Annotated in this window: 41 protein-coding genes and 1 pseudogene; 20 read left to right on the top strand and 22 right to left on the bottom strand. The window is 55.2% G+C overall.

Annotation, left to right across the window (positions count from 1 at the left end; genetic code table 11):
- The first annotated feature begins 377 nt into the window (after nt 1-377).
- Nucleotides 378-1,634 (top strand): integrase domain-containing protein, encoded by a 1,257-nt coding sequence (locus ACIGDJ_RS14450; RefSeq protein WP_143979014.1) that lies wholly within the window; start codon nt 378-380, stop codon nt 1,632-1,634.
- A 208-nt stretch (nt 1,635-1,842) separates the two neighbouring features.
- Here ACIGDJ_RS14450 and ACIGDJ_RS14445 read toward each other — a convergent pair whose 3' ends face one another.
- The 7 genes from ACIGDJ_RS14445 to ACIGDJ_RS14415 form a co-directional block, all read right to left on the bottom strand.
- The gene (locus ACIGDJ_RS14445) at nt 1,843-2,250 is read right to left on the bottom strand and encodes an SMI1/KNR4 family protein (RefSeq protein ID WP_143979015.1); all 408 of its coding nucleotides are present in this window, start codon (nt 2,248-2,250) and stop codon (nt 1,843-1,845) included.
- A gap of 11 nt (nt 2,251-2,261) precedes the next feature.
- Nucleotides 2,262-2,849, bottom strand: a complete 588-nt coding sequence (locus ACIGDJ_RS14440; RefSeq protein ID WP_057406260.1) for an HNH/ENDO VII family nuclease — start codon at nt 2,847-2,849, stop codon at nt 2,262-2,264.
- Nucleotides 2,846-6,115 (bottom strand): ATP-binding protein, encoded by a 3,270-nt coding sequence (locus tag ACIGDJ_RS14435; protein WP_397478815.1) that lies wholly within the window; start codon nt 6,113-6,115, stop codon nt 2,846-2,848. The genes ACIGDJ_RS14440 and ACIGDJ_RS14435 overlap by 4 nt, the downstream gene beginning before the upstream one ends.
- A 4-nt stretch (nt 6,116-6,119) precedes the next feature.
- Nucleotides 6,120-7,010, bottom strand: a complete 891-nt coding sequence (locus ACIGDJ_RS14430; protein ID WP_143979016.1) for a hypothetical protein — start codon at nt 7,008-7,010, stop codon at nt 6,120-6,122.
- A 13-nt stretch (nt 7,011-7,023) separates the two neighbouring features.
- A complete protein-coding gene (locus ACIGDJ_RS14425) occupies nt 7,024-9,279 on the bottom strand; it encodes a dynamin family protein (protein WP_122500325.1) in 2,256 nt (751 codons plus the stop codon).
- Entirely contained in the window at nt 9,276-10,286 is a 1,011-nt protein-coding gene (locus tag ACIGDJ_RS14420) for a dynamin family protein (protein ID WP_225739943.1), read from the bottom strand. The genes ACIGDJ_RS14425 and ACIGDJ_RS14420 overlap by 4 nt, the downstream gene beginning before the upstream one ends.
- Before the next feature lie 96 nt (nt 10,287-10,382).
- The gene (locus ACIGDJ_RS14415; protein ID WP_024657954.1) at nt 10,383-11,405 is read right to left on the bottom strand and encodes a YafY family protein; all 1,023 of its coding nucleotides are present in this window, start codon (nt 11,403-11,405) and stop codon (nt 10,383-10,385) included.
- An 847-nt stretch (nt 11,406-12,252) separates the two neighbouring features.
- On the opposite strand from ACIGDJ_RS14415, the gene ACIGDJ_RS14410 reads away from it, so the two are divergent.
- From ACIGDJ_RS14410 to ACIGDJ_RS14375, 8 genes are all read left to right on the top strand, one after another.
- Nucleotides 12,253-12,525 (top strand): hypothetical protein, encoded by a 273-nt coding sequence (locus tag ACIGDJ_RS14410; protein ID WP_225739969.1) that lies wholly within the window; start codon nt 12,253-12,255, stop codon nt 12,523-12,525.
- Nucleotides 12,526-12,621: 96 nt separating this feature from the next.
- Nucleotides 12,622-13,590 carry a DUF932 domain-containing protein gene (locus ACIGDJ_RS14405; RefSeq protein WP_143979018.1) on the top strand — a complete coding sequence of 323 codons (969 nt, stop codon included), beginning with the start codon at nt 12,622-12,624 and terminating at the stop codon, nt 13,588-13,590.
- 79 nt (nt 13,591-13,669) lie between these two features.
- The gene (locus ACIGDJ_RS14400) at nt 13,670-14,671 is read left to right on the top strand and encodes a YqaJ viral recombinase family protein (protein WP_143979019.1); all 1,002 of its coding nucleotides are present in this window, start codon (nt 13,670-13,672) and stop codon (nt 14,669-14,671) included.
- A gap of 90 nt (nt 14,672-14,761) precedes the next feature.
- Nucleotides 14,762-15,670, top strand: coding sequence for a hydrolase or metal-binding protein (locus ACIGDJ_RS14395; protein WP_143979020.1), 909 nt, complete (start codon nt 14,762-14,764; stop codon nt 15,668-15,670).
- 20 nt (nt 15,671-15,690) lie between these two features.
- Nucleotides 15,691-15,816: a hypothetical protein gene (locus ACIGDJ_RS14390; RefSeq protein WP_256675353.1), complete on the top strand. Its 126-nt coding sequence runs from the start codon at nt 15,691-15,693 to the stop codon at nt 15,814-15,816.
- A gap of 476 nt (nt 15,817-16,292) precedes the next feature.
- Nucleotides 16,293-17,216, top strand: a complete 924-nt coding sequence (locus ACIGDJ_RS14385) for a DUF4007 family protein (RefSeq protein WP_143979022.1) — start codon at nt 16,293-16,295, stop codon at nt 17,214-17,216.
- Nucleotides 17,176-20,538, top strand: coding sequence for an ATP-binding protein (locus ACIGDJ_RS14380; RefSeq protein ID WP_256675354.1), 3,363 nt, complete (start codon nt 17,176-17,178; stop codon nt 20,536-20,538). The genes ACIGDJ_RS14385 and ACIGDJ_RS14380 overlap by 41 nt, the downstream gene beginning before the upstream one ends.
- The gene (locus tag ACIGDJ_RS14375; RefSeq protein ID WP_143979023.1) at nt 20,531-21,373 is read left to right on the top strand and encodes a phosphoadenosine phosphosulfate reductase family protein; all 843 of its coding nucleotides are present in this window, start codon (nt 20,531-20,533) and stop codon (nt 21,371-21,373) included. Before ACIGDJ_RS14380 ends, ACIGDJ_RS14375 begins: the two co-directional genes overlap by 8 nt.
- A 2-nt stretch (nt 21,374-21,375) precedes the next feature.
- Here ACIGDJ_RS14375 and ACIGDJ_RS14370 read toward each other — a convergent pair whose 3' ends face one another.
- The 6 genes from ACIGDJ_RS14370 to ACIGDJ_RS14345 form a co-directional block, all read right to left on the bottom strand.
- Nucleotides 21,376-22,371: a hypothetical protein gene (locus tag ACIGDJ_RS14370; protein ID WP_397504565.1), complete on the bottom strand. Its 996-nt coding sequence runs from the start codon at nt 22,369-22,371 to the stop codon at nt 21,376-21,378.
- A 90-nt stretch (nt 22,372-22,461) separates the two neighbouring features.
- On the bottom strand, nt 22,462-24,228 hold the full coding sequence (locus tag ACIGDJ_RS14365) for an ATP-binding protein (protein ID WP_143979025.1): 1,767 nt from the start codon (nt 24,226-24,228) through the stop codon (nt 22,462-22,464).
- Between the two features lie 10 nt (nt 24,229-24,238).
- Nucleotides 24,239-25,807, bottom strand: a complete 1,569-nt coding sequence (locus ACIGDJ_RS14360; protein ID WP_143979026.1) for a DEAD/DEAH box helicase — start codon at nt 25,805-25,807, stop codon at nt 24,239-24,241.
- A 161-nt stretch (nt 25,808-25,968) separates the two neighbouring features.
- On the bottom strand, nt 25,969-31,401 hold the full coding sequence (locus tag ACIGDJ_RS14355) for an FtsK/SpoIIIE domain-containing protein (RefSeq protein WP_143979027.1): 5,433 nt from the start codon (nt 31,399-31,401) through the stop codon (nt 25,969-25,971).
- Nucleotides 31,395-32,948: a hypothetical protein gene (locus ACIGDJ_RS14350; RefSeq protein ID WP_143979028.1), complete on the bottom strand. Its 1,554-nt coding sequence runs from the start codon at nt 32,946-32,948 to the stop codon at nt 31,395-31,397. The genes ACIGDJ_RS14355 and ACIGDJ_RS14350 overlap by 7 nt, the downstream gene beginning before the upstream one ends.
- Entirely contained in the window at nt 32,945-35,020 is a 2,076-nt protein-coding gene (locus ACIGDJ_RS14345) for a hypothetical protein (RefSeq protein WP_143979029.1), read from the bottom strand. Before ACIGDJ_RS14345 ends, ACIGDJ_RS14350 begins: the two co-directional genes overlap by 4 nt.
- A gap of 876 nt (nt 35,021-35,896) precedes the next feature.
- On the opposite strand from ACIGDJ_RS14345, the gene ACIGDJ_RS14340 reads away from it, so the two are divergent.
- Nucleotides 35,897-38,560 (top strand): ATP-binding domain-containing protein, encoded by a 2,664-nt coding sequence (locus tag ACIGDJ_RS14340; RefSeq protein WP_143979030.1) that lies wholly within the window; start codon nt 35,897-35,899, stop codon nt 38,558-38,560.
- A 516-nt stretch (nt 38,561-39,076) separates the two neighbouring features.
- Here ACIGDJ_RS14340 and ACIGDJ_RS14335 read toward each other — a convergent pair.
- Both ACIGDJ_RS14335 and ACIGDJ_RS14330 read right to left on the bottom strand, forming a co-directional pair.
- Nucleotides 39,077-39,745, bottom strand: coding sequence for an inovirus Gp2 family protein (locus ACIGDJ_RS14335; protein WP_143979031.1), 669 nt, complete (start codon nt 39,743-39,745; stop codon nt 39,077-39,079).
- A gap of 372 nt (nt 39,746-40,117) precedes the next feature.
- On the bottom strand, nt 40,118-40,348 hold the full coding sequence (locus tag ACIGDJ_RS14330; protein WP_143979032.1) for an AlpA family transcriptional regulator: 231 nt from the start codon (nt 40,346-40,348) through the stop codon (nt 40,118-40,120).
- 192 nt (nt 40,349-40,540) lie between these two features.
- On the opposite strand from ACIGDJ_RS14330, the gene ACIGDJ_RS14325 reads away from it, so the two are divergent.
- The 7 genes from ACIGDJ_RS14325 to ACIGDJ_RS14295 all read left to right on the top strand — a co-directional run bounded on the left by ACIGDJ_RS14325 (nt 40,541) and on the right by ACIGDJ_RS14295 (nt 47,567).
- Nucleotides 40,541-42,226, top strand: coding sequence for a YfjI family protein (locus ACIGDJ_RS14325; RefSeq protein ID WP_143979033.1), 1,686 nt, complete (start codon nt 40,541-40,543; stop codon nt 42,224-42,226).
- Between the two features lie 540 nt (nt 42,227-42,766).
- A complete protein-coding gene (locus ACIGDJ_RS14320; protein WP_397478813.1) occupies nt 42,767-42,955 on the top strand; it encodes a hypothetical protein in 189 nt (62 codons plus the stop codon).
- Nucleotides 42,956-43,125: 170 nt separating this feature from the next.
- Complete coding sequence (locus tag ACIGDJ_RS14315; protein WP_101158111.1) at nt 43,126-43,332, top strand: hypothetical protein; 207 nt, start codon at nt 43,126-43,128, stop codon at nt 43,330-43,332.
- Between the two features lie 109 nt (nt 43,333-43,441).
- Complete coding sequence (locus ACIGDJ_RS14310) at nt 43,442-44,479, top strand: helix-turn-helix transcriptional regulator (protein ID WP_397478812.1); 1,038 nt, start codon at nt 43,442-43,444, stop codon at nt 44,477-44,479.
- 28 nt (nt 44,480-44,507) lie between these two features.
- Nucleotides 44,508-45,608 carry a hypothetical protein gene (locus tag ACIGDJ_RS14305; protein WP_397478811.1) on the top strand — a complete coding sequence of 367 codons (1,101 nt, stop codon included), beginning with the start codon at nt 44,508-44,510 and terminating at the stop codon, nt 45,606-45,608.
- A 67-nt stretch (nt 45,609-45,675) separates the two neighbouring features.
- Nucleotides 45,676-47,298 carry a hypothetical protein gene (locus ACIGDJ_RS14300; protein WP_397478810.1) on the top strand — a complete coding sequence of 541 codons (1,623 nt, stop codon included), beginning with the start codon at nt 45,676-45,678 and terminating at the stop codon, nt 47,296-47,298.
- Nucleotides 47,295-47,567, top strand: coding sequence for a YkgJ family cysteine cluster protein (locus ACIGDJ_RS14295; protein WP_397478809.1), 273 nt, complete (start codon nt 47,295-47,297; stop codon nt 47,565-47,567). Before ACIGDJ_RS14300 ends, ACIGDJ_RS14295 begins: the two co-directional genes overlap by 4 nt.
- Before the next feature lie 130 nt (nt 47,568-47,697).
- On the opposite strand, the gene ACIGDJ_RS14290 is transcribed toward ACIGDJ_RS14295, so the two are convergent.
- The 7 genes from ACIGDJ_RS14290 to ACIGDJ_RS14260 form a co-directional block, all read right to left on the bottom strand.
- Complete coding sequence (locus ACIGDJ_RS14290; protein WP_397478808.1) at nt 47,698-48,579, bottom strand: glycine betaine ABC transporter substrate-binding protein; 882 nt, start codon at nt 48,577-48,579, stop codon at nt 47,698-47,700.
- Between the two features lie 54 nt (nt 48,580-48,633).
- Nucleotides 48,634-49,302, bottom strand: coding sequence for an ABC transporter permease (locus tag ACIGDJ_RS14285; protein WP_101158123.1), 669 nt, complete (start codon nt 49,300-49,302; stop codon nt 48,634-48,636).
- A gap of 2 nt (nt 49,303-49,304) precedes the next feature.
- Entirely contained in the window at nt 49,305-50,303 is a 999-nt protein-coding gene (locus ACIGDJ_RS14280; protein WP_397478807.1) for an ABC transporter ATP-binding protein, read from the bottom strand.
- The gene (locus ACIGDJ_RS14275) at nt 50,300-50,989 is read right to left on the bottom strand and encodes an ABC transporter permease (protein WP_397478806.1); all 690 of its coding nucleotides are present in this window, start codon (nt 50,987-50,989) and stop codon (nt 50,300-50,302) included. The genes ACIGDJ_RS14280 and ACIGDJ_RS14275 overlap by 4 nt, the downstream gene beginning before the upstream one ends.
- A gap of 311 nt (nt 50,990-51,300) precedes the next feature.
- Nucleotides 51,301-52,296: a GlxA family transcriptional regulator gene (locus ACIGDJ_RS14270; RefSeq protein WP_397478805.1), complete on the bottom strand. Its 996-nt coding sequence runs from the start codon at nt 52,294-52,296 to the stop codon at nt 51,301-51,303.
- A 164-nt stretch (nt 52,297-52,460) separates the two neighbouring features.
- The gene (locus ACIGDJ_RS14265) at nt 52,461-53,435 is read right to left on the bottom strand and encodes an alpha/beta hydrolase (RefSeq protein ID WP_397478804.1); all 975 of its coding nucleotides are present in this window, start codon (nt 53,433-53,435) and stop codon (nt 52,461-52,463) included.
- Nucleotides 53,436-53,472: 37 nt separating this feature from the next.
- Nucleotides 53,473-54,366: an amidohydrolase family protein gene (locus ACIGDJ_RS14260; RefSeq protein WP_397478803.1), complete on the bottom strand. Its 894-nt coding sequence runs from the start codon at nt 54,364-54,366 to the stop codon at nt 53,473-53,475.
- Nucleotides 54,367-54,766: 400 nt separating this feature from the next.
- On the opposite strand from ACIGDJ_RS14260, the gene rimJ reads away from it, so the two are divergent.
- The 3 genes and pseudogenes from rimJ (at nt 54,767) to ACIGDJ_RS14245 (ending at nt 57,419) form a co-directional block, all read left to right on the top strand.
- Nucleotides 54,767-55,354 (top strand): ribosomal protein S5-alanine N-acetyltransferase, encoded by a 588-nt coding sequence (gene rimJ / locus ACIGDJ_RS14255; RefSeq protein WP_397478802.1) that lies wholly within the window; start codon nt 54,767-54,769, stop codon nt 55,352-55,354.
- A gap of 280 nt (nt 55,355-55,634) precedes the next feature.
- A pseudogene (locus tag ACIGDJ_RS14250) lies at nt 55,635-56,513 on the top strand (methyl-accepting chemotaxis protein); the annotation flags it as partial.
- A gap of 42 nt (nt 56,514-56,555) precedes the next feature.
- Nucleotides 56,556-57,419: a methyl-accepting chemotaxis protein gene (locus ACIGDJ_RS14245; protein WP_370593494.1), complete on the top strand. Its 864-nt coding sequence runs from the start codon at nt 56,556-56,558 to the stop codon at nt 57,417-57,419.
- The last annotated feature ends 252 nt before the right edge of the window (nt 57,420-57,671 follow it).

The following is a 57,671-nucleotide window of genomic DNA, read 5'->3' as shown; positions in this document are numbered from 1 at the left end:
GATTCTATAGATGGTTCATTGTGCCAGCAACATAATTTATGAATTTAAACGAGCACAACCTATTCGTTTAGTCGCCGGGTTTAAAAGCGGAACGGTTGCTCAATTTCATAAATGCCAGGTTTATGCCAACCTCTGAGCTGAAAGCCGCATGCTACGAGGCTTAGACGGGGGTTCAAATCCCCCCGGCTCCACCACCTTATCATCTAAAGACGTCCACGGACGTCTTTTTTTATGCCTGGAATCCAGTGAATACGCGGGTTTCAGCGCCATCAGCGTCCACGAACGTCCAAGAGCAGCTACCCTTTATGGCATTCCAATTGGCATTCCAAGCCCAACAGTGCTAATTTTTGGAATGCCAACCCCACCCTGGAATGCCAATGTGCGCACAAGCGGTTCGCCTCTCTGAACTCAAAATCAAATCTGCCAAGCCTGCTGAAAAGGACTACGTCCTGTTCGACGGCGGCGGACTTCAAATGCGAGTGAGAAGTAATGGCTCAAAGCTATGGAACTTCAACTATCGACACCCCGTGACGAAGAAGCGAATCAACATGGGCCTCGGGACCTTCCCTGAAGTCTCGCTAGCGCTGGCACGAAAAGGCTCCATTGCAGCTCGGGAAATACTTGCCCAAGGCCTCGATCCCAAAGAACAACGGGATGCAGTGCTGCAAGCAAAGCAAGCTGAAACCGAGCACACATTCCAGAATGTCGCGACGTCCTGGTATGAACTGAAGAAGGATGCGGTGACACCAGCTTATGCCGAGGACATCTGGCGTTCGTTGACGCTGCACGTTTTTCCAGACTTGGCCACCACACAGATTTCAGCAATCAGCGCACCACAAGTCATCAACCTTCTTCGACCACTCGAAACCAAAGGTAGCCTTGAAACCGTTAAACGGCTGTCACAGCGACTCAATGAGATCATGACTTACGGGGTCAACTCAGGACTGATACACGCGAACCCACTCAGCGGGATTCGCTCCGTCTTCAAGAAGCCGAAAAAGAAAAACATGGCGGCACTTGCTCCAGATGAGCTGAAAGAGCTCATGGTGGCAATTGCTAATGCCAGCATAAAAAGAACTACGCGCTGTCTGATTGAATGGCAGCTCAATACCATGACTCGCCCAGCGGAGGCTGCAACCACGCGCTGGGTCGACATCGACTTCGAGAAGAAGATCTGGACGATTCCTGCTGAGCGCATGAAGAAACGCCGCGTACATATCGTGCCGCTCACAGATCAAGCATTGGGACTGCTGGAGGCAATCAAACCCTACAGCGGACACCGAGAGTATGTATTTCCTGCAGACCGGGACCCTCGGACCCATTGCAACAGCCAGACCGCCAACATGGCGCTAAAGCGCATGGGCTTCGAAGGTCGGTTGGTGAGCCATGGCATGCGATCAATGGCAAGCACTACTCTCAACGAACACGGCTGGGATCCTGAGTTGATTGAGGTAGCGCTTGCACACGTCGATAAAGACGAGGTCCGCAGCGCCTATAACCGAGCGGACTACATCGAGCGCAGGCGTCCAATGATGAAGTGGTGGAGCGAACACATCCAAGAAGCAGCTACCGGCAATCTTTCGATCTCGGCCATCCAGAGCAACCGAGACACGAAGGTCGTCTCAATACGCTAACGAAGTAGCTTCAACAGGTGATAAGTAATCACCAAACCATGACCGTCGTCTGCCTGGATTGTGCATCGGGCTTGCTCCCCCACCTCTCAGGGTGCCAAGCAGCCGACTCAAGCGATACAGCCATCTAAAGACACTGTTCATCGAATAGAACTTGCAGCACGTAGCCGTACGAAAAAGAGTAACGTCTATGTCTGCAAACTGCGTTCAACTAGCCTGCGAAGACATGCTTGATCAAAAAGGCTTCCAGCCCGTCTTCCAAGACACGCACAATGCCGCCATTCGGTGTAGCCCAAATCAGAAGTTTTCGTGCCTGGTTGTCGTACAGGTAGTATTGACCATCACCAATCTCCAGCAGTGGCACAGTATTTTTCGGGTAGGTCGGGTCACGGCCCAGGTCCGAGAATGCGGCAAAGACATTCAGGTAATAGTCGTCAGGCACGCCTAGGCCATACGTTTCGTAGGCGTCAAAGACAATGACTCCAAAAGCCGACAGGTAGCGCTTGTATTCGTCAGACAGTGCGAATCCCAGTTTCTCCTCAAGATTCTGGATGCTGGCGGTATCTACTGGCCGGGTGTTGGCCTGATGGAGATCAACGAGTTGTTCAAGTTTTTTCATAAGATTCGCCCTCAGCGCTGATTCTCAATCTGTTCGGCTCGCGCCTTCCAGTAGTCTTTTCGCTCTTTATCGAAGTCCTCGCGATTGATCTCGGACTCCTTCTGTTTGTTGTGCAGCACGTTATCGTTTCCGTTGCCACGGTGCTCAGCGCTGGTCAATTCTGCCAATGGCGAGTCCTGTTTCTGGCCGATGTGATGTAACTCGATCGGCTTTCCGTTGGCATCCAGCGGAGCCCTTCCCGACTTCATCCGGTCCAGGTTGGTGGTACCCATATAATCTTTTTGATCGTAATCGATGTCGGTACGAATCAGTGCATCCTTGCCATTGACCTCGGCCGGTTCAAGATTCGCGCCTTCATAGATTTTCGCTTCGGCTTCACTACCGATAGCATCCAGAACCTCTTTTGGAACGCCCAGCAGTTCAAGCCGCTCACGGGTTTCCGGCGACATTTGCGGTAGCTCCAGGCGGGTTTCCTGGGTGAGCACGATAGGTCGATCAAGCTCGACAACGATCAGGCAGCGGTCCGGCATTTCGCGCGCCAGTAACGCCAGGTTGGACGGAACCTCGGTTTTTCCAGCAAAGAAATTTTCAAAGTTCACAGAACGCTCCCTGTTTCGAGGCGCGCACGCCATGCAGAATAAATATCGATATGGCTCTCGTGCTGGAGGCTGTAATCCTTCATCAAGCATTGCTGGGTCGCCAGGGCCAGCTCAGTGCTCAAGGCTGTCGCTCGCTCGTGGAGCAGCTGGTCCAGTTGATTGCTGAGTTGCCCGTAATCGGTCGCCGTTTGAATGATCTGCTGAACCTGCTGCCGGCAACCGAGCACATCGACCACCAATTGTGCGGCGTAGGCAAATGCCTCGGGCTTGCACAGCGCCGACGGCTTCTCTTCTTTGTGGGCATTGAGCGCCTCGAACAGCGCAATTTTGCTGCGAGCCAGCAACGGCAATTCACACAAGCCATTTTCCAGCAACGCTAAATCCAAGGCGACTGGCGTGCGGATACGGTTGCTCAGCAGCAGGTTGAGTACCTGCAGGTTGAAATCCTGGCTACGCACGGCGCGCTTGTCATTGGCGGTATACACATAAGGGGTTTCATACCCGGCGAATTTCTTCACCTGACACAGCACCGGCTCCAGCCAGTCATTTTGATAAACGATGGCGACGCCTTTGGGTAACTTGGCGATTTCTTCAAGCTGGTCATCACGCAACGCCACCGACTTGCCGATTAAACGACGGTCCATTTCATCCGGCAGGCGCATGATTATTTTGGTGTTGGTGTTGCGAATCGCGGCGATATCCACCGCATGGGGCGACTGGTCGGCAATGATGAAACCTTCACCATAGGTGCGCATTTCGGCGATGGCATTGGTCAGCATCTCCACTGACTTGCCGACCACATTTGCCCCTTCAGCACCGCCTTCGGACGGGCTGCGCTTGAGGATGTTGTGCGCTTCCTCAAGGACTGTGACGTGGCGCAGCGGCTGGTTCATGCCACCACAGGCCATTCGGTGCTCACTCAGGCGCATCACCAGGATCCCCATGATCAGGGCCTTGGTCTCGGACGAGCCGACGCGGCTCAGGTCCACGATTGCGCTCTGATCAAACAGCACTGCGCTGTCGATTTCGTTAGCGGTAAAAATCTGCCCATTCAAGCCATTGGTCAGGGATTTGATCCGCGTGGACAGCGAACCGATGTAGTTACCTTTGAGCTCCTGGGAGTACGCGGAGGCCTCGATCACGCTTTGCAGGGTACTGAGCAGGTCACTGAACGTCGGAAACAATGCATCGCTGTAACGGTTGGTCGACGCGTCCAAGTCCCAACCACATTGCTGATACGCCTGCAGGATTGCCTCTTTGAGTACGGCAGGCATTGCGGCATACATCGGCCAGCAGACGTTGAAGATTTCCACGAGCCGATCAACGTGCTCCAGCACATGAATGGCCAACGGGAAGCGGAACGGGTTGATGCGCAACAATTCAAAGTGGGCCGGATGCGTGCCGAATACATTGACGTCATCGCGATGACCAAAGACGTGTTTGTACTCGCCCTTGGCCGGCTCAATCACCAGGAATGGCACGCCGGCGGCGCTAATTTGGCTGAGCATTTCATACAGCGTGTTGCTTTTACCGGCACCGGTCGAACCACTGACAAACACATGGCTGGCCAATTGATCGAGGCTCAACTCGATCTTTTGCGGCAGGTTTTCCCACAAGTGGCGGATGTTGCCCAAGGTCAGTGTCTTGCCCTTGCCTGGCTCACTGCTGTGACCATCCAGGCGCTGCACCTTGCGGCCGAACGCCTGGGTTTCCAGCACGGCCACCGTGGAGGTGGAGCGTCGGGGCAGGCTCAATTGGATCGCCATCTCCTTACCAGACACCAGCGTGGCGGGCGTGAGGTAACTGATCGGGATCTTTTTCGAAAACCCCGGCTTCAATTGCGGATGGCTGAACGCGCTGAGCCAGTCCAGCACAGCGGACTTGTTGGCAGATTTCCAGGTGGTCAGGGCGAAGTCTTCATGGCTGGACTTGCTGCCGCGTACCAGCCCAAGAAAGATACTCGCCAACGATTCGGACGACGCAGTGCTGTCACCGATGAAATACGCCGCCGAGTTCCAGCCGCCGTATGTCTTGGCTTCGTCGATACGCTCGAGGTGGTGATCGATTTTGCTGAGCAACTGCTCGATGGTCTTGTCCACGGTCTCAATCGAAATCTGCCGATTAGAGCCCAGGGTTTTGTTCAACGAATGAGTGTCGGTGGTGCTGGTGGTGTGTGTGGTCGAGGTGGTCTTCGACGCGGCCTCACTGAAGGACGTGCCGTGGCTTTCATTGCGACCTGTGGACGTCGACTGACTGGTGCCGGTGGTGCGTTGTTCGTTGAGCAGCGCTGCAGCGGCCGAGCCGATCTGACTACCGAGCATCGCGCCGAATGGCCCCAATGTCGCACCACCCACCATACCGAGCACATTGGCACCGATAGCGACCGTTTTCGAGGTCAGGGTCTGCGCACTAAACGATTCGCTGGTACCGGTGGTGTCAGTGGTAGATGTACCCAGCGTTGTCGAAGTACCCTTGGTCTCGGTCAGCCCAAGGCTGTGCCCAAGGGAGTCACTTAAGCCCTGGCTGATGCTCAGCCCAACGGAATCGCTGTCCTGCTCGCCGAACGATAATTGTTGCTTGAGCAAGGGCGAAAGGTGTGTGGCCACTTGCTCATAACCGGCACGAATTAGGTCAAGGTTTTGTGACGAAACCGGCTCAGCAAGGATTATCGCATGATACACACGGCGCTCAGCCGCATCGATAAAGCGCTCGAGCCCTTGCATGAAGTGCTCGCGGTTCTCCGTCGACAACGCAGGAACACCTGTGACCGCCGTGATACTCGCCGAAGGGTTAGCCTTTTCGGCCTGGACCGCCCCCAGCAAGACGTCAGCCTCTTGTTGCTGCAGCGGCACTAATGAGCTGCCCGAGAAGTGTCCCTTGAAAGTCTCCCGCAGCAACTCGCCGGAACTGTGCCCGAGAGTTTTGCCGGGCTCCCCCCGGGTACCGATATATAGGTCGGTTTCAATACCGTTAGAACGCAATATCAAGAAAACCGAGTAACCCGCAGCACCCAGTGCGGTGTAAGCGGCCGTCGTGCTTTCAAGCACGGATTGTTTGTTGTCTTGGACGATGCGCTCGACGCGGAAAATCCGCCCATCACTGGCCGCATTGAACCGCAGCCCCTTCTCCGCGAAGGCATGGACCGGATAACGTTCCAGTTCCGACAGGTAACTGCGATTGATCAGTGCGCGCCCTGCCTCAAGGGTCAGGCCAGCGTTTTCACGTATGTCCTGCAGTGCGGTTCGGGTCAGTATAGAAGTTGTCATACGCTCACCGAACCAATGCCACAAGGAACACGACCACCGCGGCAATCGCACCGCCAATTAGCAGTGCGGTCCTGAAGGCGGGGTTGCGATCCGGTGCGGTGTCGGGAATAGCCTGGCGGGAGCTGCGAGGTGATGCTTGAGCCACCGCAGGAGCGGAATATGCACCGGTAGTTTGTTTTGGCGCTGCCGCCTTAGTCGAAGCAAAGCCCTCGACAGCACTATTGCGCAACAGATCGCGAACTTCGATCAAATGCACAAAGCGCTGTTCTGAAAAGTTAGTTTTCAGGTATGTAACCTGGAGGTCGTAGTAATCCTCGGTCCATTGTTTCTCATCTGCAACAGGTTCGCGCGCAAAAGCCCCCTCTGCGTAGGTCTCGAAAATTCCGGGGACTTTGCCTTTGATCCACACAAGTGCAGCATGCAAATCGGCGCCATCCAGACGACGATCATTGAGTTCCAGATGCAACGCCGTTCGGATCGTCAGCAAGTCGCCTTCGTCGACAAACTGCTTGAGGTTGCTGGAAGGCTGGTAGTCAAGGGAAGCATTGTTCATCGGTGTTTTTCTCGCTGGTGAAACGGAATCTGTGGGTGTGAACCCCTTTTCGTTTCTTTGACGAAACACATCGCGAACCTGGATTAAATGTTCCAGCCGCTCCGCGGAGAAATTGCGGGCGGCGAAAAACTTTTGCCGGCTGAAATAGTCCGGGTTCCAACTCACCGGATCCACATCGATAGCGCGAGTGATGCGATCCACCTCGTGAGCGTCCATCACTCCCGGGCGCTGTCGCGCTGCATCCACCATCTGTTGCAACAGTTCAGTGCCGACCTGTGTGTCATCGAGCGCCGCCAAGAACTGCTCACGGACTTTTCCAATCATTGCGGTGTTAGTCGTCATAGAAGCTCCGAGGTCAAACCGCTAGGGTTTCGTCGAGTTTTTCTTTGAATTGGTTGATCCACGCTTGCAACTCACGAGCCTCTTCAAGGGCTTGTTTACGAACGTCGCGATCGGTCATTTTTTCTTTGAGCGAGTCGATCAATTCATTGAACTTGGTTTCGAACTCACGCCCCATGAAGGCCATGAACTGATCAATCAGGACGGTCTTGCCATTGTCGATTTCTGTGCGAGCGGCCACGACCAGTCGAGCAAACTCAGTATTTATACGGGTGCTGCGGGGATTCCAGAGCTTGGCCAGGTCAACCGACTTCTCTTCGCCATATTTGTAAACCGTACGGGTAGAGCCCCATGAAAAAGGGTTGTACCAACTGCTGTCGCTGACTTCGTAACGGTCAATCACAACCCGCTTGGTTTGCACCTCATCACTCTTGATGGTGAGATTGAAGGAGATATCACCCGCGGCTTTTTGAAGGCTGTCCAAAATCGGCAACTTCAAATGCTGGCAGTCCTTGAACAGATCCACGATATAACGCTGATACTCCGCCTGGAGATCATCACGGATGACTTGTTGGCTCGTGATAAATACGGCCTCGTAGGCATTGATGAGTTTCCGGTACTGGAACTGGAGTTCCTCTTCAACCTCCTTGACCCGCATTTCAGCGATCCGCGGCTCAACCTCCCCGATAAACCGCTCACTGACCGACCGGAGATACTTACCCGAAGCATTTTCCAAGGTCGCGAGTTCATCTTCGGTGGCCCGTGGCAACACCTTGCCTTCACGCGCTATTTTGTCCTTGTAGGCCTGCGTATCGAACCCCTGCTCCTGCCGAAGCTCCAGCGCCAGGATCTCTTCATTGATATGCGCCAGCGTCTTTTCGTCCTGATCCAGTTGCTCGATCAGTTGGGTTTCGTTAAGTCCGACTGCAATGGCCTTGATCATCGCGTCATAGGCGCGCTTGACCCGATGTGGAAAATTGTACTTGTCGATGTACTCGTCAATCATCGCCTCCACCGCCGGCAATCCGCTGCTCAGCACGATCTCGGGAAGTTTCTTTTCTTGCAGGCTACGTTTGACCCGCTCGGTAATCGGCATGTATTGCAGCAGGTTCATGCTCGGCTCTTCGCCAAACATGTCCATCATGGAGTTCAACTCACCGCGTTCCTTGCGTGAGTGCAAGTGCTGAGGCTTGCGCAGCAGCCGCGTCAGGTTGGCCGATACCGGGTAGATCAGCGGATTGAAAATACCGTTTTCAACCAGGTAGTTTTTGACGCGGGCCAGCACGGATGGCAGGTCCTCGCCTTTCTCAGGATCGAACACATCCATCTTGTTGATGACAAAAATGAACCGATCCTTGCTCTGCTTTCCGCCCTTGCGCATGGTTTCGGCGACCAGCCCCAATAGGTTTTTGTCGTCGTTGGTGCCCAATTGGCTGGCATTGAGCACATACAGAATCAGCGGGTTGCGCTGAGAGTCCTGAATGAAACTCATCGTTTTGAGCTGATGCTTTGCATCCTGGCTGTTGTTCGGGCCCGGCGTGTCGGTCAATACCAGGCGTACGCTGTCACGGTCTTGAATCGCGTGAATTTTGCCTTCGATATCGATGCGCATCGTATCGGGCAGGTTGTTCCATGCCTGGAGCACTTCCAGGCTTACGTTGTCGCTGTTTTCCGCAACGCGGTGATCATTCGTCACGCGCTGGGCTGCGAAGCGTTGACCCATTAATGCGTTGTCGGTGATCCGCGCAATGGTTGCGGTAGTGGCTTCGTTGGCCGCCGGTAACAGGTCCTGGCCAAGCATGGCGTTGATCAGCGTCGACTTGCCCGAGGACATAGTCGCCACCACATACACGTCAAAATCCTTATTGAACGCTTCTTCAAAGGACTGGCTGACATCGGCATTCTCGCGAATGAAATGCTCAAATTCAGGATGGAGCTTGGCCTCCTCCATCAGCTCACGAATACGGGTCAGGCGCTCTTCGGCCGGGTCCGCTTCGATAAACTGCAGGGTGACCTGCATGCCTTTGCCCATCGCCACTTTTGCGGCGTCAACCACGTCCAGATAATCCGACTCGACGCCTCTGAAAGTGACCTCAAAGTTATTGTCACCATTGAACAACTGGCTCAACTCATCAAACAGCTTCTCAATCCACACTTGCAGCCGCGATTCTTTATAGCTCGACAGCTTGCAGCCTTCGGCCGGCGGTTGGCCACTGATCAGGAACTGAGTCTCGACGATGAAAGGGTTATGGATAATTTCAATAGTATTCATGGTTGCTCATCTAATCGGCGCTGATGATGGATAAGGGCTTCAACGGTTTTAAGCCCACTGATGGTGACCAGTTGCTGCAATCGGTTTTTATCGTAGGCTCGGGTATCGGATTCCTTGGCCTGCAGTTTGCGTTCGAGGTTATAGAGCGCCTTGCCGACGCGACGCTTGATCAGGTCTGGTGCGACTGTGGCATTGAGCAATGCGCACTTGTTGACATCCAGGTCATCGAGCACTTGGCGCAACTTAGAGCGCTGCGCGCGCGTGAGTGTTTCGGCACTCAGGGCCTTGCGCGCGTACAGCGCTGCACTGGCCATTGTCGGAATGATGATCGGCTGTTCAAAACCGATATCGCGCAAATAACGCTGAGCGTTGTGCACATAGCCCTCAATGCTTTCGCCCTTCTCCGGATCGAGCAAATCCACTTTGTTGAGGATGAAATAGATAGGCTGGGCAGGCTTGGCGGCGAGTTCTTCGCGCAACTGTTCGAGTAGCAACCGATCGTCACGAGTCCCCAGTTGACTAGCGTTGAGCACGTAGCAAAGCGCCTTAAACGACACGTTGCGGATTGCCTCCAGCGTCAACCGGGCATGGTTTTCATCCTGGCTGTTATTTGGCCCTGGCGTGTCGTGAAGCACCAAACCGGGTGCCGGGCGCGGCACCACGTTGAAGGTTCCCGCCAGGCTGATGCGCTTGACCTCGACATTGGCGTTCCAGTCCTGCAGCAGCGCTACTGACGGCGAAGGCTGGGAGGCCAATTCGGTGTCGTTGTAGCAATAGCAGGCACCACTGAATCGCCGCGCGCCCTGACGATGCTCTATACGGGTCACACAGGCAGTGGTGGCCTCATTGGCGGTATGCAGCAGTTCCTGGCCAATCAATGCGTTGATAAACGACGTTTTGCCTGCGCTCATTGTGGCCAACACCAATACATCGAAGGTGGCGTTGCCAGCAGACACCGAGCTTCCGACTTTTCGGGATTTGAGGGGCGTAACGGTGGAGCGCGTCATCAGTTTCTGTCCCTATCGCCCGGCGCCTTGAGCACCTGACAAGCGTTAATCCATTGGCAATCAAACGGCCGCAGTCTTCCATGGCCATGCGACAGTTCATGTCGCGTGGTCAACTGATGTGTAGAGGTTTTGCATACCGTGCAACCTGGCCCCTATCTCATCGACCCACACCTGTGGCCCATGCACGCGGATGTTGTCGTTCAGGCCAAAGATCCACCACAGCGTTTCACGATCCAGCGGCACCTGGGCGCGTAAACGCTTCCAGGTATGCGAGGGGATATCGCTCAAGGTCTGCTCATGACTCAGCGGAGTCTCTCCAAGCAGGAAAGCAATCTGCGGATGAACATCCGCGATCAGCTCTACCTCTATGCCGGTTTGACGATGGCTGAATATGCCGGTCGCGATGTAATCGTCCACATCAAAGGCCGCATGCAAAACGGACGGCTCATCGAGTACACGAACATGCTGAATACGGTGCAGGGCAAACTGGCGCAAGTCGCCGTAGCCATCTACGGAAGCCAGCAAGTAGCTGATGGCATGCCGCGATACCAGGCCTGCCGGATGAAGGCGAAACTGTTTGAGTTCGCCCTTGCTCCGACTCTGATAAGTCACTTGCAGTTGCCGGCGCTCCAGCAAAACGGTAGACACTTGCCCCCAGACGTCGGGATCGATCGCAGCAGGCAGCAAGGTTTTCCCATTGGGAATCGCCCGAACTCGTCGCGCCCAATCGGCCAATCCGTTGTGGCCCAGATCACCCAGGAAGTTACGTGCGCGTCGAAATTGTGGACCGAGCTGGTCCAGAACAGTCTGCGGCAACAAAGTAGTCAGATGGCTCTCCGACAGATACAAGGCCAGTGCGGTGGAGGCATCCATATCCTCCAATCTGAGCGGCGCATCCCGCGTGAAGCTCCAACGAAACGGGATCTCGCTCTCGTCGCATTGCAACGAAAAAGGCGTCGACAACCGGTTCAAATCACGCTGAACCGAGCGAAGTGTTACGGAAAACCCTCTATCGCGAAGCTTTTCAAGCAGGGTCGGAGCTGCAATTCGCTGCGGTTCTGTGGGGATCAGGCGCAGTAATGCGAATAGCCTGAGCAGCGTATCCTTCGCTTGGGACATGATGACTACCTTGTTCTGCGGGTCAACTGATAGCCAGGAGGCTGCCGTCAATTTGGCGTCGATGCTACTGATTAAAGTAGCGTTTTGCCATCAATTGTAATCGACATAAGACATAAGCCTTTCGGCAGTGGTGTGCGGAACTTGAGGTTCTACCCTTAACTCAGGAGGGAGAAAACTGGCGCGCGTTCCTTTCGCGCTTCAGTTCGCTGTACTCGCGATACAGTTCATAGCTTTTCTTTAGCACCACACAAAGTCCTATGACGGCAAACAGGTTTTTCATAATCGTAACCTCCTAGGTCTTTTTGACCATTTACCGGGGCAGAGCGACAAAAGGTGTCGCGACTTTAAACGTCAATCGTTGAGGCTTAGAAATTGTTCCAGGCGGGTTCTGAGGATTTCATGTCGATTGGCCTCCAGCCCCTCCAACGAAGGGGTATGACACTCAGGACAAAGGATGAACGCAGCTGGGCCGAGCGATGCCAAATCGTTGTGAGGCAGAACCGTTTTTCTCCAAGAACAGTGAGCACAGACAAGGGTGAACGGGCGCGGGGAAATTGTCATAGCGATGTCCTACGGCTGTCGAATGGCGCTAGCTTGACTGGTAGGTACGACAATGTGTGTCGCCTCGCTTAGCAGACACAACTCATCATAATTGCGGTCCAATACAGGCGGCTGGATGCGTTCGCTGCCATAGCGACCAAAACACGCGCCCAAAGGCGTATTGATTCGATTCAAAAAAATCTCAACTCTACATAACAGCAATGACACCACTACCAGGAGGGTTCATCCCATGTCATTGCAGTGTCCTCGCTGTCACTCCCCAAAAGTTGCTTCTTTCCATCACGCTATGAAAGTCGGCGCGGCCATCGGCACAGTAGGTGGTGCCGCGCGTGGCGTCAGCGCAGCTCTAGCAGGTGGTCAGGCTGGTGCGCTAATCGGCGCTATTGCCGGGCCCGTCGGCATAACTCTCGGCTCAGTGTCAGGTGCCATCCTCGGCGGACTGGCCGGCGGTGTCGGCGGCTGCGCTCTCGGCGCCCAACTGGGTGAGTCGCTTGATCGCCACGTCCTAGCCCACAACCTCTGCTTGCTCTGCGGTCACCGCTTTAACCTTCCGGCCTGATCTGGCAGGACCACACCTTTTCTATCCATATCGTCCGGACGGTGCTGCGCTGGGCGCGGCGCTTTATGCCGGCCTGCACCCAAAGGAATCTCAACCATGGCCCATCTCGTCGAAACTATGGCCTACGCTGGCGCTGCACCGTGGCATGGCCTAGGTAATCAACTCACCCAGAAACAACCCATCGAAGTCTGGCAACGCGAAGCCGGCATGGACTGGGCGATCCAGGAAAGCCCCGTACTTTTCAAATCAGAGACCGTCGGCCACCTGGGCGCGATCCATTCCTTCTCCGAGCAGAAGGTACTCTTCCGTTCGGACACCAAGGCACCGCTGTCGGTGGTCTCCCAGCGCTATCACACCGTGCAGCCTCGGGAAGTGTTGGAGTTTTATCGTGACCTTACCGAGGTTTCCGGCTATGAGCTGGAAACCGCCGGCGTGCTCAAGGGTGGTCGAAAATTCTGGGCGCTGGCGCGTACCGGGCAAGGCGCAGCGCTCAAGGGTAACGATCAGGTCAACGGCTACTTGCTACTGGCTACATCCTGCGACGGCACCCTGGCCACCACAGCAACACCAACCACCGTGCGAGTGGTGTGCAACAACACCCTGACCATCGCCCTGGACGGCACCAGCCGCGCGATCAAGGTGCCGCACAACACCCGCTTCGATCCGAAAGCAGTGAAGAAGCAGCTCGGCATCGCCGTCTCGCAGTGGGATGAGTTTATGTACCGCATGCGGGCCTTGTCTGAGCGTAAGGTGCAGTGGCATGAGGCGTTGGGGTTCTTCATGTCCGTGTTGTGTGAGACGAGTCCAACCGGCGCACTGCCGGAGGTACTGCCCAACGAACGCGCTCTGCGCAAGGTTCAGGAACTGTACGAGGGTCGTGGTCGGGGCAGTCAGCTCGACTCGGCACGTGGCACTGCATGGGGCCTGCTCAATGCAGTGACCGAGTTTGTCGATCACGAGCGCCGCGCCCGCAGCAACGAATACCGCATGGACTCGGCCTGGTTCGGCCAAGGTGCGCAGATCAAGCAACGCGCCCTGGACACCGCTCTGCAACTGGTGGCCTAACCGCTTACCTCCTCCACTCCATAACGCCCGATCAGCCTGGTTGCTGATCGGGCGTTTCTATTTCCACAAGGTGAACGCTATGAAAGCTACTTCGTTGAGCCGCGCCAGCAAGCCGCGCCCGGCGCTGCGTTTAATCAGTACCAAGGAACTGCCTCGTGAAGATTGGCTGATGGTGCGTAAACAGGGCATCGGCAGCTCGGATGCTGGCGCTGCAGTAGGCCTAAATCCCTACAAGTCGCAGCTAGAGCTGTGGCTGGAGAAAACAGGTCGCGACACCACCTTGCCTAAGGCCGATCCGCACGATGAGGAAAGCCCGATGTACTGGGGCAATGTGCTGGAGCCGATCGTGGCTTGGCATTACAGCAAGCGCACCAGCAAACGCGTACGGCGCATCAACGCCGTACTGCAGCATCCAAACCCTGAGTTGTCCTGGATGCTGGCCAACATCGACCGAGAGGTAATCGGTGCTGACGATGTGCAGATCCTCGAATGCAAGACAGCCGGCATAAACGGCGCACGCCTCTGGAAAGAAGGCGTGCCCGAGTATGTGCAACTGCAGGTAATGCACCAGCTTGCAGTCACCGGCAAGCAAGCTGCGGATGTCGCTGTATTGCTGGGCGGCCAGACCCTAGAGATCCACCGCATCGAACGGGACGAGCAGATGATTGCCCGCCTGATCGAGCTGGAGCGTAAGTTCTGGCACTACGTCGAGACAGACACACCACCGCCTGCTGATGGTTCAGCCTCGGCTGAAATGGCACTGCGTGCGCTCTATCCGAAGGACAACGGCCAGACCGCTGATTTCAGTGGCCGCGCTGGTTTGGCAGCGGCCTACCTAGAGCTCAAAGCTGTGCGCCAGTCCATCAGCGAGAAGGAAACGCGCGAAGCCCAGCTAAAGCAGTTGCTGCAACAGGCCATGGGAGATGCCACCCGCGCGGAGTTCAGCCACGGCTTTATCAGCTGGAAGAAATCCAAAGACAGCAACGTGCTCGATGTTGAACGCATGCTGAAGGACAAACCCTACCTGCAGGTTCGCTACACCAAGCTCAAGGAAGGCAGCAGGCGCTTTCTGGTCGGCTAATCCAATCACGCCTAACCATTCCCTCCCTTTGGCCATCCCATACAGTTAACGCTGCGTGGCTGGCCTTTTCTCTTTTGTAGGAGAACCACCATGCTCAAAGGTCTGGCTATCACCCCGCCGGTACTCGGGCGAATTTCCATAGGCAAGGTCATCGAGAAGAACGGCAAACGCCTGCCGGAGAAAGATGACCAGTTCACCATCACTTCACAGGTGCAAGGCAAGGAAGGCTGGCTGCTGCACCCGTTCAACGATGAGCTGCGCAAAAGCCAGGAGTACAAGCTACGCAGCATCCCGGTACGTCTGCTGTTCAACGAACCTGAACTGAATTTTCGCGCCGACTACACGCTGTTCGACCGGCAATCTGGGCGGCCGCTGTGCGTGGGCAATGGCGAGACATGCAAGCGTGTCACCCGAGACGGCATGCAATCGTTGCCCTGCCCATCGCCTGATGCCTGCCCGCTGGCCAAAGGCGGTGCCTGCAAACCCTACGGCCGGCTGAATGTACTGATCGGCGATGACGATCCGCTCGGAAGCTTTGTGTTCCGCACCACCGGCTTTAACAGCATCCGCACCTTGGCCGCACGCCTGCATTACTTCCAGGCTATGTCGGGTAACCGACTAGCCTGCCTGCCGCTGGAGCTGCGTCTGCGCGGGAAGTCAACTCGGCAGAGCCATGGCACGCCAATCTTCTACGTCGATCTCACCGTACGCACCGGCATGGATATGGCCGAGGCGCTGCTGACTGCCAACGAACTGGACGCACAACGGCAGACTGCTGGCTTCGATCAGATTGCGCTGGATGAGGCAGCACGACGTTGCTTTGGTAACGGTGCGTTCGAGGACAACGAGGAAGACAGTAGCGCCGTGATTGAAGAGTTCTTTTCAGTTGAAGCCAATGCCGATCAACACCCGTCCAAACCTCCACCGCAGCATTCAAGCAAACCAGACCTAGCTGAAAAGCTTGCAACCCAATGCCAGGCGCAATCCGTTACTACCTAAACCGGCCCAAGGAGCAATAGATGAAACTGCAGAAGCTAAAAGCAGGAGAAGCCACCGGCACCTACCTGGTAGATGTCAGGACACTCGACCACATCGTGATCGGGAACGAGGATTGCGTGTCGATGGCCGTGCGGGGGCACTTATGAAACCTTTGCTGTTAGCGGTACTCAAGCTTCTCGCAGCTGTGTTCGCCTTTGTCGGAGTCCTGGCTGGTTGCCTAGCGGTGATGCTTATGCTGCTACGCGTGCCTGTTGTGCTAGTGGCGATATTGCTTGCGTCCTATATTTTCATCATCTTGCAGCACCTCAAACAGAAACGAAGTCGTTGAGCTATCAGTCAATGAGCGGGCAGCCTCAAGGCTGCTCACTCATTAAACGCGTTCTTTTTTGGTCATCCAAGCACACAATCTCAAAACTCCAGGCCTGACTTCAGATCATGAGACGACATGCCCTTGCCTTAGCAACCCCTCCAAAGGGAAGGCGACGCGTTCAGCCGATCCGGCACCTCACCGAGAGCTCAGGATCGGTTGCGGATGAACGCCAAATAACTGTATACATATACAGCTTAAACTCGTAGAGTCTCAAACTGGAGTAATCCACCAGTTCGCGGTAAGCTTGAAATCATGAAGAATACAAACACCAAACCTAACCGAATTGCATCCGTGCACCTCTCCGGACATGAAACGTTTCCTCTTCGCCAAATGTGGCTTAAGAAAGCGTTCGATCAAGCGAGCAATGACGGACTGATTACCAAATCAACCTTCACCGATGAGTCTGCAATCGCAGCCTTCGGTGTTGGTAAAAACATGGTTTCATCGATTCGGCATTGGGCATTGTCATGCGGGATCATGGCCGAAGAAGGCGATGCGTTCCGCGTAAAAAGCCTGGCAATGGAGATACTGCGAAATGGAGGTCTCGACCCCTATGCGGAGAACCCGTCTACAGCATGGCTCGTACATTGGCGCCTCGCCGGGCGGCACCACCGCTCGACCACATGGTATTGGCTCTTCAATCATGTGACAGCTCCAACCTTTACACGCCAAGAACTCGAAGAGCCTTTGGCCCTGTATGCCCGAAGCCTAGATCCCAAGCACCGCCTTTCTACAGCAACTATTTCGCGTGACTTGGAGACCTGTCTACGTAGCTACGCGCCACGGGCAGCAACCGGTTCTCCAGAGGATTTTGCCGAGCCTTTACTCGGGGAGTTGGGGCTGCTGCAAGAAGTACACAAGGGGCAATATGCATTCCGACGCGGCCCCAAGGCTGCACTTCATGATGGTGTCTTCACTTATGCCCTCATGGATTTTTGGCGCAGAACTGCAGACAGCCAAAGTTCGCTAGCTTTCGAGACCATCGCATATGCAGAAGGCTCTCCAGGTCGAGTCTTTAAGCTCGACGAAGAGTCGATAGCCCAGCGCTTGATCTCTTTGGCCGATCTGACCGGAGGCAAGTTAGCGTGGTCCGACTCCGCTGGCCTTCGCCAAGTCCACAAAAAAAACCTCTCTGATGACGATCGACAAGACATGGTTAGGCGCGCATATGACTGAGGTAAGAGAGGCAGTGCTCGCCGACATCGTCCAGATTTCTCATCAGTACCAACGATCAATCCGTATTGATGCGGACATTGGCCGATCCGACGCACTCGACGGGTATATCTTCCATTCGACCGCAGCGACTGTGGTAGAGGGCATGAGTAGGCAGCTTGCCGCAACCAATCAGCGCAGCTTCACTTGGACAGGCCCCTTCGGCGGCGGAAAATCATCTCTGGCCGTAGCTTTGGCGAGCGCCCTCCATACTGATAAGAGCCTTCGCGCAAAAGCCCGATCTACACTAAATTTGGACTCGAAGCCAAACTTTGACAGTGCTTTTCCAGTTCAAGACGGGTGGCTCGTAATCCCAGTGGTTGGCCGGCGCGGTAGTGTCGTCAAGGAACTGGACTTAGCCCTTCGCAAGGCTCAGGACAAGGGTTTTGAACGTCGCAACAAACCCAATGCACAGGACGTCATCAATGAACTGATCGCCGAAGCCAAAGACCGCCCGAACGATGGTGTCTTGGTGTTCATTGATGAGATGGGCAAGTTCCTTGAAGCTTCGGCCTTAGGCGTGGGCGACGATGTCTACTTCTTCCAAGAGCTCGCAGAAGCATCTGCCCGCGCTGAAGGCAGACTGGTTGTGATTGGAGTGCTGCATCAATCTTTCGCACAGTACGCCAACCGTCTTGGTATCGACACTCGTGACGACTGGGGCAAGGTTCAAGGCCGTTACCTTGACCTCCCTTTCGTGGCGGCAAGCGACGAGGTTGTCGAGCTTATCGGCCGTGCAATTGATGCAAAGCGGCGACCCGAGTGGATACGGGGGGCCTCTGACTCTATTGCCGATGCCGTCAGGTCACGTCGCCCAGCCGTCGGCAATGATTTCGCTGTTGCTTTAGAACGCTGCTGGCCGCTGCATCCAACCATGGCTGCATTGTTGGGTCCAATATCGAAGCGGCAGTTCGGTCAAAATGAGCGGAGCACTTTTGGCTTCCTATCTTCAGTCGAGCCTTATGGGTTTCGCGCCTACCTACAATCGACTCCGCTGAACCAATCGAATTGGTATCGCCCTAGCGACTATTGGGAATATCTGCGTGCGAACCTAGAGCCTGCCATCCTAGCTTCTGCAGATGGGCACCGCTGGTCCCAAGCTGTCGAAGCTGTGGAGCGTGCTGAGGCCAAATCTGGTGACTTGCTGCAGGTGTCTCTGATTAAAAACATCGCCGTCATCGACCTCTTCCGCACTGGTTCAGGGCTTGCCGCCGACTTACCAGTCTTGTCGACCCTTTTCCACAGCGTGCCACAGGATGAGATCGAGGCCGCACTGAAGAAACTGGCCTCGCTCAAAGTGGCTCTGTTCAAGAGCTATACCGGAGCTTGGTCAGTTTTTGAAGGTAGCGACTTCGATATCGATGCAGCTATTGCCCAAGCTGTAGCGTCATCTCCTGGCATTGACTACGCCAAATTATCCCAGCTTATGGGAATGCACCCAGTGGTCGCCAAGCGGCACTACCACGAAACGGGCTCAATGCGCTGGATGGAAATTTCTCTGCGAAGCATCGAGCAAGCGGAAAAGATCGCAAGTACTTACAAACCCCAGCGGGGAGAGTTCGGCCAGTTCATCCTTGCGCTTCCCGGCCGAGACATGCCTCTTCGTGAGGCTCGAAAGCGAGCTCAGTCCTGTGCTTACGAAGAACCTTGGCCGGTGTTAGTAGGCATCCCGGATAATCATGCCCGGATCGCGGAACTGTCGACCGAATTGGTTGCATTAGAGCAGGTAAAGGAACGCCACGAGCTCGGAGGAGACCCTGTCGCCCGCCGCGAAGTATTCGCCCGCTTGGCCGCTACTCGCTCCGACCTTGAGGACCAACTTCAAGCTGCTGCCTCACTCTGCAAATGGCATGATGGTAGCGACCAGGTTATTGAGCCTGGTGCAAAGCTATCACCTATTGCTTCAGACCTCGCCGACGATCTCTATGAGCATTGTCCTCGAGTGTGGAGCGAGCTAGTTAATCGCGATAGTGTGTCGAGCAATAGCGTTAAAGCCCGCCGTGATCTGTTACACGCAATGATCAACGCCGAAGGCCAAGAGCGGTTAGGTATTGAAGGCTTCCCTGCCGAGCGCGGCCTTTTCGAAACACTGCTCGTGGCATCACATCTATACCGTAAAGAGGGAGAGGCTTGGCGCGTCTGCGAGCCATGCGAAGCCTCACCCAAAGGCTTTTCCGAGTTATGGGCGTTCACTCAGCAACTCTTTGCCGATACCAGCGCCCGCGTAAGCGTGAGCACCATTTATGACCATTGGAGCATGCCGCCGTACGGCATGAAGCGGGGCATACTGCCAGTTTTTCTGACAGCATTCTTGTTGGTGCATAAAGCCAACATCGCCGTATACAAGGAAGGCATGTTCATCTCTCGACTCAGCGATGCTGACATCGACGAGTGCCTCCAAGATCCGACCCGCTTTACGCTCCGCTGGATCGCGATTGATGAGGATAAGAGCCGAATTCTAGATGGCATCTCTCATCTCCTCGAGGAAGTGGGGGAAATAGGAGGAGTTGCTGATCCTCTAGAGGCGGCGCGTGGCCTTGTGGCGTTGATTTTTAATTTGCCAGAGTGGTCTCGGCGCACACAGCGGCTGGGTGAAACTGCCAAAGCAATTCGTGACATGCTGCTAAAGGCCAGCGACCCGCACAAAGTGCTGTTCGTCGATTTACCAACGCTGCTGGAGGTAGCCGATGGCAAAGCCTACGTGAATGCTCTGCGCGCGCCCCTGAAAGAAATCGCAACAGCTTACGCAATGATGCTCTCCGAAGTAGAAGCCAAGATGCTTGAAGCACTTGATGCACCTCTCGACAACTTGGAATCACTCCGTGAAAGGGCGCGGGCTGTCGCAGGCGTTTCAGGCAACTTCAGGCTCGATGCATTCTCGACAAGACTGGGGTCTTACGATGGCAGCCGCTCCGTCTTGGAAGGTATTCTGAGCCTAGCCGCCGATAAACCACCACGCGACTGGGTGGACCGCCATATCGATGCTGCGGTGCTCGAACTTGTCCAATTCGCAAGACGTTTCCGCGAGGCTGAGGCCTTCGTCGCTGTCAAAGATCGTCCAGCACAAAGTGAAGCAATCGCAGTTGTCATTGGCGTAGGAGCGGAAACAACAACGATTTCTAGATCCTTTTCGATCTCAGAGCGTCATCGTGAAACAGTAGAACAAAAGGCCAATGAAATAGCCAAAATGCTGGAGGATCAAGGCCTTGATACTGACATTTTACTTGCCATCTTAGCCAAAGTCGGAATGAACCTGGTTATCGAAAAGGAACAGATGCATGACTGAACGACACGTACTGGGTTTATCCGGAGGAAAAGATAGCGCAGCTTTGGCAGTGTGGATGCGTGACCACCATCCCGAGCTGGATATCGACTACTTCTTTACTGATACCGGCGAGGAACTTCCCGAGGTCTACGAGTTCCTGGGACGACTCGAAGGCTATTTAGGAAAGCCCATCGAGCGACTTAATCCCCGTCGGGACTTCCGCTTTTGGCTGCGTGAATACAACCATTTCCTCCCCAGCGCACAGACTCGCTGGTGTACGCGTCAACTCAAACTGGCACCGTTCGAACAGTGGGTAAAACCATGGCTGGCAGCTGGTGATAAAGTTTTCTCCTATGTAGCGATCCGGGCTGATGAGGAGTACCGCGAGGGGTACTCAGCAAAAGCCGAAAACATGCATGTGAAATTCCCCTTCCGTGAGGCGGGCGTCGATAAAGCTAGTGTCGTCGATATTCTCGAGTCCTCTGGATTGGGTTATCCAAAGTACTACGAATGGCGCTCTCGCAGTGGCTGCACATTCTGTTTCTTCCAACAAAAGATCGAATGGGTTCGCCTCAAAGAGCGCCACCCCGAGGACTTCGAAAAGGCCAAGGCATTAGAGAAAGATGCACTGGAGCATGGTTCACCTTTCACTTGGACTAAGGGGGAGTCGCTTTGGGATCTAGAGAAGCCTGCGCGTGTTACTGAGATCAAAGCCGAATATGAGATCCGCCGCGCGCGCCTTCGTAAAAACATCCCTGTGAACCCGCTACGCCCAGTGAAAATATGTCCGGAAGATATCGATGACATTTACGGAGACGACGAAGGAAACAGCTCATGCTTGATCTGTCATAAATAAATTTAGAGCATATCCAGAAAACTCTCGAGGTCAGAGATAGAGATACTCTTTACCCTTTTAGTACCGAGCACCGAACTCTCATCCATCGCGATCAAAATGGATATTTTTTTTACTGATCTCGGCATATCCTGACCTGAGTATTTGACGAACAACTCTAAATCATGCCAACCATGAGGCCACTCATCGACCACATAACCCGCTCGCTCAATTGGGGTGAATAGTAGTTCGTAGCGAACCGCGGACTTTGGACAGATAGCAAATTCGCCAAATGCCTTGGCAACTTCTTTCCTATTCAATGTGCCAGCGCAAGTCTCAGGCATAATTGCGACCGGGCGGTATCTCATTTCTCTGCCCTGTGATGACACTCTCAATAGAAACCACTCGACGACGGCAGTTGAAGCCCCGCCATTAATAACAGAGAGCGGAAGCACTATTTCAAATGCTCTTCTTGAGATTTCTGCAGGGCTAGAAAGCTCGACACTACTCCAGAGCACACTGCAATCTACGGACAAACGTTGCTTGATTGCCTCTGGATAAGCAACAGCAATCCAATGCAACAGCCATCCATCAAATTCTTCCCGAGCCAATCGCTTACCATAAGCCGCACCTTCCAAAAGGCGGGCAGAAATTAAGTATACCAATGACTCCCGAACTGCTACGGGCAGCGGATCGATCGCCTTAAGTAACAAATAGCGATCTAACTTTGTGATGGCCTGATCGGTTAGCGCCAATATATCTATTGGCGAAGGCGGGGGAACATCGACGCCATCAAAAGGAGCCTTCTCAAGGACCGCGGCGGCTATAGGACCTGCCAACATAAGTTGGTAACTCTCAGCCTGCCCCGAAGCTTTAAGCTCTTTGCACCAAGAAACGACATCTGCCAGACCAATCTGATTTTTAGAAGATTTAACCTGCTGAAGGCGACTCCCTCCGCCGGAAAACTCCCAAAATATGTCCGCTTTTTCATTAATCGAATCTGGCTCAATAGTGACAGCCACCCAGGTTCCCTCATTCGCCTGTAATGAATCCAACAAACAAATCAAAGTTTGGATAGAAAAACCTCGTATTGCTTCGCGCCCTCCCACCAATTAATCCTCTAGGTCAAAGAAATCCATGGCTATACGCCCCCAATTCAAGCGTGCGTCTTCCATGGCAAGACGTGACTTTTCACTAGGTGCTTCATCTTCCATTCGCGCCCATGCTGCAACTAAGGAAAGGACTTCTTTAGCATATTGCTTATCAGGGCCATCATCATCTCGGAGAGCCTCGAAAAGCCGACCATGAACGGGGTGTCTAGTATTTAAAGTTACGAGAATGATGCCACCAGTTGCGCCCACATCGAAAATCATCTGCCCCGGAGCATCGGCATGCTTAAACCGGAATTTGATTTTCTTACTTACATAATCTACGGCAATCTCATGAGCCTTATCACCTTCAACTCCATCCTGAATTATTTCAGTAGATAAAGCATTAGTACGTTCATCATCCGACAGCGCCTCTTGCTTGTCACTTCGACCTGTATCCCCAACACGATCTCGACGACGATTTACAGAGTCCGTAGCTGCCTGCTCTGCTTTGTTCTCGGCACGGTCCTTCTTCGTCTGAACGCGGTCTCCTTCGCGCATTTTCGCTACCTGAGCGCGCATAACACCCAGCATTTTTTCGATCTCTCGACTGATACGATACATAGGCAGCCTGGGATCGCTATCTAATTCCAGCATTTCGCGATAACTACGCTCTGACAGCCCCTCAGCCTCCGCATCCTCCTCGAAGCTTAAGCGCATAAATCCAGTTGCTGCTTGCTTATTGTTGGTCACGCCAAAAACATCATCCAAACCAGGATCGAACTCAACCTCAATACCCCACCAACGCTCGCGAGAGTCGTAGGAATGAAGGAAACTATGATTCATCTCTAGTTCACGACCGGATCGCACAACAGAAATCCCCTGATTCTTTAGAGTATGCTGCCCAATAGGCTTAGCTCCCCCATCCCGTCTAGCTTCAGGCTTACAGATTGACGCACGAACTATCACTTCGTGCTCCTCTCCATTATGGCCAACCAGAATCTTCAGCTCTCCAAATTTTTCAAACGCGGGCACCTGGTCAAACGGCAAAGGAGCATTAGTGCCACTCATTAGATACAATGGATCATTAGGCCGAACAAAACTTTCATACAGCGCAGGGTAACCGGACCCGTTCTGCTCATAAGCTGCAAGTCTAATCCGTACAGACTTTTTATTAATAAAATGACGGTATACGCGCCCGGCAATAAACTCGGTATGCCTTAGAAGCGTTGTACTTTGCTTCCATGAGACTCGATCCAGATCACTCCAGACCACCAGAGTTCCGCTTTCTCCAATCTCCCCTACGATCAATGACAGCCACATAGCGGGAATCGTCGAAACACTTGGGGCGGGGACATCGGTCATTACTCCTTTTTTGATTTCCTCTACATCTAAATATGCATGGTGTACTATGCCTTTTTGCCAGCTCCACACATCAACACGCTTACATTGAGAGATTGACGAATTCGGAAGCCCCATACCAAACTTGCCAATCCCTTTTTGATTCTTAGGCTCAAGACGAGATCCATTTCCGAATTGAAGCGCTTTACGTAGCAATGCAGGCTCCATACCTCCGGCATTATCATAAACCGCCACATTGGAAAGCCGTCGACGGCCATTACCGTGGACGGTATCGATGCATATAAGCTCGATCTCTGTCCGCTCACCGGACTCCTGGCCAGACTGAACAGAATTATCAATTAACTCGGCTAGCGCATGCGCGGTATCTCGATACCCCGAACTGCGCATTGCAGAAATAGAAAGATCTTGAGGAATAATTGGGAATGACATTACTAGTTTCCTAAATATCTAATTTATTCCAGGTATCAAGGCTTTCCGTCAGCTGCCGTTGCACAGGCAGCGAATCAGAAGCGACTATGACCCGCAGGTAATTATTTTCAGTTCTTTTGGTGCTTGCTAATCGCCCCACTATCCCAAGAAATACGGACGCCGATAATGTAGGGACTGCAACGATACCAACAGCAACAGAGGGAATAGAATCTCCCGAAATGAAGAAACCATGAACGCAAAGTATCTGCTCATCGCGAGAGTTAAATCTTTGTATAATGACCGCTCGTTCGTCTGGGGACTTTTCACTAGTCACCGACATTGCTCTAACACCGCGCAAGGCTAGCAAACCGGCAAACAAACGAGCGTGCTCGGCAGTTGTAGCAAAAAACACAACTTTACCTGCAGCCTTTGACTCAGCCAGAAGCAAGTCTAGCAAGCAACGGTTTCGCTCAAAGTCCTTGCTCAACTCATTTACAAAATCAAGATCAAATTCCAGCGCATTATCGTTTACAAATTTTGCTATACCGCACTTTAGATCCCGAATCTCACTGATGACTTTACCTACATAACCAGCGTCTCGTAGCAGCTTCATGGGATCTTCATCATCAATAGTGATGCATGCCCCTGAAAATTTTGCACGGAACGCTGCTTGGTGAGGTATTTGAGTTATGCCGCAAGAGGATATAGCTGATATCCCCACCAAACTAATGGCACCCTCTTTCGAAAACCGCTCGATGATCTTAACTCCGATCGGATGAGTAACATGCTCGGCATCACTGAAAACTATCACTCGGGTCTTTCGACCTATTTTTTCTAATCCGCCCCCCTCATCGTTGAGTTTTCTAATATCGGCAACGATGATACAATTTTCTAGACTGCCTAGATCTGGAACAGGCCGATCACCATAAACACGATAAATGGTCACATCCCGCGACCCTATTTGCTCCCAAACCTCACGAAGTTCAATAAATGCCTCATCGCAAAGGGCTTCACCTATCCCAAGCCAAACAATAGCTCTTCCATCTGGCTCAGACCGATAAAGATCGAGTACTGCGGTAACCACTAATCGCAACTTACCCGCACCAAATGGCATATTAACTAAAACTGATGTGTCTGGGTTGGCAATGGATTTTCTTAGCTTTCGAAATGCCGTTAACTGGTGAGACCTAAGTTTATGGTTTGCCACAGCTTTCCGTGATCCTTCGACCTCTCTGCCTTTGGAATTATTGGCGTCTACCGCCACATCATACCAACCCATTAAAACTTCTAAATTCAGGAGGTTATTGTCGAAATCAACGCCCTTTAACGTCATCATTGCCGCAGAAGTCGGAAATTGAAGAAGTTCACAGAGCGCCCTTCCCTCATCACCGTCCAAATTTGAAAAAAGTAAATTACGAATGGCACTGTCACGCAACGCACCTTCTTCACCATGCATACTTACAACTAGATAGGCTAAGCCATCCACGTTATATGCATCACTACCAACCGCTTTTAGGAGAGCTACGGTAGTCTCCCCCAACAAAGTGACTAGTGAGTTTTCGTCGCATCGCGCCAAATGATCAACAAGTTTTTTTGTCACTGATACCACCTTCACGCGATACTTAACAGTCGCCTGGAATGCTCGCACACTTAGGAAAACTCTTATGATTGCGACTTATGACTGCACCGGAGCTCTGATTGAGGTATAGCCATGCCCCAATTAGTTTGTTTAAGAACTTCGTGACGATCTCAATCGCATCGTCAATTTTCACGACTACTGGCTCCGTGCATTGAGTTATCAGAGCAGATGGCTAGTACTGCCATTTCAATATCCTGATCTGACAGAAAAGGGGCTTGAGCAAACACTAACCCCTGCTCGCCATTAAGCTTAGCGGCAAGATGCCCCCTCCCTAGCAATAACTCAGCGCCCGGTCGATCTAGCGCAATTTTCGAAGTTGCCTCGCTAGAGACCTTTAATATCAAACGATTGCCTAAATTCTCGCGAAGCTGCATCGGCATTACGTCCTTGTCTGGACGCTGTGCTGCGAAGATCAAATGAATACCTGCTGCACGCGCCTTCACACCCAACCGCTGAACTGCCGCGCCCACTGCCGATTTGTAAGCATCATCAAGCATCCAGTCTGCAAACTCGTCGTGAACCAGAAAGACCATTGGCAAACGCTCTTCGGTCGAAACTTTCGAGTTATAGGTCGGTAAGTCACGGGCCCTCGCTTTTGCAAAGGCGCGGTAACGATCTTCCATCTCCTGAACCAGTGCGTCGAGAACCTCGGCGGCTTTTTCTTTAGTGGTGACGATCTCATCGCGCATATGCGGCAAGTCGGCCAATGGCGCGTAGTCCACTCCCATCTTTGGATCAATCAAGATGATTTGGGCTAACTCCTTGGGGTTGGTTGCAGCGATATCCAATATAAGTGCTTGGATGAGTACCGACTTGCCACTGCCCGTAGCCCCAGCAACCAACGAGTGCGGTTCATGTGATGAAAGCCCACCGAACTCGACCCCCAAATTCAGATATAGCAACGCACCATTAATCTCCTGGAGACCTAACAAGAATGAGGTGTTGATACCCGCAACGTTTCTATTGAGTTCTCGACGCGACCAAAGCTCCCAAAGCGACACAGCCTGCCTCTTTGCACCAGCGACCGTCACCACAATCTCGCCAGGCTTAGGCTGGACAGTCACGAGGTTGATGGCGTGAGTAGTAAGGAGCTGTGTTCGTTTGTTCTCGATATCCTCGACACGCAAGCGATCAGAACCCGCCAGACGAACGAGACAGCCGTTTGGAGTCAAACGAGTGCCGAGTATAGCCGCTTGCAGACCATAGCTATTAAGCGCAAATTTGAGCTTCTTAGTGATGTCTTGAGCCCACTCCTCCCGCTCGGCATCGGCTTGCGCATCACCGGAGAACTTAGACGCGACTAGATCAGACAGCCCGCCTCCGAAGCTGGAATTCGTAGCGGAAAGCTGAGTAGACGCTGAATCCACGATAGCTACAGAGGCAAGGACAGGCTCCTCTGTCAGTACTGGAGGCGCGCCCACTGGGCAAATCGGCGAAGCCGTCTCGGAGTCTTTGCTTATCAAAGCGACTTCTTCAACAAAAGTATCGATCTGCCCACTCGATAGCTGGCCTATTGCGGCCAACCAAGGCACTCGCGGGGCGGGCAATTTAAAACAGTGCCCTTCCCAAGGCTGCTGGGCCCCAATACCTGATCGAACCTCGTGACCTCCAGAGCCTTTAGCATAAGCTTCGGCGAGTTTTCGCAAGTCCGGCCGATCGAAAACCTCCTGCCAAGCCATAACGCCCCCTGTCTCATCAAGAAGCTCTTGCTCAGACGCCGAGGCGGAACCTGCGTCCGAGGTGTGAACGTAAACGTGCGAGTACCCACGCAGGGAAATCTCTACATCGCCATCTCGCAACTTGGCGCGAGCACGCTCCATCAAACCCGTCATACCGGGCGGGATGTCCGCATCTATAAGCATATCGGCCAAGCGGGCCAACCAAATATCCCGATCAAGACGACCAGGATCACCGAAGAGCGCCTCACGGAACATGCCTAATGTTGCCAATAGCTGATCCTTGGAGCCCCGTCGCGCCTGAGCCACCCCATCGGCTCCAACATATTTTGCCTCAACAATTGAAATGACGACGCGAACAGTCTCCTCGTACTCCTCAACGTTGAGCGCCAAAATATCCGCGATACGGCTTTCAGGTTGAGATAGCCAGCTTGCGTAATCGTCGAGTAGGAAATAGGCGGTCAATACCTGCCTACCATTCGCTGAGGCTTGGAACTCCTCTGCAAGCAAGTAACGACTTAGCACAAGGCCTAGCATCTCTCCGGCAGATACACCCCGCTTGGCTGCACGCAGTACGATATCTCCGGAGACTGAAAGTGCGTCGCGCTTCGCCTTGTCGACAGCGATTTGAATCTCGTCGGATCCGAGCTGGAGATTCAACTCATCCAAGCGTCTACGAACCAACACGCTCAACAACCGAAGCTCCGAGGTCGAGCTAACAATCATATTGCGGCCATTAGTCGAGCCTCTACGGTAGCGCACCACCGTGATGTTGTTGTGCTGAAGCTGGCGCTTGTCGAGAAGCTCGTCGTAGGTGGCTACCCATTCGGCCAACTCGTGAGCGTCCTTGATTATTTCAGCCAGAGCTGGGCTTTGAAGGGAAATGCGGCGTGCAGGCAGGAATCGCTCCCCTGGCATAGCGTCCGTCTGCCGGCAAACTGCGGCGACAGCCGACACGTACGCCCAACCTGATGCCGTTTGCCATGGGCAAACTAGGAATGTGGTCGACTTCAGCTCGTTCTCACCTGACACGCTCCGGTAAGACCAGCGGGAAGGCGCATGATCCAAGTTCGGCCGATCGTTGGTCCACTGCACTGGGAGCCATTCTGTTTGGGCCTCGCGCGCGACCACGTCATGCAGGAAAGCCACATCGAAAGCCTTAAAACCCAGCGCACTCTCTCTTGGAGTCGCCGAGAGGGGCATTACAGAAATACGCAGCTTCGAGATGAAGTTTTCGCTGGTTTCGCTGACTACTGGCAGATCAGGATCATCACCAGCCTTGTTGACCAGCTCGCCATAGACTCGCCGCAGCTTTCCTTGATCTGAGTGGCGTACCGAAACACTGCATTGGAGCTTGCCATCCTCTTGTATAGAGGAGAGCTCGCGCACTGTGGCCAGCGGCAACTCAGCTGCATCTGCGTTATAAAGCACAACGCTAAGGTTGCTTGCCTCGTGGGGCTGCAGCCCAACATAACGCTCCAAAAGCTCGCGCGCCTGTTTGGCTGCAGCCGTTGGATCGACATCGGTCATGGCTTCCTCAGCGCCACGCGTCGGTGACTCCAAAAGACTATAACCGTTAACCGTGCTGCTCTCCGAGACAAGCGTCAAAGCGCCGCCCCGATTGAGAACCGCAATCTCTGGATAGAACGGATGAGCGATCTCGTCGGTAAGTTCCCGCATAAAAATCTCGCGGTCACCATAGAGAATGCTAGCGCTGGAGAGCAAGTGTGTAGCGAAACCGGCAACGCGTCGCGTCTTTACCGCTAGAGCCTTCATTCGTTCTGGATGCCAAGGCGGGATGATAACTGCTGGGTTTTCGCCGGCAACACGCACCGTCCCGACCGATAGTATTTCAGCGACCAGCCGCGAGCGACACACATCACCACGAGCATTTACCATCAAGGTGTTCAACAGTTCGGCGTAAGACTCCGCTTGACGCATAACGGCATCGCCATGTAGCCCAGTCGTGACGAAGTCCTCCATCGCCTTGATGTAATCCTCCTCGAACTTATCCCACGATACCTTTACCTCGCTCTGCTGATGAGCCGTCAGCCTACCCCGCTCGGCGAGCTCTTTGATCCGGGTCTTAATCACATGGCGCAGGCTTTGGAGCTTGCTGGCCGAAGAAACCAGCGACCCCGCATCAGTCGAGTAAGTCGCCTCCAGCGTCCCGGTGTCGAGCAACGAGACGTTTTGTACCCCACCCTTCTTGCTTACTAACTTGCGGGGGACTTCGGTACAACCTACCGCGCCCTTCTCCAAGAGGCGGCCCATGTCTGCGACCATCGACAAGCCAATTGACGTGGGCCTGTAGCTCCAAAGGAGCTGCGTTTTAGCTAACACTGTCTCTTTGTCCTTAGCGATCTGGATCAAGGCAACGTCAAACTTGATCTGCAGGGCTAGGCGCGATAGCGACGGGTTCGGACGAACCTTGCTCTTCTTATCATTGCGAAGCTCCTTCTCCTTAGCGAAGAAGGCCTCATAGTCGAAGAGGGGATCGGGTAAGTTTGCATTGCCTAACCGCTCGACCTTCCATTCTACCTTGGAGCCCATGAGCTCCTTTAAGCCGCGGTACATAGCCGAGAAGTAGCTGCCGGCGTCGTAGTTGAATCGCTCGCGCCACTCCTTACGGCCTTTGGTCACAGTGAAACGTAGGATCCGCTCTCCTTCCGAATCACGCAGGCCGGCATGCAAGCTATTAACCACTCGAGCGAAGCCTTCGAAGAAGTCATTGCAGTCAATGGGCTTGCCATAGAGAGCTTTTTCCCAGCGCGAGCAAAGTTTGCTGTCTTGCTCCAAGAGCCTTCGCTGCTTAACGAAAAATTCTTCGTCCTCCTCCGTGAAGTCAGAGCGACGCTCACGCCCCTTCAAGTCCTCCAATAGCTTGCGACCCTCGGCATCGAGTGAGTCCTCCTGATCACACTCATGATCGAAGAAACGGATCGTGGACTCTGCTAAGCCAAGTTGCTTTTCTTTCGGCTTGTCAAAGGCAAGATAAACGCCATCGCTTTCCCACTCGAATTGGGCGAGGGCATCGGATGCCTCTTGATCTCCAGCAGGCGCTGCGACGAATGCATCAAGGGCTTGGCGGGCCCCCTCCGAAATTTCTGCAGTATTAGCCTCGACTCGCTCAGTAATCTCCTCCGAGTCAAGAGGCTGGCCATTCTGGCGGAGTTTTTTAAGCAGCGGCGCACGCTGAGCAAAGAGTTTGGTGAAAGCCTTGTGCCATGGTTTACGCGATGCTGAGAAAGTTTTGGCATTCGAGAAGAAGGCGCTGTCTCTGGGGAGTCCCGCGCATGGTAAGGCGTAACCAACCGCATCACGGATGGGCAGCCCGTGCGTGGCGATAGCCTCGACAATTGCAGAACAAAACTCGCCAAGCTGCACTAACGAAAGTTCCGAGGATGCTAACAATCCGGCTAGGGCTGAATGGAACACCGATCGGTCGTCGAGGACTGGTGCAATACCGCCTGAATGAAGCGTGGCCTCGACCCACGGAGCAGGGTCAGCCCGCATCTCCTTGGCGCCTATGGCCATGACATGACCCAATGTGTCCGCGAGGTTGTGCTCGTTGCCATTGGCAGTCAGGATCGCCGCTTTGGCGGTCAAAGCGTTATTGCGCACATAGCCTGCGTTATGCGGAATCAGAATGTCAGACGGTAGGCCTTGGCCTTCTACCAAGGCCTCCGGGATCATGAGTTCTACCCGGGCAAGCAGGTCCGGATTGGCAAGGATGGCTCGTGCGACTGCCCCGATCTGACTGGATGAAAGCTTGTCTAGCCTGAAGAGCGCAGCCAAATCACCAGACTGGCCAGGATTAGATATGCGTTGGGCGAGAATATTCGCGCCGACACGCCCAATAATGCGATCAGTCAGCATGCCGCTTCTCCCTGAAACGCAAACGGGTTTTCTACAAATGAGCAGGAGTCGGAAAGCCTGCGAACCAAGCCCAAGCTGACGAGACGGGCCTCAAGATTGTTTCGGTTCTCGCTGAGTTCTTCTTGGTCTACTAACTTGGCGCTGACTAAGCGCGCACCCTCTGCGTCACCAATTACCAGGCCATATCGGCACTTGGCTTCGGCGAGAAACTCATCGAACTGCATCCTGTCTTCCACGATGGAAACCACAATCGACTTGAGTAACCTATCGTTCGGCGCATAGCGGGTGCGTCTCGATAGTCTGCGTGAGCTGAGCCCGATAGCACGCGACCATGACGCATGAATTTTGCCGACATGCTGCTGATGGCGTGCCAAAGCATTATCAGCCAGTTTGGTAACCAACTCATCTGGACTCTTATCGGTGGAGTCCTCGTCGTCGCCACCATCAGTCGGCGGCCACTGGAAGCGGTCACGCATGAGTTTTACACGCTCAGCATCCGGAAACTCTGCAGATTCAGCTGCAGCCCATTCAACATTCAACCGGATCGACTCAACATGAGCCCGCACCGCCTTTGCTGGCAGCCCTTGATTTAATTGATAGCTATCGCCAGAAAGCGCTCGCACCTTCGTTCGCTCCTTGGAGACGATTTCGCAGATAATCTCGACCGGATCGTCATCACCTGCAACCCGCTTAGCTCGTTCCAAGAAATAGAGCAGCATGTTCAGGCCAGTGATCGCGATCAAATGCTCCAATGCATCATAGATCGGCATATCCCTGTCCAAGATCGACAACCAGTCGTCGCAGATTTGATCGAAACGATTATTGGCAATTTCGGGTAGATAACCCGAAAGCCGGGGCTCTTCGACACCCTGCGACGTACCTTGCAGAGCCCTAACCAAACGATTCATCGTTGCTTCGTTATCGAATAGGCGCTTGGCAAGGCTGTCACCGAGCTCCGCTCCACGCTTAGCCCGTGTGAGCATGAGATAGAGCAGCTCGCCTGTACGAGCAAAGAAGCGACGATCGTTGCTCATATTTCCTTTTGCATTGATCGCCAAGTCCTCATAAAGAGCGTCTGGGCCGAAAGGAAAGACGAACTTGGAACTCCAGCGCTTGTTACTGCGAGACTCGAATGACGAGGAACGCAGCAGTTCGATAGCCTTTGCGAAGTCATCAAAGCTAGTGAATGAGCGGCGCAGATAGGTCATGTCTTCATCACCATTACCTGTGGCTCCCTGTCTAAAGCGCTCAAACCACTGCTTCCACTTCTCCTCATCAGACGCGGCGTTCTCCGCAATCGATTCGACGTATGGGTTGTTGAACAGTAACCCACGCAAACGGACTTGCCGCTGCGGCTTGAACATAACTGAGCCGCCCTGATCCTGGTGAGGCCTGAGCGGCTGATCCAAGTTCGAGCCGAGTACGCCCAAGAACTCTAGAACAGTCAGGTGAGGAAGCTGCTCGTCATAAAGGCGATGACCCCAAATGTTCTCGTCGACGCAAAAATCGACGCTTTTAATCTCAGGCCTCTTGATGATTCCACTCATTCCGAGATCCTCACCGTCACAGGGCGTGAAAAGCCGCGACCACCTGGCTCAATATCGATGAAGTTGAGTGTCAGCATGGCGGTCTCACTACCTACTTCATCATCATCTCCTGCTAGGCTGGCTTTCTTGACGATCTCTGCCTTCCGCAAGAGCTTCGCCTTGAAAGCCAGCAGATCTTCGAGGCACTCATTGGAGAAGCTCGCTGGCAAAGCCCCCTCAGCCACACGCGAGAGAAACTCATGACGGATAGGGGTCAAGTCGAAAGCAACCGAATTGCCCGGGCCCGCAGCGAGCGAAACGTCGAGTCGAGGGCGGCCCGTATCCTCGACAAGCTTGATCGCCATACCTACGCCGCCCTGCCTGCGGGAGAACGTCTCGTGGTCACAAAGCACGCTGACTCGGCTTTGAGTGAAACCGCCCGAACTAGCGATGAAGATGCGATCTTCGTTTTCGAGAAGGAGACCTGTTAATACGCGGTTAAGACCCTTAGCAAGGCGCCCGCGGACTATCTCGCTAACGGGCTTCTGCGCCTTGAGCGCTTCGATGATTTCCAAGTAGTCCCCAGCAAAGCAGAATGCTGTCATCGACCAATGCGGATAACCTCTTTCCCCATCCGGAAGTGTGAAGAAGAGCCTGCGTCGCTGGTCTTCAAGCATCGTAAGGAACTCGGCCGCCTCTCCTTCCAAGCGTGCCCCCTCATACCCTTCCAAATAGGAATTTTGGGCAGCGCGGAAGGCAGTCGTGGCCCCATAGATAGGATCGATCGCGACCAAACGCTCGAAGTCGGCTTGCAGCCGCAAATCGTCCTTCCCATAAACCAGCAACCCATCAGCAGCATTGGTGGACTCATCGCCCACGCCAAAGCTGGACATCGCCTTGAAGATGGGGCGGTCAGAGGTCCTTCGCTTAAGGAGATTGGCTCCGAAGGCGTTGGCATAGACACTAGCCGTCCCAAGAGTGCCTCCTTCCTGAATCTTCGCGACATCGGCACAGGTCAGCAGGTTGTCCTTGGCCTGCTTGGCATCGGAGCAACCGAGGATCATATTTGAACAAAGCGCAAGTAAGTCGCGTATAGGTAGATGCAGCCCATTGTGCCTGGCGATTTCAACCAAATCGCCCAAGCGACGAGAGAGCTGCCCACCATCCGCCTCACCCAAAAGCCTGCGGCGATTCTCGTCGATGGGACAAACTTTACCGTCGGCCTGAAGTGCACAGCGTTTGCAGTTGTCCCACTCGGGATGCCCCGCCACAGCCATAGCCACCTCATCTAACGTTTTGCGGCTAGTCGAGCGACTAAGATCGAACACAGCCAGGCGCTCAGGAGCTGGCCCGGCCTGTAAGAAGCGCTCTTGCAGCGGCTTGCGAAGTGGGTGATCACGCTCCTGGCGACGGCCTAGATCACGTAGACGATCAAGAATTTGGCCATGGTTTGCGGCAAGAATCACTACCTCAGAATCATCGCCTTCTAGCACCGATCTTTCCAGTCGCCGCAATGGCAGATCGCTCTCCTCGCCATTGAGCTCGGAAAGATCCTTGATAAAGACAGCCAAGCGACCATCCGCCAGATGTAACTCTTTCACGTTGCCCTTGGCGGCCCAAGCCTTGGGATCCCCCCCAATGCGCTCCCACAGGGCACGGCAATGGTACGTCTTACCATCACCAGCTGTTCCAGCTATCAAAATAGATCCTGGCGCCTTGGATTCAATGTGCCCCACCATGTCCTCTAATAGAGGTGTCGACAGGCTAATCGGCTTTACTCCTGCCTGTGCCAACGCCCTCGAAACGTACTCGTCGAACATCGCCAGATTGCTCGATGACGGCCCATAGCTACGTAGGAATTGAACCCAATCACTTGCCGGTGGAACCTCAATGTCAGTACGCCGTACAGAGCCGCCACGACCTTTACCGGCCTGCAACACCCCCTGTCCTATCAGGGCGTCACGCGTCTGCCAATAAAACTCATCTCTTAGCTGTGGAAACTGAATCCTGAGTTGCTCTAGCAACGACTGGTTTCCAATACTGGAGCCATCGGAGGGAACGGCGGCCAGCAAGGCCTCAACCAACTCATTCATGCACCAAACCCCCTCTGGCACCAGTCTTGACAGGTACCATCAAAATCAATCAACGACTGTCGGGGATCAGAGGGGAGGTGTACTGTAAGGCTGCGACAGCAGCACATATTGAAAACCATCCCTGCTGTACCGCGACCTTCCATTTGCGATGTTCGTTACCTTATCTACTGACCAAGCACGGGTAAAGACATGCTCGGTTTTTTTGGCAACATACTCAGGCCGCCGGCATGTAGGAGTAATAAGATGCCTAGTGTAGCGTTAACGCAACGGAGGCCGCTGCCTCGCGTTCGGCTAGCGTCAAGCACGGACGCGATCAGGCCCATCGATTAACAGGCCTTCCCTCCTCCTTGAACGGCGGCCCAACCTTGGCCTGGTTAAGACTATTCAGCCCGGGACATCGCCTGCTAGCACGGGTACGACATTAGGCTCACGCGCACGATGATCAGCAGCCATGCTGCTGACCATCAATAGCCTTGGAAAGGGTGATCGTTCCGCTCCGCACTTGCCAAACCATGTTGAGGTTTCAAGTCGGCCAGGAAACGTCATGGATGGGACTTGCCACGTATACCATTCAGATTTAGCACGCGTAGGGCAGAACGTTAACCGCTGGGCTTGAGCGGCTGGAGTGGCCCGTGCTGAATTCAGCACTGCGCACCGGATTGTGATTGCATAGCGCGTTTTCATGGCTCATACGCCAAATCCAAACCTTCTTCTCACCGATAATTCGTTGGTTATCATGGCAATCTGCTGGCAACTCAAGCCGCCAGGATTTAGCATCTGGGTCAGCCAAAGAACATCACCACCCTGAGCACTGGACACGGACTGTGACACGCCTGGCCGGCCAGGCGATGCCCAATTGAAACAAGGAGAGCTTCAATGAGTTTCAGTGATGCCCACGACGTTGCGACTGAGGCACTGGAAACCTTTCACAAGATTGAGGATGGTGCAGCGCGGCTTCTAGCGGCACGTAGCGGTGAGGCGTCCGACGCCCTGGCAGTGATCAACACGTTCACCAACACTGCAGCTGTAGCCAAAATCGCATCTATTAGTGACGCCACAACCAAATCGTTGCTCAGCCTCGTCCGCGAACCTGCAGTCTCACGTGTGGTTGCCGAGACTGACGAAGGCGAGGTGGTCACCTACTATATCTGCCGCACGACCAACATCACGGTCAAAGGGACAATGCTGGCGGGCTACCGTACACCTATCGGCCGTCTGGCCGTCTTCGATGTTGGAGAAAGTGTCGAGCTTGAGGTTGCTGGGAAGCAGAAAGGCTATCGTATTCTCGAAAAGCTGGAGCTGAAGCCTCTAAAGAGAGACGACGTTTGGGATGCCATCGATAGCATCTGGCGCCGCCAGCGTGCAACTCCACAGACAATCGCGTCCCTTCGAAAGCTCGTTCAGCCCGTCGACGACAATGCATTCCTTGCGATGCTGGACGGCGCATCTGAGGAAGAGAAAATCCGGGAGGGTGTAGTCCATGAAATACGCAGAGCCATGGCTTTGCGAGACCAGGCCATTCTCGACAAAATCCAGGACGAAATTTTCCGGCTGTCGATTGATCATCAGCTGATCATTCTCGGCCCTCCAGGTACCGGCAAAACCACAACATTGATCAAACGCCTTGGGCAGAAACTCGACGTGCAGGCATTAAGCCCAGACGAGCAACGGCTGCTTGGTTCATCGACAAACCGCCAACGCTGGATGATGTTCACACCCTCCGACCTGTTGAAGCACTACGTCAAAGAGGCATTCAACCGGGAGAATGTTCCCGCGTCTGACGATCACATCAAAACCTGGAACAAGCGTCGGCATGATCTGGCCAGGTCAACATTTGGCATTCTGAGAACCGGCAATAGCGGTAGCTGCATTCTCAAGGAGGATCGCCGCTACTCCAGCTTTTCGGTCAGTGATGATCCTCGTCAATGGTTTGCCGACTTTAAGGCGTATCACCAAAACCGTCTGCTCAGCTCACTCAGGGAGGGCGCTGGCCTCCTGAAAGATTCGGCGCCGAACCTCTCGGATCCAGTCGTGGAAGAGCTGCTCACCACGGTAGATGAACTGAGTCCCGAGGGGTTGCTCGGTGCATACGCGATCTGGAACAGAATCGAGGCGAGGATCGAGCCGCTGCTCAAAACCAGCCGCAAGACGACCGACAAGCTTATCCAGCAGCAAGGTAGCCTGCTCTACAACAGGAATAAATCTGTTTTCGTTGAGCTCGCTACCGTCCTCGAAAGCCTGGGGCAAAGCGAGGATGAAATCGAAGAAGGTGAAGAGTTCGACGACGACACTGGCACCGATGGCACGAGCACACCTAACCACACGGCGGAGCGCAGGGCGTTTCAGGCGTATCAGCAGTTCCTGCAGAGCCACGCGCGCACCCTGTATCGAAACGGCAGCCTTGGGAAGTCGAGTCGGGCAGCCCGGATTCGTGACTGGCTCGGAGATAGGGTTCCGCAAGCTGAATGGCTGAAAACGCTGGGTCGCGAAATGTGCTTCCAGAACGCTCTGCGGCGGTTCAGGAATGCGTGGAAACGTTACGTTCTGGAAGTCCCTACGAGCTATCGCGCGTTCCGCCGAGAGTGCCTCGCACTTGAACTCTATGACTACCAGAAGCCTGACACCCCCGCGCACATCGACGAGACCGAGCTGGACGCTATCCTGCTCCTGATGCTCCGGTCAGCGCGCGAACTCATTCGGCAGGAGTTCGTGAGACGATACCTTGATGATCCGCGCTTCACAGAGCTAGCCAAGATTTCTGACCAGTTCCTGCACCAAGTGCTGGTCGATGAAGCGACTGACTTCTCTACCCTTCAGCTTGCCTGTATGGAAAGCCTGACTGACCTGTCGACCGAATCGTTCTTCGCGTGTGGTGACTTCAACCAGCGAATCACCGGACATGGCCTGAAACGCATTGACCAGCTTGAGTGGATTTCCCCGCGCCTCAAGCCTCGGCGAATCAACACTGTCTACCGTCAAAGTCGGCTGCTGAACACCTTTGCTATCAAACTTCTCGATCTCATGCAGGGAGATACAGAAGCTGTCGGCACCCTGCCAGAGCACTCTAACCACGAAGGCGTCCAGCCCGTGCTAGGTGAGCACCTGAGTGAAGACGACGCGTCCACTTGGGTCGCGGATCGCATCATCGAGATCGATGCGCGGATGCGTTCCAAAGGTGAGAACATTCCGACCATCGCGGTACTGGTCACCTCAGAAGATCACGTCCGGCCGATGGCGGATACGCTTACCAAGAAGCTGGAACAGATCAGCCTGCGAGCCACTCCATGCGCGGACGGCCAATCTTTGGGCAATCAGTCAGACATCCGGGTATTCGACGTCCAGCACATCAAGGGCCTCGAATTTGAAGCTGTGTTCTTCGTCGGAGTCGATGGCCTCGCTGAGGCTAACCCGGGGTTGTTCGAACGCTTCTTGTATGTCGGGGCTACCCGGGCCGCCACCTACCTGGGCATGGTATGCCATGGGGAGCTGCCGGCAAGACTGGAAAATATCCGTCCATTCGTAGCCACGCACTGGTGGTGATCGTGGGTTAAGCCTGGCAGCCCATTTCCTGCAGGTGGGCTGAGAGGTCGCATTAACCTTAAGAGATGGAGCTGGGCATCAAAACAAGACGGTCATCGCTCATGGGCCCGGCGCATCGTAATGCCGCAGCCCATCGGCTCACGATCCTTGGGTTGCCTCTCACGTTTCAACCAGGCTTTCCTGCTTCTCCATCCACTCGATCATCAGCTCGCCCCATGCAATGTCAGCCTGCATAGCTGCTTTCGCATCGGTCGAGTCCCGCTTGCCATTTCAGTCCTCCATTGACGTCGAGCTAGATGTTATCCCTCACCGACTGCCGACACAGCGGGCCAGTGAAATCGGGCAGTTGCTACCGCATCAGTGGATGCCGGCCTGACTTACGCAAGGTGAGTTGGGCGGACGCTTACTTTGATCAGCCATCAGCGCTCGTAGTACCGCAACCTGCTAGCGCCGTAACTGGCAGGCAGCCTCCCGTAACGTGTTGATACGATGGAGCCAGACCTCACGGGTAGGCAATTAGCCCCTGCTGCTTCCGAACCCATGATGATTATCCCCGTAGGACTTCGTAGCTCCCTTGCATAGGTAGCTGGACCGCAGAAACAACTCCGGTAGCTCATCCATCTTGCCGTCGGGGACGTCCCGGTAGATTCTATACGTGGCATCGTCAGTGATATTCACCAGCCCACCGACTTGATCGACCGATAGCCGCAAAGCGCTGGCCCAAGCCTCCTGCAGGCGCGCAACGAGATTTCGCCTCGTAGATTGCAGCCGCCCCGGCCTGTGATAAGCATCATGATTCAGCAGGAATACCAGGTGGTAGTGCGGCCTTCCCTTCATTCCAACCTCCCTTGCCCAGGCATAACGGACCCTGCAACTACGAGTGTCCTTCTTTTGCTCACGCAGCTGACTGCGGTGGTGTTCGATCTTGGAGCCAAAGGACTCGATGAATCTGCTGATGACCTTGTTGGTATCTGCGTAGTTGGACAGATCGATATCCTTCGGCAGGTTTAGGTCCACCCTGAATGCCATGACCCTCGGATACTGGGCCAGTGCCAGCTCGATAACACGCAGGAGACGAAATAGGTACTCTTCTACAAATGGCCCCTTGCCGACCATCAAGGACAGACCACGGTAGGTCGGTTGGCGGTACAGGTGGAGGTTTGTGTTACCTGGATGACGAAGCATGGGTATGACTCCTGGGTGAGTTTCATACCGATCTTCATCATGTGGAATTTTTAACCGTTATCTCCTAGTGCTCTTGATCCCTCGCTAGATATGCAGTGGTCAGTGCCTGCAACCCGCATCAGCAACGCGGTGCACCCTACCGGTGGGAATAGCTAGTAAAAGCATAATACTCGTGCCGCAGATGATGCTCTCGACTGCACCGTGATCGCGGAATGCCTTTTCACGGCCACTCCGTGAATTTCTTCAGGGTATCTACTCCGGAAATAAACCATCGCTTTGCTCGGCCTACTGGGGCATCCGACGTGGGACTCCAGCCTACCTAGCATAATCGCCATGACCAGCCATAACTGGTCATGGCGGTTATGCTGGCTTTTAACGGGCCATGCTCAGGTGACCTGTAGACCTCACTGCAGAGCTCTCGGTCAGATCACGCTCCTCAATCCTTGCCAAGATCCAATCGTGCACCTCGCTCTCGACCCAGCCGACGCAGCGGTCGCCCAGAGATACCGGTTTCGGGAAGGTGCCTTCCGCGATGTATTTGTAGATGGTCGACCGGGCAAGACCTGTCGAGTCGATGACTTCCTTCAGACGGATGATTCGCATGAGCAGGCTCCTCTGTGGCTCAGAGGATGTGCAGGGGACGTATAAAAAAACCGCGCAGAGCCGCGATTCAATCCGCGTCCCAATCGAGCTGGGGAAATACATGCCCCACCTCATGCTCGTTAAAACCAGATAAGGAAGTAATTCAAATAGTCTGCTATTTTCGCTATAGGCTAGCGGAAATAGCGGGTAAAAATGATCAATACATATGATGAAGAACTTGAAGCCATTGGCAGTGAACCAATTACCTACCAGAACGGCTGGCCCTGTTTCCGCGAGCACAGCTTGGTAGAGGCCGCTGTAACTGAGGCTGCCCGAGAGCTGCAGGTTTCCCGAGAAATGGCAATGATGTGCGCCTTCGGGGCCATGGCCACCGCTTGCCAGAAACGTATCGATATACGAATGCCAACCGGACACCAAGTGCCAACCTCACTGATGCTGCTGACCATTGCGGACTCCGGTGAACGCAAGACCACCACACAGAACAATTTTTTCGAGGCGATTAACGACCTGAATGATGTAGCGCATCGAGCCTACGAGGTCGCCTTAGTGGAGCATCGGGTCGAACAGCAGCTATGGAGCACGCGCAAGAGACACCTGGAGCGTATGTACAGCAAATACGCAGCCCAAGACGACGACGCCGCCACGCGCGCAGCCCTGGAGACTGTCGCTGAGCATGTAAGAGCTGAACCGCAATCCGCCCGCTCGGGCAAGTTCCTTTATGAAGACACCACCCCGCAGGCCCTTGTGCAGATGCTTTACGAAAACACGCCCAATGGCTGCCTGCTGACTAGCGAAGCCAACAGTATTTTCAGCGGCAAGGCCTTGGGTGAGCTCGACAAACTCAATACTCTCTGGGATGGCAGCAGCGTTATCGTCGATCGCATTTCCAGAGAAGGCTTCATTCTCCAAAATGCCCGCCTCACCTTGTCACTAATGGCACAACCTAGCGTGATCGCGCGCTTCATGGGCAGGCGCGGGGAGGAGGCTCGCGGCACGGGCTTTCTCGCCCGCTTCCTGGTCGCCAAGCCCCGCTCAATGGCTGGCCAACGTACCGATCAAAAACTATCTGAACTGCCTCGCCTACAGGCCTTCAATGCCCGCATCCGCGAATGCTTGGCCCCCTCCGTTTCGCCTGATCGCCAAGTACTACGTTTCTCGGAGCCGGCCGCAAATCTCTGGTACCAGTACAGTCGGCAACTCGAACAACAAATGCAGGAAAACGGCCTATACCACTACGCTAAGGATCACGCTTCCAAGTTGCTGGAAAACACGAGCCGTCTGGCGGCCATCCTACATACGTTCGAGCGCACCTCAGACAGCGATATCGAGATCGACTACCTTACCCTGGAGTTCTGCTGGAAGTTCGCTCAGAACTGCTCAAAGCACTTCATCGAGCACTTGGCCAACGAGCCGCAGCTCGTGACGGATGCGAACCAACTGGCACACTACCTACTGAAAACCGCCCACAAAGAAAGCCCTCTCGCAGACAGACCTACAAACAGGAACAGAAACGACCCCTCACCCAACACGCGCCTCTCATCGACGCCACCTAACGATCTCATGACAGGGCAACGAACCACTTTCACACTAACCCAGGTAAAACAGTACGGCCCCAGTAGTCTCAGGGGACGGGCCAATACTGAGCGTTTGGAGGCAGCCATTGAACTGCTGACCAAGCTGGGACATATCGCCAAGGAAGGAGGCCGCTACCGGTTCCAAGAATCGATCCTGCTCAAAAGAGGAGAACCCGAACTGAAGAACGGCGAAACGCTCACTATCAAGGAGCTTCCTCTGTTCAGCGAACAAGAGTATTGGAAGCCTGAGGTAAGGAGCGGGTTTGGGGCTCAGCCGAGCTACTTCATCAAAATCCGCGATTAGCGGGTAAGCTGTAGCTGGAAAACATCCCCCTCGCTGAGCTAAAGAGAACCAGAACACAGACTGGGAGCTCCATGCGCAAGCCGGCACAGCAATGGGGAATCGCGCGCGATTGTCACGGTTATGCACGAGATTAAAAAATTAGAGTTAAAGGTTACGTTATAACATATACCAATGAGAGGCTTGGCGAAAACGGATCTGACCTCCAGATAGCCTTTGCATCAAATAGGAGCCGCCCCCATGAAAAATGGCTAACAGGTCCGACTCGAGCGGCGGAAAAAGAAAGCACCGACCTCAGCGGAAGCCGTTCACCCTGAGGAAGATATTTACGTGAGAAGAAACGTCTATCTAGTCCATTCAGCCCTCAGCGGTATGACTGGAAGGGATACCGCTGCAAGTCACCGAGAAATGAAAATGACACAATCTCGGAGGGCGACTTTCCTGCTCAGCCTCAGCGCTTCACTTACCAGCTAAAGCCTGATAAGTAGCAGAGAGGCGGTATAGCAATCGCACCCTATCAAGACGCCCCAGGGTACCAAGCAAATGTCATTGGCATTCCAAATGGCATTCCAGGCAAAAAACAAAACCGTCATTTTATTTCAATATCAACAACTTACTCTACCTGTTCAGATTACCCCGGCCCACCAACTCGATAAAGAAGACGCCTCAGGGCGTCTTTTTTTATGTCAGCGAATCGTTGAATTAACCCTTGATCGCCCTCAAGCGGCATAGAACGTCCAGATCCAACACCCCCTGCCATCCGGTTGCTAGCCCGTTGCAGCCAGGTCGCCGTCATGCGTTCCAAAACACAGCCAGGTTTCCCTAACATTTGGGCCAGCACGACATAGGCTGTCGCCACCCGCTGCGATTCTGGCTGCACTCGGAAATCATCAGGTGCAACCATGCCCATCGCCCCCACGCCCTACACATTGGCCTGCCAGTACTGCTCATGGAAGAAGACCTTTCTCCCAACCAGTGACGTATTGGTGCTGAATCGCGACTGGTTCAATTGCTGCCCAAACTGCGATACCCCTTCACCCCAGCGCCGGATGGCGACCGCCAAAGAAGTGCTCAAAACTCGGCTGGAACAATTCCTGGCAGGTGACTGAAGCTGCTCAAAGCATTTGATGGCACAACGCCACTTAATTGAGTAGGATTCACGCCATCATGTCGCCGGTTCGCTGGCGCTCAGTAGAAACACAGGACCAGGTAGTTACCATGCCCCAAGCGAAGGATACGCTGCTCAGGTTGTTCGCATTGCTACGCCTGATTCCGACAGAACCCCAGCGCATTGCCACTCCGACCCTGCTCGAGAAGCTGCGTGACAGAGGATTTTCGGTCACGCTGCGCTCAATTCAGCGTGACTTGAGCCGGTTGTCTATCCCGTTCTCCCTGCAGTGTGACGACAGCGAAACGCCCTTCCGCTGGAGCTTCACGCGTGAGGCGCCGCTCAAGCTGGAAGACATGGATGCACCCACCGCACTGGCGCTGTTCCTGTCCGAAAGCCATTTAAGTCCAATCCTGCCGCAAAGCGTCCTGGACCAGTTGGGCCCGCAGTTTCGTCGTGCCCGCAACTTCCTCAATGGGCTGGGTGGAAACGGTCTGGCCGATTGGGCCAGGCGGGTGCGTTCCCTGCCCAACGGCAAAACCCTGCTGCCTGCGCAAGTCAGCGCGCACACGTGGGCGCACGTGTCGGCTGGCCTGCTTGAGCGTAAACAACTTGAAGTGGTGTACCGCAGCCGTAGCAAGGGAGAACTCAAGCGTTTTCGCCTGCACCCCGCCGGGCTAGTTTCAAGGCATGCGGTGAGCTACCTGCTGGCATCCGTGGACGGTTACAACGACCTGCGTCAATTTGCCTTGCACCGGATCATCGAGATCACCGTGCTTGAAGACGGTGCCCACGAACACGAAAGCTTCGACGTCGACGCCTACATCGCCAGTGGCGTTTTCAGCTATCGAGAAGCCCATGCCCACGTCGAACTGATTGCTGACGTACGCCCGCAAATCGCAGCCCTGCTGAATGAAACTCCGCTGAGTAGCCAGCAGGCCCTGAGCGATATTTCCGAGCAGGGCTGGCACCGCCTGCACGCCACCGTGCCGCTGGATCGCGAGACGCTGTGGTGGATCTTCGCCCTGAATGAAAACATCCGCCTGCATGCGCCCCAAGTTTGGGTGGACGAAATGCGTGGGCGGCTGGATTCGATGCAAGCGCTCTACCAGAACACTCACGCTATTAAGCCACCGCAACTCGCCTGACCTTCAACCATCAAAAAGGACATTGCTCATGCCACTTCCCCTGATCCTCGGCGCTGCTGCGCTCGTCAGTGCTGCATATGGTGCCAAAAAAGGCTACGACGGTTACCAGAAGCACTCGGAAGCAGACGATATCGTCAACGCTGCCAAGACGCGCTATGCCGATAAAAAGGCCGCCTTCGATATTCAGGAAAAGGCGACCAACGCAGCCCTTGAGGCGCTGGGCAAGCAGGAGCTGCAGATCGGCAAGCAATTCGACGCGTTCAAGACCCTCGCTGACAAGCTGCTGCTCAAACTCAACACAGGCCGTCAGGACAAGCTGAAAATAAACATTCCCAAACACAAACTGCAAAGCATCGAAAGCTACAGTTACACCGCCGTTGGCGTTTTGGGCGCAACCGCTGGTGCCGGTGCGGCCGGTGCTGCTGCGGGTTTCGCTGTGTATGGCGGGGTCATGGCACTGGGCGCCGCGTCCACCGGCACGGCCATCACATCGCTGGCGGGCGTGGCGGCTACCAATGCGACCCTGGCTGCAATTGGAGGTGGCTCACTCGCCACCGGTGGCCTGGGCATGGCGGGCGGTACGGCAATTCTTGGCGCAGCAGTTGCGGGCCCGGTATTGGCAATCGCCGGTTGGGCTTATGACAGCCATGGCGATGAAGCACTGAAGAATGCGCATAAAGCCGGCCGGGAAGTGGACAGTGCTGTTTCCAAACTGCAGAAAGCCCAGAAACAGCTGAGCAAGGCGGAGGATTATGCGTTCGACGTCAACGACGTGCTCAAGTCGGTGTACGCGCAATTCGACAAGTACTTCGAACACCTCAAATTCATGGACAACCGCCTCGAAGACATTCGCTCTCGCAAGCTGGATGCGCAGGCTGAACTGGCCAAACTGGGCGACGCCATCATGCGTTCGGTCGACAATGGTTTCATGCTGGCGGCGATCCTTGTCGACCTCATCACCACACCGCTGTTCAAGGTCAAGGAAGTGAATGGCATCGTCGTCAAAGACAAAAACGATGTGCCGGTCATGGCTACCGATTCCGACGGTTCAATGATCCTCAATGACGACAAGCTGCAGGAGCAGATCAACCTGACCCAGAACAATGCGGCTCAGGTAGAACCTGCGTGATTCGCGCGCGGGGCTGAAAAGCCCCGCCTTCGACTTCTCCCTTCCTACATTCGTCATGGATTCCTCTATGCGCGCCGCAGCACAAGACTTCCCCTGGGCCGAAGAGCTCGAAAAAACCGTCATCGCCAGCATCACGACCAGCTTCAGCCTGGATTTTTTGCTGTTCAAGGACAAGCAAGGCGGCGAGGTCGACACGCTTCACAACGTACGTAACGGTATATGGGCGACCGATGCAGAAAAGCAGCGGTTCGAGCAGCGTGGCGAGTATGACTCTACGCCCTACCACCAACACGCCAATTACATCGCAACTGGACGCGAAGACAAGGCCAGCCAGGCAGCCGGAACACTGCATGATCCTTACCGCAACACAGTGATGGCTGCCCATGAACAGCGCAACCTGGATCATGTAATCAGCGCCAAGGAAATCCACGATGACGCCGGGCGGGTGCTGGCAGGGCTCAGCGGCGTGGAGCTGGCCAACCAAAGCAGCAATTTGCAAACCACCCACGAAACGGTCAACAAGTCGAAAAAGCAGACGCCGATCAATGAGTATCTGGATAGGCTGCCGGGCCTGATCCATAACCATGAAAAATCGCTGGCGGGCGACCGCGCACGTTTGGCAAAAGCTCCGCGAGAAACGCCGCAACAGCAACATGAAGCCCGCGCGCTGGAAGAAAAAATCCGCAAGACCGAAAGCAAGATCAGCGAGCTCAAAGCCGTGGATCATGAAGGCATGCGCAAGCGTGATGCCGAGGCGCGCGCGCCTTACGAGCAGCAGATCAATGCAGCCTACTACACCAGCAGCAAGTTTCTGCACCAGACCGCGTACACAACGGGGAATGCAGGTTTGGCTATGGGAACGCGGCAGATGCTCGGGCTGGTGATGGCAGAAGTATGGTTCGAGTTGCGTGACCAACTGCCGGCACTGCTTGAAAAGCTGAAGCATGCGTTCAGCCTGGAGACCTTCGTCGACGGCATCAACAAGTCGCTCAAAGGCATCTGGAAACGGGTGCAGGCGCGTTTCAACGATTTCCTGGTAGCGTTCAAGGATGGCGTGTTTGCGGGTGTGCTCGGGAGCCTGACCACTACGCTTTTCAACATTCTCGCCACCACACAAGCAATGGCGATCAAGATCATCCGCGAGCTGTGGGGACAACTGGTCAAGGCCATCAAGCTGATGGTGTTCAACCCCGACCAACTGAGCTTCGTCGAGCAGTGTCAGGCGGTGACATCGTTGTTGTCGGTGGGCGTTGCCACGGTGGTGGGCACTATGGCTTACACCCAGTTGGTGCCGTTCCTCAGTTTCCCTTTCGGCACCGAGCTGGCTGCGTTCGCCGGAGCGCTGGTGACGGGCGTGATGACCCTTGGCCTGAACTACTTTCTGTTGCACAGCGCAATGGCACGCAAGCTCTGGGCCTTCATTGAATCCTTGACGCCGCACGCCGGCACGGTGCGCGAGTTCCAGGCAATCAATGCAGAGCTTGACCGTTATCTCCTGGAGCTGGGCCGGGTCGAATTCAACATGGATGTGGAGGAGTTGCAGGCCTTCACCCAGGAACTTGAGGCGTGCAATGACGACATTCAGCGCAGCACGATATTGCAGAAGGCAGTGGCGGCCCGAGGCATCGAGCTGCCCTTCGAAGCAGGTAACGCGACCAGCACCCGCAACTGGCTGGCTTCGCTGGTATGACGCTACCGGCGTTTCCCTGCACGCAATGCGGGCTGTGCTGCCGCAATGTGCATCTGGCGGAACAGACGCAGTACCTGGATCGGGGTGACGGCGCATGTCGGCATTACAGTGATGCCGACAAGCAATGCCTGATCTACGAGACCCGGCCGGATATCTGCCGGGTCGACCGGCAGTACCGCATGCACTATGCGCAGCGGTTCAGCTGGGAAGCATTCGTAGAAGCCAATACGCAGGTTTGCAAGCTCCTCCAGCAGCAGCTAAAGGAGTGAACGGGAGTTTTTGAACGAGCTTCAGCGAGGTGTTACGAACTGATATCGGCTGGTCGATCGCTAACACCTCGTCAACCTGATGCTAGACCACACGTCCACCCAAAAAAACCCAACCCAGGCCGCAGCGCAACTAAAGCAAACCACTCTCGCGCAAAAAACCCTTGGACACGCCCTCAATCGATTCCCGCCCCACATCAACCCGTGAGTTGAGTCCCGCAATCGTCTCGTCATCCAGCCTGGAAGAAAGCGCATTCAGCAATTCCCCAACCTTCGGACTCGCCTCAAGCACCTCTGTCCGAATAACCGGCGTCAACGCATAGCCAGGAAAGAACCCCTTATCATCCTTCAACACCACAAACCCAAACGCCGGAATGCGCCCATCCGTCGAAAGAACCAACGCCAAATCAACCTGAGCATCCCTAAGCGCCTGATAGGTCAACCCGCCATCCATGCGCACGATATTCTTGCGCTCGAATTCAAACCCGTACTCCTCCTGAAGAGGGCGCAGACCATCGGGCCGGGAGAAGAACTCGGCGTTCGATGCGAATTTGTAGGATTTGCCCGCTTCGATGTTTTTTGCCAGATCGCTGATCGAGACGACGCCGCCCTTTTCGGCGTCGACTTTGCGCATGGCCAGTGCGTAGGTGTTGTTGGCTTTGGAAGGGTTCAGCCAGGTGATGCCCTTTTGCGCATCGAGTTCGCTGATCCTTTTATAGGTTTGCTCGGCGCTGAGTTTGTCAGTGATCTTGTTGTAGGTAATCAGGGACGTGCCGGTGTATTCCCAATACACATCTACCTGACCGTTCTCTTGCGCCGCGCGCAGTACTGATGAACCCAGATCCGCGCGTTTATCGACCTTGTAGCCGTTGGCTCGCAATAGTTGTGCGGTCATTTCGGCGACCAATTGCTGTTCGGTAAATTTCTTGCCGCCGACGATAATTGCGTTGTTGGCAGAGGCGTTGCCGACAACACCGGCAACGAGACTAAAGCTGAAGATCAGACTGGCCAGCATTCGATAAATCATCGTGCACCTCATGTTATTGATTCAGATGGAGGGTGTTCAGATTCATTGGCGCCCGGCCATTCGCAAGCCTCGGGAGACTGCAATGTGTTGAATCACTCCGCAGCCGAGGTCGACGGCGATGGCCAGAAGCGCGGTCGCTACGGCGCCGGCCAGCATCATGCCGAAATCGTTCAGGTCGATCCCGGTGAAGATCAACTCGCCCAGTCCGCCGCCACCGACCAGAAATGCCAGCGGTGCGGTGCCGACGTTGATCGCCAGCGCGGTGCGGATGCCGGCAAAAATCACGTTCAGTGCATTGGGGATTTCGACCTTCCACAGTGTCTCTCTCGGCGTCATGCCCATGGCTTCGGCCGCTTCCACCAGATGCTGTGGCACTGCGCGCAAGCCTTCGCAGGTGTTGACCGCGACGGGGAGCAAGGTCGCAACAAACAACCCGATGATGGCCGCCCCGCTGCCAACACCGATCAAGCTCATGGCCAACGCCAACAGTGCGAGTTTGGGAATCGCCTGCCCGACGTTCAGGACTTGCATGCTGGCCATGGCATAACGCTGGTTCGCCGGGCGGCTCATCCACACACCCAACGGAAGCGCAATGGCGATGGCCAGCACTCCACTGACGGCGACGATCTGTAAATGCTGGACCGTCAGGTAGCTGATGTCGCCCCAGTAAAACTGCAGCCCCTGCCAGAATCGGTTGAGTGAGTCCGCCATCGTCAGTGCACCGCCGGAGTGATGTTTTCAACCAGGCGCGCGAGGATGTCAGCCTGGTGCACATAGCCGATAAAACGCCCGTCGCAGTCGTTGCATAGCGCCCAGTCCTGGCCGCGACCGAGCAGTTGCGAGAGTACCTGGCGCAGGTCATCGCCCGGTTTGACGATCAGGTGCGAGTGGGCAGCGATGCCGCTGCTGCTGCCGACGATTTGCATGTGTTGGCGCGGGGCGATCTTGCTGAGAACATCCGCCGCGCGCAGCAGGCGCAGGCGTTTCATGATTCGGTCGCCACCCATGAAGTTCGCCACGAACTCGCTGTTGGGCCGGGCCAGCAAATCATCCGAGCTGCCGAATTGCTGGATCTTTCCGTTGTGGAACAAGGCAACGCAGTCGGCCATCTTCACCGCTTCGTCGATGTCGTGGCTGACGAACAAAACAGTCTTGTTGACGAGGCGCTGGATGCGCCTGAATTCGTCCTGGATCACTTCGCGGTTGATCGGGTCGATGGCGCCGAAGGGCTCATCCATCAGCATCACCGGCGGGTCCGCTGCCAGCGCCCGCGCTACGCCTATGCGCTGCTGTTGCCCACCGGAAAGCTCGCACGGATAGCGCTTGAGAAATTTCGCCGGATCCAGCGCGACCACTTCCAGCAACTCGCCCGCGCGCTTACGGCTTTTGCTCTTGTCCCAACCCAACAGATCGGGCACGACGCAGATGTTTTCCTCAACGGTCATATTCGGGAACAGGCCAACTTGTTGGATCACATAGCCGATGGAGCGTTTGAGAGTGACGCTGTCCAGCTCGGACGTGTCGCGGCCATTGATTCTGATGGTGCCGGAAGTTGGCGTGATCAGTCGGTTGATCATTTTCAGCGTCGTGGTTTTGCCGCAACCCGATGGCCCGAGCAGTACACAGATCTGTCCCTCTTCCACATTGAATGAGACATCTTCTACCGCCGTGACAGCGCCGAATTGCTTGTTCAGGTTTTCGATCTGGATCACGTCGTCACTTCCTTCATTCGGCCGGTGGCCAGTTTGTTCTTGTTCAACCCGTTCGGCGTGAGCAGGCGCTGCAAGCCGTACAGCGCATAATCGGCCGCGATGGCGATAACACTGATGACGATCGCACCGGCCAGGAGCTGTCGAGTATCCGATTGGGCGATGCCGCGAATGATCAGGCTGCCCAGGCCGCCGGCGCCGATATAAGCCGCGATGGCAGCGATGCCAATGTTGATGACGGTCGCCATCCTCACGCCGGCCATGATCAGCGGCACCGCAACAGGTAGCTCAACCTTGCGCAATCGTTGCCCGGTCGACATGCCCATGCCGATCGCGGCTTCGCGCAAGGCTGGATCGATGTTGGAGATCGCCGTGGTGGTGTTACGGATGATTGGCAATTGGGCGTAAAGAAACAGCGCAATGACCGCCGGCACCACGCCGATCCCGTAGCCGATCTGCGATAGCACCGGAATCATCAGCCCGAACAGCGCGGCGGAAGGAATGGTCATCAGAACTGCGGCGAAGGCCAGGACCCAACGGCGTGTTCTGGGGTGTTGGGAGATGGCGACTCCCACGGGCACACCGGTCAGAATTGCCAGCCCCACCGCTATCGCCACAATGAGCAGGTGCTGGCCGAGCAGCAGACTGATCAGCCCGCCGTTTTCCAGAATGAAACGCAAGGTTTCCATGAGGGTTGTGCCTTCTGTACGTCATTGTTGTTTTTATTCGGCGCGCATCTGGATTGAGCGCCGTGTCTGGAAAAGACCTTACCGCGCCAGTGCGGGCACTCTGAGCTGCGGGCTCGACGTTTTCTATCAAAAAATCGACGTTGCGCAGAAAACCAAACCGCTGATCAGCGCATTGGGTTCAGGGCAACAGGCGGGTCGCGGGTGACAAACGTGTACGGTAATCCGCCTGCCAGACGGGTCATGCGTCAGCCAGGGGATGTGCCGACTGGAGAGATTCGAAGGGTCTGGACGGATACATTCTGTAAATGAAATCAGGAGTGAGCATCATCAAATTTCCGCCGCTCCTCTCCGGGCGTACATCCCCAGACACGACGGTAAGCCGCACCGAGGTGTGATGCCGAAACGAACCCGCAGCTGTAGGCAATCGAGGCAATGGGCTGGGTGCTCTCACGCAGCAATCGGCGTGCTTCGTTCAACCGCAGCTCCAGATAAAACTTTTTAGGCGTCATGCCGAAGTGCTGGTGCCACAGCCTTTCGAGTTGGCGATGGGACAGGTTGCAACGGTCGGCGATTTCTTCGATGCCGATGATGCTTTCCAGATTGTTCTCCATGAAGGCGATGGCGGCGGTCAGCCGGCGATCGTGAATGCCGAACCGCCACTGGATCGACATTCGCTGATGCTCTTCCGGCGCACGGATCCGCGCGTGGAGAAACTGTTCGGCGACACTCGCCGCAAGCTGGTTACCAAAATCGAGTGAGATCTGCGCCAGCATGAGGTCGATGGCCGCCGTCCCTCCGCCGCACGTCCAGCGGTTGTCATGGTTGACGTACAGCTCCCGGGTGACCTCGATCGTAGGAAATTCTTCGCAAAACTGACCGATGGATTCCCAGTGCAACGTACAGCGTTTGCCCTCCAGCAATCCGGCGCGGGCGAGGATGAACGTACCGGTGCTCAGTGCGCCGACAGTGACCCCGCGCGATGCGGCACGTTGCAGCAAGCGCAGCATTTTCGGTGGTTTCTGACGCTCGGTGTCCAGGCTGGCCAGGACAAATACGCGATCCAGTTCCGGCGCCTGATCAACCGCCACGGTGTGGATTTCGATGCCGCTGCTGGAACTGACCGGTCCGCCTGACTCAGTCAGCAGTGTCCACTCATAAAGCGTTTTGCCGGACAACCGATTGGCGGCACGCAACGGCTCGCAGGCACCCGCCAGGGCCATCATCGAGAACTGAGGAAGAATGAGCAGCCCGATTCGCTTGGTAGGACCGTTATTCCCGGACGGCGCTGAATCATTGGTGGCTGTCATCGCCAGATCCTTTCAAGGGGGACCAGCCGTTCAAGCGGACGGCTTTTGACCCGCCATGTTAGGGGCTGGGCACGCATTCAGCCAGACCGGCACACACTCCGCCATGCTGGGCAATCGCTGCGAGGCCTCAATACCCGAGGTCTCGCAGAAGAATGGCGAGCGGATCAGCCACGCGTGCGGATGGCTTCGTCGATACTCTGGATCATCGCTTTGAACACCGGGTTGTCGGCCTGATTCTGCTGACCATGCTGCATCTTCGGAATGATCAACGCATGCGGGCCGGCATCGCCCGGATAGTTTTGATGCAGACGCACAGATTCCGATGGCATGTGCAAAGTGTTGTCGGCACCGTGGATGATCAGCGCGGGCGGAAAGCCTGTTGCGCCTTCGATGGATTGCTCCGGGTCATATTGCACATAAGACTTGTAGGATTTCGCCGTCACCCAGGTGCAGCCCGGCCAACGGTCCGCGCCCCCCGCTTCGGTATAACCGCCCAATTGCAGGTCGACATACGCCTGGGTTTCAGGATCCAGCGGGTAGTAACCGAGTCGGGTCTCACCGGTGCCGGTGTCGAACGGCGGGATCGGCGCGTCATCGGCGAGTTGCACAATGGCCGCATCGGCCGCCGCCGGGTCTGCGCGCAAGGCCTGCAAGTTGCGGATGTTGGTGTAGCTCATCGGCACCCAGAAGCGGATCTGCTCAGCGCCCGCTGCGGCGAGTTCAGCCACCGCTGCAAGGCTGGCCACCGAGCCGATCGCCCACGATGCGACCGCCGGCATCTCACCGAAATTTTCGCGCGCCCAGGCAACGGCTCCCAGCACTTCATCTTTCTGGTCTTCGAGAATGACGTTAGTGATGACCTTGTCACCTGATTCGACGGCGTTACGGATGTGCTTGTTGGAAAAGAAGCCTGCCACGTCATACGTCATGACCCGATAACCAAGGGCCGCCAAGGCGCGACCAAACAGTTGGCCGTACATCGTGACTCCACCGGTGAACCCTGAGTTGAAAATTACCGGTGGCAGTTTTTGCGAGGCAGCGTCGCGTTGTTCTGGCTGAAATACCATGCCTTTGAGGCTGAGGGTTTCATCGCCGTACTTGACGCTGAAGTTGATGTCTCTTGTTGTAATGTTCGTCATTTGTGAGTGATCTCGAAGTGAGAGGTGTGGGCGTAGGTCAACTTGCCAACTGGCCAGACGCTCCTCGCAGAAGTTGGCTAACAGGAATTTCGCTTGCTTGGGAAACATGCCGTGCAACGGCATCTACAAAGTTGAACGCCTTGTTCGGATCGAACAGCTCGGAATAATTGGCTCCATCGTTGTCCGTTCCGACATGAGGCGCATCGGTTGCTTCCAGCAGGATCTTGTCTGCGCCGACGGCGCGGACTATTTGCGTCACGAAACGAGCGGTTTCTTCGGGGTGGCTGCTGGTTCGATAGCCGGGCCCCTTGAACCACACGTTGCCGCGCGCGCAGGCTTCAGCAAGCAGCGCGATCCAGGCAGGCTCGGCGATGCCCCGCTCACGGTGACAGGTGCCGAGGTGATCGATGATGACCCGCACATTGCGAGGGATCTGGCGCAGTACCCGCAAATTGGTCTCGGCTTCTTTCGCGTAAATGTGCAGATGCTGGTGCGGTTGCAGGCGTTGATAAAACGCTTGCCACTGTTGATCACTGAAGTGGAGAGGAGAAACGGTTTCCGGCCGTGCATCGTGCAAAACGATGCGGGCGCCAATTACCTGTGGGTGCGATAGTCGTTGCCGGGTGGCGTAAGCGGGGTCTGCCTTGATCGTCCCCACTAACCTCACGCCGCCGTAGCGCTGAGGGTTGGCTGCCTGAAGACTCTTGAGTTCGTCAAACGAGGCAAATACGTTTTCCGAGTCCGGCAAAATACTTAGATGAACGTTGTTGATCAGCCTCGGAGCAATACCGGCATCGATCAAGTTATCCAGATAAACCGTCAGCGAGTGCGGCGCGGGTAATGCATAGGGCAGTGCAGCAGATACTCGAAGCAGGTCTTGCGAAGTAAAAAAATGAACGTGACAGTCTGTTCTTTCAATCAACGGCAACATGATTTTTGTTTCCTGCATTTGTGCGAAAACAATAATCGTCGTCAGGCCCTCGTCGCTCCCGCCAACTCGACGTGTAGTATCAAAATTTCGCCATGCGCGACTTTGTGAGCAAAGATGTCCTGACAATCATCGCTTGGTTTTGCAGGCATTGAAGCCTGTGGCGGTAACTGGGCAACGGCCCGTCAGAAAGCATGGCGAAAAATTGATGCGCCTGTTTCGACGTGAATTTTTCTTCACCGCGCCCCGCCCCGCGAACCGATAAAATCCCCCCGCTCATTCAAGAAACTACGGTTCGCCCGCGCTCCTGGCGGGCTTTTTTTCGTCCCTGATTTCTGCGCACCTTGCCCCTCCCCGGCATATACGCGACTCTGCCGGCAGATCCCTCGCCAAGGAGCGCTCGATGCCACTGTTATCCCTGCCCTGCCCGCGCCTCACGCTGGCGATCCTGTCCCCCGATCAGGCCAAGCTCGAAAGCGCGTTCTACCAGCGCAACCAGCGGCACCTGGCCCCTTGGTCGCCCATCCGCACCACCGATTACTTCTCCACCGCGAACATCCGCCGTCGCCTCGAGATCCAGGCCAGCGCCTTCGAAGCAGGCCTGGCGATGCATTTCGCGCTCCTGTCTCCAGATGGTCAGCAAATGATCGGGGCCTGCAATTTCAGCGGCATCATTCGCGGGGCGTTTCAGGCGTGTTATCTGGGTTATCACATTGATGAAGCGCATCAGGGTCAGGGTTTGATGCAGGAGGCGCTGGAAGCGGGGATTGGTTATATGTTCGATACGCAGAATCTGCATCGGATCATGGCCAATTACTTTCCTGGCAATGAGCGCAGTGCGCGCTTGCTCGAACGTTTGGGCTTTGAGCGCGAGGGCTATGCGAAGGCGTATCTGAATATCGCCGGGCGCTGGCAGGACCATGTGCTGACGGCGCTGCTCAATCCCGGGTTCGAGGCGCCGGATCAGCGTTGGTCGCGGCGTCTGGGCTGAGGCGTTCCAAACCATCTGACAAAATCCTTTCAGCTCTCGGGTTTGCGGCCGATACAGACCTGCTAACACCCCTGCTGGCTCAAAAGAACAACAATCTTCCAGCCTAACTGACGACCAAGAAACCCAACGTTTCTGGAGGATTTGCATGAATAGCTGGTTCGGTAACATCAGCGTGAACATGAAACTCGGCCTGGGCTTCGGCCTCGTGCTGGCCCTGACCTGCATTCTGGCGCTGACCGGCTGGACCAGCCTCGGCGGCCTGATCGACCGCAGCAACTGGATGAGCGACATCACCCAGCTCAACGCCGGCCTGACCAAATTGCGCGTGGTGCGCCTGCAATACATGCTGACCAACGGCGACGAAACCGCCGCACAGAATGTGCAGACCACCCTTGAAAGTTTCGCCGCACAGCAGCAGGCGCTGATCAGCAAATTCAAGAGTCCTGAGAACGTCGCACTGCTCAAGCAGCAAGCGGCAACCATCGCTGAATACCAGACCTCGCTGAACAAAATGCGCAACGCCTATCGCACCGGCAACAGCGCCCGCGACACCATGAGCGCCAACGCCCAGACCGCGTACAACCTGATCGAGTCGATCAGCCAGCGCGTGCAGCAGATGGAGTTGAGCGATCAGCGTTTCGAGCAGTTCCAGGCGGTTACTGCGGCGAAGGAAGCGTTCATCCTCGCGCGCTATGAAGTGCGTGGTTACACCGCGACCAGCAACGCCGAGACCGAGCAGAAAGCCGTCGGCCAGATCGATGCGGCCATCGCCAGCCTCAAGCCACTGAATGCGCAATTTGCCGCGACTCAACAGGACGCCTTGCGTCAACTGGAAACCGCGCTGACCAGCTATCGCAGTGCGTTGATGGCGTACAAGAACGCCAATGCCGATGCCGTGCAGGCGCGCAAGGAAATGACCGATCAGGGCACCACCATCGTCGCCCTGAGCGAGCAGCTGTACCAGATTCAGCTTGATCGCCGTGACGCCGAAAGTGCTCAGGCGCGCACCTTTCAGTTGATCAGCACGTTGCTGGCGCTGCTGGTTGGCGTGATTGCGGCGGTGATCATCACCCGTCAGATCACCCGCCCGCTGCAGGAAACTCTCGCCGTGGTCGAGCGCATCGCCAGCGGTGACCTGACTCAGAATGTCACCGTCACTCGCCGCGACGAACTCGGCGTGTTGCAGCAAGGCATTGCGCGCATGGGCGTGACCCTGCGTGACTTGATCAGCGGTATCCGTGACGGCGTCACCCAGATCGCCAGTGCCGCCGAAGAACTCTCGGCGGTGACCGAGCAGACCAGCGCCGGCGTTAACAGTCAGAAAGTCGAGACCGATCAGGTCGCCACTGCCATGCACGAAATGACTGCCACCGTGCAGGAAGTTGCGCGCAATGCCGAAGAAGCATCGCAAGCCGCCGCTGCGGCGGACGGCGAAGCCCGTGAAGGCGACAAGGTTGTAAACGAAGCCATCGCGCAGATCGAACGTCTGGCCAGCGAAGTGGTGCGTTCGACCGAAGCGATGAGCGTGTTGCAACAGGAAAGCGACAAGATCGGCAGCGTTATGGACGTGATCAAGGCTGTCGCCGAACAGACCAACCTGCTCGCGCTCAACGCCGCGATCGAAGCAGCGCGTGCCGGTGAAGCCGGGCGTGGGTTCGCCGTGGTTGCAGATGAAGTGCGCGGTTTGGCTCAACGCACGCAGAAATCCACCGAGGAAATCGAAGGTCTGGTCGCCGGTCTGCAGAACGGCACCCAGCAGGTTTCTGCAGTGATGAACAACAGCCGCGCGCTGACCGACAGCAGTGTCGCCCTGACGCGCAAGGCCGGCGCCTCGCTGGAAAACATCACCCGCACGGTGTCGAACATCCAGTCGATGAACCAGCAGATCGCCGCCGCCGCCGAACAGCAAAGCGCCGTGGCCGAAGAGATCAGCCGCAGCATCATCAACGTGCGCGACGTGTCCGAGCAGACCGCCGCAGCGAGTGATGAGACGGCCGCGTCGAGTGTTGAACTGGCGCGTCTGGGTGGTCAGTTGCAGCAAATGGTCAGCCACTTCCGCGTTTGATTTCGTCTTGCGCTGAGGCTTGCCCGCAATTGCGGTGGGTCAATCAAAACCACTTTGGCTGACCCACCGCCTTCGCGAGCAAGCCCGCTCCCACAATGGATCTGTGTGCCACGCTGGATTTCGATCCCGCCGCAAAATCCCCGTGGGAGCGGGCTTGCTCGCGAAAGCGGCGGGTCAAAAAAATCATTGCTGACTGACACTCCGCCTTCGCGGGCAAGCCCCCGCCCCCACAGGATGTGTTTGGCGCCCGGG

This window comes from Pseudomonas sp. NPDC079367, from assembly GCF_044542195.1.
Lineage (GTDB): Bacteria > Pseudomonadota > Gammaproteobacteria > Pseudomonadales > Pseudomonadaceae > Aquipseudomonas.
This window is presented reverse-complemented; position numbering and strand designations above follow the sequence as displayed.

Excerpts from the sequence above, each read along its gene's own strand:
- ACIGDJ_RS14450 (WP_143979014.1), top strand. The coding sequence starts at position 378 with ATGTGCGCACAAGCGGTTCGCCTCTCTGAACTCAAAATCAAATCTGCC.
- ACIGDJ_RS14445 (WP_143979015.1), bottom strand. The coding sequence starts at position 2,250 with ATGAAAAAACTTGAACAACTCGTTGATCTCCATCAGGCCAACACCCGG.
- ACIGDJ_RS14435 (WP_397478815.1), bottom strand. The coding sequence starts at position 6,115 with ATGACAACTTCTATACTGACCCGAACCGCACTGCAGGACATACGTGAA.
- ACIGDJ_RS14430 (WP_143979016.1), bottom strand. The coding sequence starts at position 7,010 with ATGACGACTAACACCGCAATGATTGGAAAAGTCCGTGAGCAGTTCTTG.
- ACIGDJ_RS14425 (WP_122500325.1), bottom strand. The coding sequence starts at position 9,279 with ATGAATACTATTGAAATTATCCATAACCCTTTCATCGTCGAGACTCAG.
- ACIGDJ_RS14420 (WP_225739943.1), bottom strand. The coding sequence starts at position 10,286 with ATGACGCGCTCCACCGTTACGCCCCTCAAATCCCGAAAAGTCGGAAGC.
- ACIGDJ_RS14415 (WP_024657954.1), bottom strand. The coding sequence starts at position 11,405 with ATGTCCCAAGCGAAGGATACGCTGCTCAGGCTATTCGCATTACTGCGC.
- ACIGDJ_RS14410 (WP_225739969.1), top strand. The coding sequence starts at position 12,253 with ATGAAAGTCGGCGCGGCCATCGGCACAGTAGGTGGTGCCGCGCGTGGC.
- ACIGDJ_RS14405 (WP_143979018.1), top strand. The coding sequence starts at position 12,622 with ATGGCCCATCTCGTCGAAACTATGGCCTACGCTGGCGCTGCACCGTGG.
- ACIGDJ_RS14400 (WP_143979019.1), top strand. The coding sequence starts at position 13,670 with ATGAAAGCTACTTCGTTGAGCCGCGCCAGCAAGCCGCGCCCGGCGCTG.
- ACIGDJ_RS14395 (WP_143979020.1), top strand. The coding sequence starts at position 14,762 with ATGCTCAAAGGTCTGGCTATCACCCCGCCGGTACTCGGGCGAATTTCC.
- ACIGDJ_RS14390 (WP_256675353.1), top strand. The coding sequence starts at position 15,691 with ATGAAACTGCAGAAGCTAAAAGCAGGAGAAGCCACCGGCACCTACCTG.
- ACIGDJ_RS14385 (WP_143979022.1), top strand. The coding sequence starts at position 16,293 with ATGAAGAATACAAACACCAAACCTAACCGAATTGCATCCGTGCACCTC.
- ACIGDJ_RS14380 (WP_256675354.1), top strand. The coding sequence starts at position 17,176 with ATGACGATCGACAAGACATGGTTAGGCGCGCATATGACTGAGGTAAGA.
- ACIGDJ_RS14375 (WP_143979023.1), top strand. The coding sequence starts at position 20,531 with ATGACTGAACGACACGTACTGGGTTTATCCGGAGGAAAAGATAGCGCA.
- ACIGDJ_RS14365 (WP_143979025.1), bottom strand. The coding sequence starts at position 24,228 with ATGTCATTCCCAATTATTCCTCAAGATCTTTCTATTTCTGCAATGCGC.
- ACIGDJ_RS14355 (WP_143979027.1), bottom strand. The coding sequence starts at position 31,401 with ATGCTGACTGATCGCATTATTGGGCGTGTCGGCGCGAATATTCTCGCC.
- ACIGDJ_RS14350 (WP_143979028.1), bottom strand. The coding sequence starts at position 32,948 with ATGAGTGGAATCATCAAGAGGCCTGAGATTAAAAGCGTCGATTTTTGC.
- ACIGDJ_RS14345 (WP_143979029.1), bottom strand. The coding sequence starts at position 35,020 with ATGAATGAGTTGGTTGAGGCCTTGCTGGCCGCCGTTCCCTCCGATGGC.
- ACIGDJ_RS14340 (WP_143979030.1), top strand. The coding sequence starts at position 35,897 with ATGAGTTTCAGTGATGCCCACGACGTTGCGACTGAGGCACTGGAAACC.
- ACIGDJ_RS14335 (WP_143979031.1), bottom strand. The coding sequence starts at position 39,745 with ATGCTTCGTCATCCAGGTAACACAAACCTCCACCTGTACCGCCAACCG.
- ACIGDJ_RS14330 (WP_143979032.1), bottom strand. The coding sequence starts at position 40,348 with ATGCGAATCATCCGTCTGAAGGAAGTCATCGACTCGACAGGTCTTGCC.
- ACIGDJ_RS14325 (WP_143979033.1), top strand. The coding sequence starts at position 40,541 with ATGATCAATACATATGATGAAGAACTTGAAGCCATTGGCAGTGAACCA.
- ACIGDJ_RS14320 (WP_397478813.1), top strand. The coding sequence starts at position 42,767 with ATGTCATTGGCATTCCAAATGGCATTCCAGGCAAAAAACAAAACCGTC.
- ACIGDJ_RS14315 (WP_101158111.1), top strand. The coding sequence starts at position 43,126 with ATGCCCATCGCCCCCACGCCCTACACATTGGCCTGCCAGTACTGCTCA.
- ACIGDJ_RS14310 (WP_397478812.1), top strand. The coding sequence starts at position 43,442 with ATGCCCCAAGCGAAGGATACGCTGCTCAGGTTGTTCGCATTGCTACGC.
- ACIGDJ_RS14305 (WP_397478811.1), top strand. The coding sequence starts at position 44,508 with ATGCCACTTCCCCTGATCCTCGGCGCTGCTGCGCTCGTCAGTGCTGCA.
- ACIGDJ_RS14300 (WP_397478810.1), top strand. The coding sequence starts at position 45,676 with ATGCGCGCCGCAGCACAAGACTTCCCCTGGGCCGAAGAGCTCGAAAAA.
- ACIGDJ_RS14295 (WP_397478809.1), top strand. The coding sequence starts at position 47,295 with ATGACGCTACCGGCGTTTCCCTGCACGCAATGCGGGCTGTGCTGCCGC.
- ACIGDJ_RS14290 (WP_397478808.1), bottom strand. The coding sequence starts at position 48,579 with ATGCTGGCCAGTCTGATCTTCAGCTTTAGTCTCGTTGCCGGTGTTGTC.
- ACIGDJ_RS14285 (WP_101158123.1), bottom strand. The coding sequence starts at position 49,302 with ATGGCGGACTCACTCAACCGATTCTGGCAGGGGCTGCAGTTTTACTGG.
- ACIGDJ_RS14275 (WP_397478806.1), bottom strand. The coding sequence starts at position 50,989 with ATGGAAACCTTGCGTTTCATTCTGGAAAACGGCGGGCTGATCAGTCTG.
- ACIGDJ_RS14270 (WP_397478805.1), bottom strand. The coding sequence starts at position 52,296 with ATGACAGCCACCAATGATTCAGCGCCGTCCGGGAATAACGGTCCTACC.
- ACIGDJ_RS14265 (WP_397478804.1), bottom strand. The coding sequence starts at position 53,435 with ATGACGAACATTACAACAAGAGACATCAACTTCAGCGTCAAGTACGGC.
- ACIGDJ_RS14260 (WP_397478803.1), bottom strand. The coding sequence starts at position 54,366 with ATGTTGCCGTTGATTGAAAGAACAGACTGTCACGTTCATTTTTTTACT.
- rimJ (WP_397478802.1), top strand. The coding sequence starts at position 54,767 with ATGCCACTGTTATCCCTGCCCTGCCCGCGCCTCACGCTGGCGATCCTG.
- ACIGDJ_RS14245 (WP_370593494.1), top strand. The coding sequence starts at position 56,556 with ATGGGCGTGACCCTGCGTGACTTGATCAGCGGTATCCGTGACGGCGTC.